The 42,604-nt window shown below is 67.0% G+C and carries 31 protein-coding genes and 1 tRNA gene; 19 read left to right on the plus strand and 13 right to left on the minus strand.

What is annotated here, in order from left to right; translation table 11 throughout:
- Nucleotides 1-269: 269 nt before the first annotated feature.
- The gene (locus tag AC1DYX_RS02750; protein ID WP_477256026.1) at nucleotides 270-908 is read right to left on the minus strand and encodes a DUF4136 domain-containing protein; all 639 of its coding nucleotides are present in this window, start codon (nucleotides 906-908) and stop codon (nucleotides 270-272) included.
- Between the two features lie 216 nt (nucleotides 909-1,124).
- Here AC1DYX_RS02750 and pepN point away from each other — a divergent pair, with 216 nt between their 5' ends.
- The 4 genes from pepN (at nucleotide 1,125) to AC1DYX_RS02770 (ending at nucleotide 6,390) form a co-directional block, all read left to right on the plus strand.
- Complete coding sequence (gene pepN / locus AC1DYX_RS02755; RefSeq protein ID WP_477256028.1) at nucleotides 1,125-3,782, plus strand: aminopeptidase N; 2,658 nt, start codon at nucleotides 1,125-1,127, stop codon at nucleotides 3,780-3,782.
- A gap of 131 nt (nucleotides 3,783-3,913) precedes the next feature.
- On the plus strand, nucleotides 3,914-4,915 hold the full coding sequence (locus AC1DYX_RS02760; RefSeq protein ID WP_477256030.1) for a class 1 fructose-bisphosphatase: 1,002 nt from the start codon (nucleotides 3,914-3,916) through the stop codon (nucleotides 4,913-4,915).
- A gap of 178 nt (nucleotides 4,916-5,093) precedes the next feature.
- A tRNA-Thr gene (locus tag AC1DYX_RS02765) sits at nucleotides 5,094-5,169 on the plus strand.
- A 426-nt stretch (nucleotides 5,170-5,595) separates the two neighbouring features.
- On the plus strand, nucleotides 5,596-6,390 hold the full coding sequence (locus AC1DYX_RS02770) for a hypothetical protein (RefSeq protein ID WP_477256032.1): 795 nt from the start codon (nucleotides 5,596-5,598) through the stop codon (nucleotides 6,388-6,390).
- Nucleotides 6,391-6,488: 98 nt separating this feature from the next.
- Here the strand turns inward: AC1DYX_RS02770 and AC1DYX_RS02775 are convergent, their stop codons facing one another.
- Together AC1DYX_RS02775 and AC1DYX_RS02780 are read right to left on the minus strand one after the other, a co-directional pair.
- Nucleotides 6,489-9,605, minus strand: a complete 3,117-nt coding sequence (locus tag AC1DYX_RS02775; RefSeq protein WP_477256034.1) for an efflux RND transporter permease subunit — start codon at nucleotides 9,603-9,605, stop codon at nucleotides 6,489-6,491.
- A gap of 8 nt (nucleotides 9,606-9,613) precedes the next feature.
- The gene (locus AC1DYX_RS02780) at nucleotides 9,614-10,768 is read right to left on the minus strand and encodes an efflux RND transporter periplasmic adaptor subunit (RefSeq protein ID WP_477256036.1); all 1,155 of its coding nucleotides are present in this window, start codon (nucleotides 10,766-10,768) and stop codon (nucleotides 9,614-9,616) included.
- A 191-nt stretch (nucleotides 10,769-10,959) separates the two neighbouring features.
- Between AC1DYX_RS02780 and AC1DYX_RS02785 the strand changes: the two genes are divergently transcribed.
- Nucleotides 10,960-12,438 carry a DUF1800 domain-containing protein gene (locus tag AC1DYX_RS02785; protein WP_477256038.1) on the plus strand — a complete coding sequence of 493 codons (1,479 nt, stop codon included), beginning with the start codon at nucleotides 10,960-10,962 and terminating at the stop codon, nucleotides 12,436-12,438.
- A gap of 19 nt (nucleotides 12,439-12,457) precedes the next feature.
- The gene (locus AC1DYX_RS02790) at nucleotides 12,458-13,693 is read left to right on the plus strand and encodes a DUF1501 domain-containing protein (protein WP_477256040.1); all 1,236 of its coding nucleotides are present in this window, start codon (nucleotides 12,458-12,460) and stop codon (nucleotides 13,691-13,693) included.
- Nucleotides 13,694-13,942: 249 nt separating this feature from the next.
- On the opposite strand, the gene AC1DYX_RS02795 is transcribed toward AC1DYX_RS02790, so the two are convergent.
- Nucleotides 13,943-14,695, minus strand: coding sequence for a 2OG-Fe dioxygenase family protein (locus AC1DYX_RS02795; protein WP_477256042.1), 753 nt, complete (start codon nucleotides 14,693-14,695; stop codon nucleotides 13,943-13,945).
- Nucleotides 14,696-14,770: 75 nt separating this feature from the next.
- Nucleotides 14,771-15,997, minus strand: a complete 1,227-nt coding sequence (lplT, locus tag AC1DYX_RS02800) for a lysophospholipid transporter LplT (protein WP_477256044.1) — start codon at nucleotides 15,995-15,997, stop codon at nucleotides 14,771-14,773.
- Nucleotides 15,998-16,207: 210 nt separating this feature from the next.
- On the opposite strand from lplT, the gene AC1DYX_RS02805 reads away from it, so the two are divergent.
- A complete protein-coding gene (locus tag AC1DYX_RS02805) occupies nucleotides 16,208-17,413 on the plus strand; it encodes a GGDEF domain-containing protein (protein ID WP_477256046.1) in 1,206 nt (401 codons plus the stop codon).
- A 6-nt stretch (nucleotides 17,414-17,419) separates the two neighbouring features.
- On the opposite strand, the gene AC1DYX_RS02810 is transcribed toward AC1DYX_RS02805, so the two are convergent.
- The 4 genes from AC1DYX_RS02810 to AC1DYX_RS02825 all read right to left on the minus strand — a co-directional run bounded on the left by AC1DYX_RS02810 (nucleotide 17,420) and on the right by AC1DYX_RS02825 (nucleotide 20,355).
- The gene (locus tag AC1DYX_RS02810) at nucleotides 17,420-17,611 is read right to left on the minus strand and encodes an alpha-amylase C-terminal beta-sheet domain-containing protein (protein WP_477256048.1); all 192 of its coding nucleotides are present in this window, start codon (nucleotides 17,609-17,611) and stop codon (nucleotides 17,420-17,422) included.
- A gap of 156 nt (nucleotides 17,612-17,767) precedes the next feature.
- Nucleotides 17,768-18,634 carry an NmrA family NAD(P)-binding protein gene (locus AC1DYX_RS02815; protein ID WP_477256050.1) on the minus strand — a complete coding sequence of 289 codons (867 nt, stop codon included), beginning with the start codon at nucleotides 18,632-18,634 and terminating at the stop codon, nucleotides 17,768-17,770.
- A gap of 63 nt (nucleotides 18,635-18,697) precedes the next feature.
- Nucleotides 18,698-19,402: a site-2 protease family protein gene (locus AC1DYX_RS02820; RefSeq protein WP_477256052.1), complete on the minus strand. Its 705-nt coding sequence runs from the start codon at nucleotides 19,400-19,402 to the stop codon at nucleotides 18,698-18,700.
- Nucleotides 19,402-20,355: a DUF2167 domain-containing protein gene (locus AC1DYX_RS02825; protein ID WP_477256054.1), complete on the minus strand. Its 954-nt coding sequence runs from the start codon at nucleotides 20,353-20,355 to the stop codon at nucleotides 19,402-19,404. Before AC1DYX_RS02825 ends, AC1DYX_RS02820 begins: the two co-directional genes overlap by 1 nt.
- Before the next feature lie 650 nt (nucleotides 20,356-21,005).
- On the opposite strand from AC1DYX_RS02825, the gene AC1DYX_RS02830 reads away from it, so the two are divergent.
- The gene (locus tag AC1DYX_RS02830) at nucleotides 21,006-21,443 is read left to right on the plus strand and encodes a T6SS immunity protein Tdi1 domain-containing protein (RefSeq protein ID WP_477256056.1); all 438 of its coding nucleotides are present in this window, start codon (nucleotides 21,006-21,008) and stop codon (nucleotides 21,441-21,443) included.
- A gap of 102 nt (nucleotides 21,444-21,545) precedes the next feature.
- On the opposite strand, the gene AC1DYX_RS02835 is transcribed toward AC1DYX_RS02830, so the two are convergent.
- A complete protein-coding gene (locus AC1DYX_RS02835; RefSeq protein ID WP_477256058.1) occupies nucleotides 21,546-22,385 on the minus strand; it encodes a phytanoyl-CoA dioxygenase family protein in 840 nt (279 codons plus the stop codon).
- Between the two features lie 142 nt (nucleotides 22,386-22,527).
- Between AC1DYX_RS02835 and AC1DYX_RS02840 the strand changes: the two genes are divergently transcribed.
- The 6 genes from AC1DYX_RS02840 to urtE are packed head-to-tail and all read left to right on the plus strand — an operon-like array spanning nucleotide 22,528 to nucleotide 29,192.
- Nucleotides 22,528-23,637, plus strand: coding sequence for a porin (locus AC1DYX_RS02840; protein ID WP_477256060.1), 1,110 nt, complete (start codon nucleotides 22,528-22,530; stop codon nucleotides 23,635-23,637).
- A gap of 25 nt (nucleotides 23,638-23,662) precedes the next feature.
- Entirely contained in the window at nucleotides 23,663-24,919 is a 1,257-nt protein-coding gene (gene urtA, locus AC1DYX_RS02845) for an urea ABC transporter substrate-binding protein (RefSeq protein WP_477256062.1), read from the plus strand.
- A gap of 58 nt (nucleotides 24,920-24,977) precedes the next feature.
- The gene (gene urtB, locus AC1DYX_RS02850; RefSeq protein ID WP_477256064.1) at nucleotides 24,978-26,585 is read left to right on the plus strand and encodes an urea ABC transporter permease subunit UrtB; all 1,608 of its coding nucleotides are present in this window, start codon (nucleotides 24,978-24,980) and stop codon (nucleotides 26,583-26,585) included.
- Nucleotides 26,582-27,706, plus strand: coding sequence for an urea ABC transporter permease subunit UrtC (gene urtC / locus AC1DYX_RS02855; RefSeq protein WP_477256066.1), 1,125 nt, complete (start codon nucleotides 26,582-26,584; stop codon nucleotides 27,704-27,706). The genes urtB and urtC overlap by 4 nt, the downstream gene beginning before the upstream one ends.
- Entirely contained in the window at nucleotides 27,703-28,491 is a 789-nt protein-coding gene (gene urtD / locus AC1DYX_RS02860) for an urea ABC transporter ATP-binding protein UrtD (protein WP_477256068.1), read from the plus strand. Before urtC ends, urtD begins: the two co-directional genes overlap by 4 nt.
- Before the next feature lie 2 nt (nucleotides 28,492-28,493).
- Nucleotides 28,494-29,192, plus strand: coding sequence for an urea ABC transporter ATP-binding subunit UrtE (gene urtE / locus AC1DYX_RS02865; RefSeq protein WP_477256070.1), 699 nt, complete (start codon nucleotides 28,494-28,496; stop codon nucleotides 29,190-29,192).
- A 21-nt stretch (nucleotides 29,193-29,213) separates the two neighbouring features.
- On the opposite strand, the gene AC1DYX_RS02870 is transcribed toward urtE, so the two are convergent.
- From AC1DYX_RS02870 to AC1DYX_RS02880, 3 genes are all read right to left on the minus strand, one after another.
- Nucleotides 29,214-30,146: a response regulator gene (locus AC1DYX_RS02870; RefSeq protein ID WP_477256072.1), complete on the minus strand. Its 933-nt coding sequence runs from the start codon at nucleotides 30,144-30,146 to the stop codon at nucleotides 29,214-29,216.
- Complete coding sequence (locus AC1DYX_RS02875; protein WP_477256074.1) at nucleotides 30,143-33,553, minus strand: hybrid sensor histidine kinase/response regulator; 3,411 nt, start codon at nucleotides 33,551-33,553, stop codon at nucleotides 30,143-30,145. The genes AC1DYX_RS02870 and AC1DYX_RS02875 overlap by 4 nt, the downstream gene beginning before the upstream one ends.
- An 86-nt stretch (nucleotides 33,554-33,639) precedes the next feature.
- A complete protein-coding gene (locus AC1DYX_RS02880) occupies nucleotides 33,640-34,683 on the minus strand; it encodes a M29 family metallopeptidase (RefSeq protein WP_477256076.1) in 1,044 nt (347 codons plus the stop codon).
- A gap of 149 nt (nucleotides 34,684-34,832) precedes the next feature.
- Here AC1DYX_RS02880 and AC1DYX_RS02885 point away from each other — a divergent pair, with 149 nt between their 5' ends.
- From AC1DYX_RS02885 to AC1DYX_RS02905, 5 genes are all read left to right on the plus strand, one after another.
- On the plus strand, nucleotides 34,833-35,375 hold the full coding sequence (locus AC1DYX_RS02885) for a DUF3828 domain-containing protein (RefSeq protein ID WP_477256078.1): 543 nt from the start codon (nucleotides 34,833-34,835) through the stop codon (nucleotides 35,373-35,375).
- A gap of 208 nt (nucleotides 35,376-35,583) precedes the next feature.
- A complete protein-coding gene (locus tag AC1DYX_RS02890) occupies nucleotides 35,584-37,080 on the plus strand; it encodes a hypothetical protein (protein ID WP_477256080.1) in 1,497 nt (498 codons plus the stop codon).
- Nucleotides 37,077-38,567: a hypothetical protein gene (locus tag AC1DYX_RS02895; RefSeq protein ID WP_477256082.1), complete on the plus strand. Its 1,491-nt coding sequence runs from the start codon at nucleotides 37,077-37,079 to the stop codon at nucleotides 38,565-38,567. Before AC1DYX_RS02890 ends, AC1DYX_RS02895 begins: the two co-directional genes overlap by 4 nt.
- An 18-nt stretch (nucleotides 38,568-38,585) precedes the next feature.
- Nucleotides 38,586-39,071: a hypothetical protein gene (locus AC1DYX_RS02900; protein ID WP_477256084.1), complete on the plus strand. Its 486-nt coding sequence runs from the start codon at nucleotides 38,586-38,588 to the stop codon at nucleotides 39,069-39,071.
- Nucleotides 39,072-39,095: 24 nt separating this feature from the next.
- A partial coding sequence (locus AC1DYX_RS02905; protein WP_477256086.1) for a tubulin-like doman-containing protein occupies nucleotides 39,096-42,604 on the plus strand: 3,509 nt, incomplete at its 3' end.

The raw sequence follows: 42,604 nt of genomic DNA on the forward strand, positions 1-42,604 counted from the left end.
GCACTGTCCGCAATCGAGACAGCGATCGTCGCCTTATGGACATCCAGGCCTACATATTTGCTAAACTCGTTCATGACCTACCTCCTCAATTGCGGCTCTGCGCCGAAAGGTTCACCAACCCTCAGCGTAACCCGCGTCCGTTGAGGTTGGTAGGTCAATACATTCTGTCTACGAACGATCACTGCCGTTGGGTGGGCACCCTGTGCCCACGCGGACGCAAACACAACGCGAACGTCACGCGTGGACACGGCGTGTCCACCACGCGGCGATCAACCGTTCTGCTGCCGCGGATCCTGCTTCATCTCGATCACGCGCGACCCGCCGTTCGGCCCGGGGAACCCTTCGAACGCGCTCTGCACGAGGGCCGGCATCACGACCGGCGTCGACATCTGCCGGCTGACGTTGCGCACCGTGACGTCGAACAGGCGCCTGCCGTCCGTCGCCGAGGCGATCGAGATCTGCAGCTGGCGGTGGTAGCGGTGTTCTTCTTCCACGTCATAGGCCGGGTACGGGCCCCACAGCGGATCGTAGAACGGGCTGTACCAGCCGCCCCAGTAGCGCCGGCGCCATCCCATGTAGGCAAAGCGGGGCGAGTACATCGGTGCGAAGGTCGGGTACAGCACCTGCGTGGGTACGTCGATGGTCGAGAAGCGCATCGACACCTTCAGCGCCGGCGCTTGCGGCGCCTCGTGGAAGCCGAGGCGGCTCATCTGGGCGCGCACGAGGTTTTCATAGCTCTGCAGCTCGAGCGTATTGTCCTGCGGCGGCGGCGTCTCGAACGCATAGCTCTTGTCGGGCAACTGGGCCGGCCACTGGTTGAAGGTGGTGACGTCACTGCGGATCGTCGTCGCGCAGCCGCCCAGCAACAGGCTCAGCGATGCGACCGCCGTGATCATGGTACGTTTCATGACGAGCTCCATCTATTCGGTACCCGAAACTGTCGGGTTTCCTTTCCTGTAATCGGTCTTGTCCAAAGACCATCTTATTCCTGATACACCGTGTCCGTCGATACATTTACGCGCGGTTACTGGCTGTACATGGCGATACATTCGAAAGGTACGGATTGCGCCGGAAAGGAGTTGGTAAAATAAGCATCCCACCAACGGCTTTGCGGACCCCTGACCATGCGCACCGATACGCCTCAGACCATCTACCGTAAGGATTACACCGCCCCCAGCTACCTGGTCGATACCGTCGAACTCGGTTTCGATCTCGACCCCGCCCGCACCGTCGTCGCCAACCGCATGACGGTGCGCCGCAACCCCGCCAGCGCGCAGCGCGAAATCGAGCTGTACGGCGAAGACATCGAACTGGTGATCCTGCGCCTGAACGGCCGGACGCTGGCCGAGGGCGAGTACGTCATCGAGGGTACCCTGCTGCGTATCCCCAATGCGCCGGAAGAGGCGACGCTGGAAATCGAAACCATTTGTGTTCCAGAAAGCAATACTACCCTCAGCGGCCTGTACACGTCCAATGGCAGTTTCTACACGCAGTGCGAGGCCGAAGGTTTTCGCCGGATTACCTATTTTCCGGACCGTCCGGATGTGATGTCCCGCTATACCGTCATGCTGCGCGCCGACAAGGACAAGTATCCTGTGCTTTTGTCGAACGGTAACCTGCTCGAAGAAGGCATTCTGCCCGATGGCCGCCACTACGCCCTGTGGGAAGATCCGTTCAAGAAGCCGTCGTATCTATTCGCGCTCGTCGCCGCGCGCCTCGTCTGCCAGGAAGAGACGTTCGAACTGGCCGACGGCCGCCAGGCCCTGCTGCAGGTGTGGGTGGAAGAGGGCAACCTCGACAAGACGGATTACGCGATGCAGTCGCTGAAGCACAGCATCCGCTGGGACGAGGAACGCTGGAACCTCGAGCTCGACCTGGACCGCTTCATGATCGTCGCCGTGGGCGACTTCAACATGGGCGCGATGGAAAACAAGGGCCTGAACATCTTCAATACCAAGTTCGTGCTGGCCAATCCGCGCGTCGCGACGGACGTCGACTTCCAGGGCATCGAGGCCGTCGTCGGCCACGAATACTTCCACAACTGGACGGGCAACCGCGTCACCTGCCGCGACTGGTTCCAGCTGTCGCTGAAAGAGGGTCTGACCGTGTTCCGCGACCAGGAATTCTCGGCCGACATGATCGGCACGAGCACGGGCCGCGCCGTCACCCGCATCGACCAGGTGCGCACGCTACGCCAGGCCCAGTTCCCGGAAGATGCCGGCCCGATGGCCCACCCGGTCCGTCCCGATTCCTTCGTCGAGATCAATAATTTTTACACGGTCACCGTCTACGAGAAGGGCGCCGAGGTCGTGCGCATATACCAGACCCTGCTGGGCCGCGAGGGCTTCCGCAAGGGCATGGACCTGTACTTCGAGCGGCACGACGGCCAGGCTGTCACCTGCGACGATTTCCGCCTGGCGATGGCCGACGCCAATGGCCGCGACCTGACGCTGTTCGAGCGCTGGTACAGCCAGGCCGGCACGCCGGTCGTGCAGGCCGAGACGCGCTACGACGAAGCGGCGCAGACCTATACCCTGCGCCTCATCCAGTCGTGCCCGCCGACCCCGGGCCAGACGGAGAAGCTGCCGTTCCACATCCCGGTGGCAGTGGGCCTGCTGGGCGAGGACGGCCGCGACCTGCCGCTGACGGTCGACGGCAAGGCTTACGGCACGACGGCCGTGCTGGAACTGACGGAAAGCGATCAGACCTTCGTGTTCACCGGCGTGACGGCGCAGCCGACGCCGTCGATCCTGCGCGATTTTTCCGCGCCCGTGATCCTGAAATACGGCTATGGCGATGCCGAACTGGTCCACCTGTTCAGCCACGACAGCGACCCCGTCAACCGCTGGGAGGCGGGCCAGCGCCTCGCGATGAGCCGCCTGCTGAAACTGACGGGCCAGGTGGCCGCGGCTGGCAACGTTGCCGACCGGCTCGACCTGGACGACGTGTTCGTCGACGCCATGCGCAAGATCCTCACGGACGGCTCGCTCGACCCGGCCTTCCGCGAGCAGGCGCTGCTGCTGCCGTCGGAGACGATGATTGCCGACCAGCTGGACGTCGTCGACCCGCTCGCGATCCACCTGGCGCGCCAGTTCGTGCGCGCCGCCATCGGCACCCGCCTGCGCGCGGAACTGCAGGCCCAGTACGACGCCAACCAGACGCCGGGTGAATACAGCCCGGACGCGGAATCGATCGGCAAGCGCGCGCTGAAGAACCTGGCGCTGGCCTACCTGTGCGCGGCGCCGGACGACGCCAGCCTGGCCCTGGCCCAGCGCCAGTTCGATGGCGCGACGAACATGACGGACCGCGTGGCGGCCCTGTCGGCCCTCGTGCATGCGCGCGCGCCGGCCGCCTCCGACGCCCTGCAGCGCTTCTACGACGAATTCCAGGGCGAGGCACTGGTCGTCGACAAGTGGTTCGCGATGCAGGCCTCGGCCCCGACGACGGACGTCAACCGCGTGCGCGAACTCATGACGCACAAGGCCTTCACCTTGCGTAACCCGAACCGCGCGCGCAGCCTGGTGTCTACCTTCTGCGCCGGGAACCCGGTCGGTTTCCACGCGCCGGACGGCAGCGGCTACGCGTACTGGGCCGAGCAGGTGATCGCGCTGGACGCGCTGAACCCGCAGGTGGCCAGCCGCCTGGCCCGCGCGATGGACCGCTGGCGCCGCTACACGCCCGACCTGCAGGCCCACATGAAGCGGGCCCTGCAGCAGGTGGCGGGGCAGGCGAAGCTGTCGAACGACGTGCGCGAGGTGATCAGCAAGGCCCTTGCCAATTGAGCAGATGGTGGGCACGGGGTGCCCACGCGGACGTTTGCGGTATGTCGGCGTTGCGCGTGGGCACAGGGGTGCCCACCCTACAATGCGACGCGCCATCGATAAATCGAATTTTCACAAACTGAAGGAAGTCCATGAAACGAGTCAGCCTGACGCAATACCTCGTCGAGGAACAGCGTCTCCACAGCAACATCCCGGCATCGCTGCGCCTCCTGATCGAAGTGGTGGCGCGCGCCTGCAAGACCATCTCGCACTCGGTCGGCAAGGGCGCGCTCGGCGATATCCTCGGCAGCGCCAACACCGAGAACATCCAGGGCGAAGTGCAGAAGAAGCTCGACGTGATTTCCAACGAGATCCTGCTCGAGGCTAACGAATGGGGCGGCCACCTGGCGGCGATGGCGTCGGAGGAAATGGAATCGATCCACCCGATCCCGAACCGCTACCCGATGGGCGAATACATGCTGCTGTTCGATCCGCTGGACGGCTCGTCGAACATCGACGTCAACGTCTCCATCGGCACCATCTTCTCCGTGCTGAAGGCGCCGGAAGGCATGACGCACCCGACCGAAGCCGACTTCATGCAGGCCGGCAGCAAGCAGGTCGCGGCCGGCTATGCCGTGTACGGCCCGCAGACGATGCTCGTGCTCACCACCGGCAACGGCGTCAACTGCTTCACGCTGGACCGCGAGATGGGTTCGTGGGTGCTCACGCAGAAGGACCTGCAGATCCCCGTCGAGACGAAGGAATTCGCCATCAACATGTCGAACCAGCGTCACTGGTATCCGCCCGTCACGCGCTACGTCGATGAAATGCTGGCCGGCAAGACTGGCCCGCGCGGCAAGGATTTCAACATGCGCTGGATCGCCTCGATGGTGGCCGACGTGCACCGCATCCTGAACCGCGGCGGCATCTTCATGTACCCGGCCGACCAGCGCGACCCGTCGCAGCCCGGCAAGCTGCGCCTGATGTACGAAGCGAACCCGATGGCCTTCATCGTCGAACAGGCCGGCGGCGCCGCGACGGACGGCCGCCAGCGCATCCTCGACATCGCGCCGCATAAGCTGCACCAGCGCGTGCCCGTGTTCCTGGGCTCGAAGAGCGAGGTGGATCTCGTGACGAGCTATCACGCCGAATGATTTTTGRCCGTCCCGCATAAAAATTGCCGAGTTGGACTAGCAAGTTTGCGGAGTTGTTGTTAGAATGCGGGCTCCTTTGCGGTGCAGTCCAGTTCTGGGCGGCAAGACGCAAGGTCCAAGGGCCGCCAGCAGTCTGATGGCAGGTATGCGGACACAGGTTAAACGTTGTTCAGGTTTAGCCGCTGTAGCTCAGTCGGTAGAGCAGCGCATTCGTAATGCGAAGGTCACCAGTTCGATTCCGGTCAGCGGCACCAAACACAGTGAGAAGGGCCACCCAGCAGGGTGGCCCTTTTTGCTTTGTGCGCCCCGCACGCCACCCGTGCGCCCCCCTCCACGTTCCCGTGATCCAATGGCTCTGTTAGGCACCGCACAGTCCTCAACGACCAAAAGTTATATTTTTTGTATCGCGACGCCGCATGACGGTGTCTACAAAAACCGGCACTGCGGCACATTGCGAACGCGAGATGGATCATTACTGCACGTGGAACTTTTGAGCCTCTACAGAGTCAACGCCAACGGGCCTTGACTTGCTGCATGACTCAGCTGCTTCCGTTGATGTAGCGCAGCCCATTCTCGTGCCTTCGTCTTGTTTCGAAGGGAATAAGGGAAGATCCGGAATGTGGTGATGGTCGAGTATCGGTCTACTCCGCGTTGGTCTACATTTTTACGAGGAATTCATCATGGATAATCAGAAGTCGAGCGAAGCAAAAGGCAGCAGCCTGGGCTCGGGATCGAGCCTGGGCAAGGACACCAACGCAGGCAACCAGGGCAAGGACAGCAACCTGCCGAACGCCAGCGGCTCGGGAAACCTGGGCAGCAATACCGGTTCGGGCAGCCTGAACAAGAGCAGCCAGCTGAACCAGGGCAAGGACCAGCTCGGCTCGACCGGCAGCAGCACCGGCGGCGCCACCGCGTCCAGCACGGGCGCCGTGGGCGGCACCAGCAATGCCGGCTCGTCGTCGGGCATGGGCTCGATGGGTTCGATGAGCGCTAGCGGCTCCACCGCCAGCGGCACAAATAGCAGCATCGGCGGCAGCTCCAGCAGCAGCATGGGCTCGGGCAGCAGCGGCTTGAGCAGCCAGAGCGCCGGCGCCGGTACCGGCTCGGGCGTGGGGGGCGATGCGAAAGACCTGGGCGCCCAGGTGAGCGCGCGCGCGCAAGACCTGCACCAGTCCATCGACAAGGCTGCCGACGCCGCCCGTCCGATGGTGGACAAGGCTGCCGATGCGGCCCGTCCGGTCGTCGACCGTCTCGCGACCACCGCCCATGCCGGCGTCGACAAGCTGCAGGGCATGCTGAGCGGCGCCTCCCTCAACCTGGGCCAGCGCCAGCAGCAGCTGACCGACGCCTATGGCCAGTGGAAGGAAGCCAGCTACGAGTACGTGCGCCAGAAACCGGGCACCGCGATCGCCATCGCCGCTGCAGCCGGCTTCGTGCTGGCCAAGCTGCTGGGTGGACGTAACCGCGATTATTGATAAGTAGCGCGTTTGAACTATCCGTAGGGTGGGCTCTCCGAGCCCACGCGTGACGTTTGCATAATGCCGGCGTCCGCGTGGGCACAGGGGTGCCCACCCTACTTGTGCGCCGTTTCGCGGTCCGGCACCGGATGGCGTGGATGATGCCGCAGCCGCTTCGCGTGGCGCCCGAACCAGTGCTCGATGTCGTCGACGTAGGTGAACACGGCCGGCACCACCAGCAGGCTCAGCAAGGTCGACGTGATCAGGCCGCCGATCACTGCGACGGCCATCGGCGAGCGGAAGCTGGGGTCGCCCGACAGGCCCAGCGCCAGCGGCAGCATGCCGGCGCCCATCGCGATCGTCGTCATGATGATCGGGCGCGAACGCTTGTGGCAGGCGTCGACCAGCGCGTCGAAGCGGCTCATGCCGGCCTTGCGCGCAAGGATCGCGTAGTCGACGAGCAGGATCGAGTTCTTCGTCACGATCCCCATCAGCATGATCAGGCCGATCATCGACGGCATCGACAGCGCGCTGCGCGTCAGCAGCAGCGCGACGAAGGCGCCGCCGATCGACAGCGGCAGCGCGGCGAGGATCGTCACCGGCTGCAGGAAGTCGGTGAACAGCAGCACCAGCACGCCGTAGATGCACAGCACGCCGATCAGCATGGCGAGGCCGAAGCTGGCGAACAGGTTCTGCATCTCCTGCGCGTCGCCCAGTTCCGCGATCGTCACGTTCGGCGGCAGGTTCTTCAGGGCGGGCAGGGCGCGCGCTTCCGCGTTCACCTCGCCCAGCGAGCGGCCGTTCAGCTCCACCTCCAGCGTGACGTTGCGGCTGCGGTTCAGGCGGTCGATCTGCGCGGGGCCGCTTTCCATCGTGATGGTGGCCACGTTCGCCAGCAGCACGGGACCGTTCTTGCCGGGGACGGTCAGGCGGCCGATGGCGTCAAGGTCGGCGCGCACGGCATCGGGCAGCTTCACGCGGATCGGCACCTGGCGCTCGGACACGTTCATCTTGGCCAGCACCTGGTCGTAGTCGCCGCTGGTCGCCACGCGCACGGTCTCGCCGATGCTGGCGGCCGTCACGCCCAGGTCGGCGGCGCGCGCGAAGTCGGGACGCACGATGATTTCCGGGCGCACGAGCGAGGCGCTGGACTTGACGTTGCCGATGCCGCGCAACGTGCGCAGTTCGCGTTCGGCGCGCCGCGCGGCGACCATCAGCGCGTCCGGATCCTCGCTGCGCAGCACGAGCTGCAGCTTGACGCCCGAGTCGGGCGAGCCGACCGTGAAGCGGGCGCCGGGCACGTCGGCCAGGCGCGCGCGCAGCGCCGATTCGACAACGGCCAGTTTTTCCTTGCGATCCTGGCGCTGCACCGTCGTCACCGTCAGCACGGCGCGCCGGGCTTCGGCTGCGGTGCCGGGCGCGAACGCGTCGCCGCTGGAACCGCCGCCGATGGAGCTGAATACGCTCTTCACGTTCGGCGTGCCCATCGCCACCTGGCGCACGCGCTCGGCCACGACGCGCGTCTCCGCCAGGGGGGCGCCGGGCGGCAGTTCGACGTTGATCTGGGTCTGCGAGCGGTCGGCGGCCGGCACGAAGCCCGTCGGCAGCAGCGGCACGAGCGAGACCGATCCGACGAAAAAGAGAGCGGCCGCGATCATCGTCAGGCCGCGGTGGCGCAGGCACCACTGCATCGTGCGCATGTAGCGGCGCATCAGCGGGCCGTCGCGTTCTTCCCCATGCGGCAGCGGTTTCAGGAGGTAGGCGGCCATCATCGGCGTCAGCAGGCGCGCGACCAGCAGCGACGCCAGGATCGCCAGCACGGCCGTCCAGCCGAACTGCTTGAAGAACTTGCCGGGGATGCCGCTCATGAACGCGGTCGGCAGGAACACGGCGACGAGGGAGAACGTCGTCGCGATCACGGCCATGCCGATTTCGTCCGCTGCTTCCAGCGCCGCCTGCATCGGCGTCTTGCCCATGCGCAGGTGGCGCGAGATGTTCTCGATCTCGACGATCGCATCGTCCACGAGCACGCCCACGACGAGCGCGAGCGACAGCAGCGTCACCGTGTTCACGGTGTAGCCGAACAGATACTGGCCGAGGAAGGCGGGGACCACGGACAGCGGCAGCGCGGCCGCCGCGACGAGGGTGGCGCGCCAGTCGCGCAGGAACCACCAGACGACGAGCACGGCCAGCGCGGCGCCTTCGTACAGCATGTCCATCGATGCGTCGAAGTTGTCCTCGACCGGTGCGGCGTTGTCGATCACTTCGCGCAGCACGACGTTGCTGTGCTTTTGCTGCAGCTCGGCGACGGCCTTGCGCACGCTGTTCGCGACATCCATCTCGCCGGCGCCGCGCGTGCGGAATATCTCGAAGCCGACGACGGGCTTGCCGTCCTGCTCGGCGATGGCGCGCGGCTCCGCGACCGTGTCAAGCACGTGCGCGATCTCGTCCAGGCGCACGTGGCGTCCGTCCGGCAGCGGGATCTCCATGCGCGCCAGTTCCTGCGCCGTCTGCACCGTCGCGAGCGTGCGCACGGATTGCTCGGCGCCGCTGACGTCGCCGCGGCCGCCCGGTTCTTCGCGCTGCACGTTGCGCAGCAGGCGCGAGACGTCCAGCGCGGACACGCGCAGCGCGGCCATCTTCTGGTCATCGAGTTCCACGCGCACCTCGCGCGTGACGCCGCCCACGCGCTTGATGGCGCCCACGCCGGGCACGCCGAGCAGGCGTTTCGAGACGGTGTTGTCGACGAACCAGCTGAGGTCCGGCGCATCGAGCGCGGGCCGGCCGTGCGCGTCCGCCGCCTGCGCGGTGAAGGTCAGCACGACGCGGCCGGCGGTCGTCGTCTTCGTCACGCTCGGGTCGCGCATCTCCGCGGGCAGGTCGGCGCGCACGCGCGAGACCGCGTCGCGCACGTCGTTGACGGCGTCCGACAGGTCTTTCTCGAGGATGAATTCGACGGTGATCGTGGCCACGCCATCGAGCACGCGCGCATAGATGTTCTTGACGCCCTGCAGCGTGGCGACCGAATCCTCGATCTTGCGCGCCACCTCCGTTTCCAGCTGGGCGGGCGCGGCGCCGTCGAGCGTCGCGGTGACGGTGACGATGGGCAGTTCGATGTCCGGGAAGTCCTGCACCTTGTTGGCCCGGAACGCCAGTATGCCGGCGAACGTGAGCAGGGCGAACAGCATGATCGCCGGGATCGGGTTGCGGATCGAGAGCGCGGAAAAATTCATCGCGATCCTCAGCGGGCGGCCAGCGCCTGCACGTTGCGTACGGGATTTGGTACCTGTCGTACCAAATCCCCATCGTTCAGGAAGCCGGCGCCGCTCGTGACGACCAGCGCATCCGCGGGCAGGCCCGCCGTCACCTCGACGCGGTCGCCGAGGCGGCGGCCGGTCGTCACCTTCAACTGGCTCACGCGGCTGTCCGCGTTCAGGCGGAACACGTAGGCAAAGCCGTCGCGCACGGCGATGGCCTGCTGCGGCACCGTCAGCGCGGCCGATTCGCCCAGCGCGAACTCGCCGCTGGCGAACATGCCGGCCTTCAGCGGCGCATCCGCGGACAGCGCCGGCGGCAGGTCGACGTAGACGAGGGCGACGCGACTCTGCGCATCGACCGTGGGCGCCACGGTGCGCACGCGTCCCTGCACGCCGGCGCCGCTGGCCGTCCTGACGACGGCCTTCTGGCCCGGTTTCACGCGCGGCAGCTCGGCGGCCGTCACCTCGGCGCGCCATTCCAGGCGGCCCTGGCGGATCATGCGGAACATCTCGGTGCCCACGCCGGCGACGGCGCCGACGGTGGCGTTGCGCGCGGAAATCACGCCGGCATCCGGCGCCACGACCTGCGTGTACTTCAGGCGCAGCCGCTGCTGGTCCAGCGTCGCCTTTGCGGACGCCACGCGCGCGGCGGCCGTGCGCTCGGCCGTGACGTATTGCGTGATCTGCTGCTCGCTCATCGCTCCGGAACTTTGCAGGGCGCGCGCCCGCTGCGCGTCGGCCTTTGCGGCGGCCGCATTCGCCTCGGCTTCCTGCACGGCGGCGCGCGCCTGCGCGAGGTCCGCCTCGACCGGCGCAGCGTCGAACACGGCCAGCACCTGACCCTTCCTGACGACGTCGCCCACGTTGACCTTCACATCCGCAAGGCGCAGGCCGTTCGACTCGCTGCCGATCACGGCTTCCTGCCAGGCCGCCACGTTGCCGTTGGCCGCCAGCCGCAGCGGGAGGTGCGAGCTTTCCGGCTTCGCCGTGGTGACGGTCAGCGCGGGGCGCGGCGCGGCCGCCTTGCCGTCGTCGGCGGCGCGGCTGGAGACGAAAACGCCGGCCGTGCCGGCCAGGATGGCCGCGGCGCATACAACGAGGGCGGGCCGGGACAGGCGGCGGAGATATTCTGGATTCATGGATGGTCAGGGCAGAAGAATGCCGGAACGTTGCAGCGGCATGGCCCGCCAGTGTAACAAAGCCCTCCGCCCTGCGCCCGTTCCGTACGTACGATTTGTATAGGCTGGTTACAAATCCTTACGCCTGAAACGTCGCGCCGATATTCCTGCTCGTCCATTCAGGGTTAAATGATGGAGAAAGGATATCGAACATGACCCTTCGCGCAGCGCTTGCCGTCCTGCTCGCCGCCCTGGTGACGGCCCATGCCGCACCGGCGCAGGCGGACGCGCCCATGGATGAGCAGGCCCAGGCGCAGCATGTGCTGAACCGGCTGGCCTTCGGGCCGCGCCCCGGCGACGTCGAGCGCGTGGCCGGCATGGGCGTGCGGCGCTGGATCGAGGAACAGCTGCATCCGGAGACGATCCCGCTGCCACGCGACCTGACGGCGCGCCTGGCGCAGCTCGACACGGTCAACCGGAGCGCGGGAGACTCGCTGGACGAATTCGTGGCGCTGCGGCGCGAGGTGCGCATGGAAGACGAGGGTGCGCGGCAGCGCCGGCGCGAAGCGCAGATGCGCGCGGCGCGCCAGGCGGCCGCAGCCCGGCTGTGGCGCGCAGTGGAGAGCCCGCGCCAGCTGGAAGAAGTCATGGTCGACTTCTGGTACAACCATTTCAACGTTTTCGCCGGCAAGGGCATAGCCCGGGCCCTCGTCGCCAGCTACGAACGCGACGCGATCCGGCCGTATGCGCTGGGTTCCTTCCGCGCGCTGCTGGGCGCGACGGCGAAGCATCCGGCGATGTTGTTCTACCTCGACAATGCCGTGTCGTCGGCGCCGCGTCCGGACGCGAAGGGCAAGGCGCGCGGCCTGAACGAAAACTATGCGCGCGAACTGATGGAATTGCACACGCTGGGCGTGGATGGCGGCTACACCCAGCGCGACGTGACGGAACTGGCGCGCATGCTGACCGGGTGGACGTTCGACCAGCGCCGCCTCGTCAACCAGGGCGAGACGTTCCGCTTCGATGCGAACCGCCATGACGGCGGCGCCAAGACCTGGCTCGGGCACGCGATCGCGCCCGCCGGCCAGCAGGAAGGGGAATACGCGCTGGACGTGCTGGCCATGCACCCGGTCACGGCGCATCACGTGAGCCGCGAGCTGGCCCGGTACTTCGTCAGCGACGATCCGCCGCCGGCCCTCGTCGACCGCATGGCGGCCACGTGGCTCGCGTCGCAGGGCGACATCCGCGCCGTGCTGGCGACCTTGTTCGTCAGCCGCGAGTTCATGGCCGCCGGCGCCGCGGGCGCCAAGTTCAAGACGCCGTACCAGTTCGTGGTGTCGGCGGTGCGGGCCGCCGCGGTTCCCGTGACGAACGTGGAGCCCCTCGTGGGCGCGCTGGACCAGTTGGGCATGCCGCTGTACGGCTGCCCGACGCCGGACGGGTACAAGAACACGCAGGACGCGTGGCTCAACCCGGACGCGCTGACGCGGCGCATCGCCTTCGTGACGGCGCTGGCCGCCGGCCGGCTGCCGCTGGCGCCGGGGAGCGATTCGCCCGTGCTCGATCCGGCCCGCGTGCAGGCCACGCTGGCCGGATCGGTGTCGGCGCGCACACTCGGCATCGTCCAGCGCAATCCGGACAAGCTGCGGGCCGCCATGCTGCTCGGCAGTCCCGATTTCATGCAGCGCTGATTCTTCCCTGGAGGCCGACATGCGACGCAGGCACTTCCTCGACGCGCTGGCGCTGGGCGCCGGCATCCTGCTGCCGGTGGGGCGTGCCGCCTGGGCCGTCAGTGCGCCCGCCAATCCGACCGGCAAAAAGCTCATCGTCGTGATGCTGCGCGGCGCCGTCGACGGCTTGAACGTCGTCGCCCCCGTCGGCGACGCCAATTACGCGCGGCTGCGGCCCACGATCGCCCTGGCGGCGCCCGGCAAGGATGGCGGGGCGCTCGACCTCGACGGCTATTTCGGCCTGCACCCCGCGCTCGCGCGCCTGCAGCCGCTGTGGCAGGCGCGCCGGCTCGCCTTCGTGCACGCCAGCGGTTCGCCGGACGCGACGCGCTCCCACTTCGACGCCCAGGACTACATGGAATCCGCGACACCCGGCCGCAAGAGCACGCCGGACGGCTGGATGAACCGTCTCGTGGCCGCGCTGCCCGGCCCGCAATCGCCGAGCCGGCTGCTGGGCGTCGGTCCCGTGCTGCCGCGCATCCTGTCCGGCCGCGCCGCCGCCGTGAACCTGCCCAACGTGGCGAACGCCGCGCGCGCGGACCTGCTCGACCGGCCCGCCGTCAAGGCCGCCTTCGACGCGCTGTATGCCGGCCACCCGCGCTTCGGGCGCGCATACGCGGACGGGCGCGCGGCGCACCGCGAGGTCATGGATGCGCTGGAAAGCCACGAGATGCAGGCCGCCGACCAGGGCGCGCCGCTGCCGAACGGCTTTCCCGGCGACGCCGCCCGCCTGGCTGGGCTGATGCGCAACGACCCGAACATCCAGTTCGCCTTCGTCGCGCTGGGCGGCTGGGACACGCACGCCGCCCAGGGCGCGGCCAGCGGCCAGCTGGCGAACCGCCTGGCACCGCTGGGCGAGGGCCTGGCCGTGCTGGCCGAGCGCCTGGGTCCGCTGTTCGATGACACGGTCGTCGTCGTGATGTCCGAATTCGGCCGCACGGCGCGCGAGAACGGCAACGGCGGCACGGACCACGGTCACGGCAATGTGATGTGGGTCATGGGCGGAGCTGTGCGCGGCGGTAAGGTTTACGGCGACTGGGCAGGCCTCGACGACGCGCAACTGAACGAAGGGCGAGATTTACCTGTCTCGACCGATTTTCGTTCTGTGCTTGCGCAAATTTCGGAACAACATTTAATGTTAGGCGATAACCATTTGGAGCAAGTCTTTCCCGCAATGCCGCAAAAGCGCCTGGCTTTCCGTTTTATCAAGACCTGACCGGCTCCTGTCGTCTCGCTCTAGAGGTGGCACTCTAGATATCGTAGTTCTACGGTATTGCAGTGCACAAAAAATAGGTCTATAGTAGGAACTGTCTCCTCCAGTTTTTCTCCGAAAACCTGGATTCAGCCCGCACCGCAAGGTTGCGGGCTTTTTTTTTAACAGTATTTGTCCGGCGYTAACATCTTTCGGCGCACACGGTCTGGCGGGAGAGTTGGCGCGGCCGCCGGGGCCGCGCGGTGTCGACGATCAGGCGCCGGTCGTCTCGGCGTCGTCGCCCTGGAAGGCGTCGGCGCGCCAGGTCAGCACGAGCGTGTCGCGGTGGGCGTTCTCGCCGACGGGCTGGATCGGCGTCGATTCGTGGATCACGGCGGCATCGTCCAGCAGCAGCAGGGTCCAGGGTTCCGTCATCGTGAAGCGCTGGCCCCTGGGGCCATTGGCCTCGAAGACGCGGGTCTCGCCGCCCTTGATGTTATGGCGCCCGATCAGGATCACGGCGACGAAGTCCACGCCGTCGCGGTGCGCGCCTTCCGGCGTGGGGCGGCCGATGCCGTCGGCCGTGTCGATGCGGAACTGGTGCGCCTCGACGTACCATGTCTGCGGGCCCTTCGCCTGCGAGCACATGGTGCCCAGCGCGCGCAGCAGTTTGCCCCAGGCCGGCAGTTCGACGGTGGACGGTTCGACGGGCACGAACAGGCGGTGCATGCCGCCGTGCAGGGCGTTGTACTCGACCGGCTGCCAGTGCGCGCGGTGCGGGCTTTGCGTGAGGCTGTCGCCGCAGTCGACAAAGCAGGAATGCCGGCGCCGGCGGTAGCGGCCGCCGTCCTTCAGGTAGTTGTCGAGTTCCAGGCGTTCCCAGCTCGGTGCCAGCGCCTGCAGTTCTTCAAACGTGCAGCCGCAGAGCTGCGCCACGTCGGTGGGACGCAGCAGGGCGTAGCCGTCGCCGCGCAGCGCATCCACGATGCGGGCAGGATCGGTAAAGGGTGGTTGCGGTATTGTCATTCCCTTAGCGTAGCACCTTTTGCACACAGCCGTGATGGGTGGGCTTGGCCGTCGGCGGAAGCCGCTGCGGACACGTCAGCGATCGCGCGGCGCCGCCATCCCGCGCAAGCCGACGGTAACGAGCACGACCAGCATGCCCAGCAGCACGAGCACGGTATCGAGCCGCAGCTGCGCCTGCAGCGCCAGCGCATAGCTGGCCGTCATCGCGAGGATGGCGAGGTTCTCGTTGAAGTTCTGCACGGCGATCGATTGTCCGGCGCTCATCAGGCGGTGGCCGCGGTGCTGCAGCATGGCGTTCATGGGCACGAGGAACAGGCCGGCCAGGATGCCGATCGCGAGCAGCAGCGGCAGCGCCACGCGCACGGAATGGACCCAGACCATGGCGCACAGCCCGATGCCCAGCACGACCCCGAGCGGCATCACGGCCAGCGAGCGCACGAGCGGCACGGCCTTGCCGGCAATGGCGGCGCCCAGCGCGACACCGAGCGCGAACACGCCTTGCAGCGCGGCCGCGTGGTCCAGCGGCAGGCCCAGCACCGTCTGCGCCCACGTCAGCAGCAGTACCTGCAACACCATCCCGGTGCCCCAGAACAGCGACGTGACGCCGAGCGAGATGCGGCCTTCGCGGTCGCGCCACAGGGTGCGGTTGCAGCGGTAGAAATCGGCCAGCAGCGCGGGCAGCGCCCGGTGCGTGCCGGTCGGACGGGCGCCCGCGTGCATCACGGGCAGGTTCAGCAGCGTCGCGAGCAGGTAGGCCAGCACGATCACGGCCACCGCCATGCCGATGGGCGAGGCTTGCCAGGGCAGCGTGAGGGAGGAGGGCAGGCGCAACAGCCAGGCGATCGCCTGCGGATTGGCGGAAATGACGCCGCCGAGCACGGTACCGAGGATCATCGACAGCACGGTCGTCCCCTCGATCCAGCCATTGGCCGCCACGAGCCGGCGCGGCGGCAAGACCTCGGCCAGGATGCCGTACTTGGCCGGCGAGTACGCGGACGCGCCCAGTCCCACGATGCCGTAGGCGAGCAGGGGATTGGCCTTGGCGAGGATCAGCGAGCAGCCCAACATCTTGATGGTGTTCGTCAGCAGCATCACGCGGCCTTTCGGAAACCGGTCGGCGAACGCGCCGGCGAACGGCGCCAGCAGGATGTACGACAGCACGAAGCCCATCTTCAGGAGGGGCGTCATCCATTGCGGGAACGAGAGCGTGGCGATCAGCGAGACGCACAGGATGAACAGGGCGCTGTCCGCCAGCGACGAAAAGAACTGGGCGGCGACGATCGCGAAGAAAGCGGCATTCATGGGAGTCGGTTTCTTGGCCGAGGCTGCGGTTAACCCTGTATATCACAGCCTTGGTACGGGCCGGTTTCGCTTGCTCATGCGAACAAAAGTACATTAAAAGACTATTAATCCTTGCGATTGCAATAATCCGTTAGTTTTGCATAACAACAATAGTTTTATACTTAAGGAATCATTTTTGACCGACATTGCGCCGATCGGCGAAGGGGGCAGATGGACGCGTTCACACTCATCGTGGCCGCCGCGCTCGCGGCGCTGACCATGGCCGCCGGCATGGGGCTGCTCTATGTCGCCAGCGCGCGCCAGGCCTGCCTCGCCGACTGGACGGTGGCCGGCATCTTCTTCGCCCTTAGCAACTTGACGGCCGCCATCGGCCTGCAGGGGCGGGACGGTTCCATCGTCGTCATCGCCTGCGTCAATGCCCTCCACATCGGCGGGCACTTCGGCATGCTGGCCGGGGTGCGGCGCCACCTGCGCCTGGCGCCCGGGTGGTGCTGGGGCGTGCTGCTGATGGTCGGCGTGCTGGCKGCGCATGGGCTGCTTTTCCTGCGCGGCGTGCCGCTGTACCGGCTTATGCTGTTCACCCCCTTCCTGTGCGCGATCAACCTCGCGGTGGCCTGGTTGCTGTGGCGCCGGCGCGAGCGCGAGGCGCGCGCTTCCTACCTGCCGCTGATCGTGCTGCAGGTGCTGACCGCGCTGGTGCAGGTCGTGCGCGTGGTCGTCCTGATCGTGTACGACGGCGATCCGCCGGGCTTCCCGGGCGGCGAATTCTTCCGCACGTCAGGCGCGCTGCAGATACTCGTGTACCTGGCGCTGGGGACGGTGTGCTGCGCGTTGATCGTCACCCACCAGCAGACGCTCGCGCTGCGCCGGGCGTCGCTGACGGACGTGCTGACCGGCTGGCTGAACCGGCGTGCCCTGCACGACATCGCCCTGAGTGAATTCCGCCGCAGCCGGCGCACCCGCTCGGCCATGTATTTCATCATCTTCGACATCGATCACTTCAAGTCCGTCAACGACCGCTTCGGCCATGGCGTGGGCGACGCGGCCATCTGCCACGTGACGGCACTGGGGGCGCGCGTGTTGCGCGGCTACGATGCGTTGTTCCGCATCGGCGGGGAGGAGTTCGCCGTGCTCGTCTGCGGCGAGGATCTGGCCTGCGCCTGCCGCATCGCCGAGCGCGTGCGCGAGGTGGTGGAGGCCGCGCCGCTGACCGTCGGCGGCACGGCCGTGACGATGACCGTCAGCGTCGGTGTGGCCGCGCTGGAAGAGTGCGACCAGCAGTGGGAAGACATCCTGCGCCGCGCCGACGAGGCGCTGTACCACGCCAAGCAGAATGGCCGCAACCGCGTGAGCGTGCACGGCCGCGACCTGGCGGAAGGCGGCCAGCCGGCGCGCCTGCAGGTGGTCGAAGCCTGAGTTACTTCATCCAGACGGCGTAGTTGTTGCCCGAGGTCTGCAGCGTCCAGCCGGCGCCCGGCTCCAGCTGTTCGGGCCGATCTTCATGGCCAGCTGGTGCGTGTTGCCGGTGATGATGGCCGCGTACAGGCCCTGGGTCGCCTGCTGGATGGCGACGGCCGACGTCGACGTCACGCCCGCGTTCTTGCGTGCCGCCATCAGCGCCGCTATCTGCGTCTTCAGGGTTCCAGTTATAGATGTGCGGATAGAAACTACGTATCACGCAATCATTCTGCATATGTCTTTGTGCTCTGCGGGATAGATTGTTGTCTGAGCATATTTGTATGTCAACTCAATTGGCATATGTGTGTAGTTTTAATACTTACCACGCTCGACCACACCGCGGATGTAATCGTCCAGCGTCGTGGTCCCCCGCACCGGCGCATCCGGCCAGCGATCCTGTTCGTCCAGCACGGTGCCGGTCATGCAGACGTAAGAGCGCGCCGCTTCCGGCGAGAAACCGAGCTGGCGGAATGTCTGTTCCCATGCGCGGCGGGGGATCACCTCGACGTCGACGGGGCGGTCCAGTGCGTGGGCAAACGCGTCGGCGACGTCGCGCGGCGTGTACCGGCGCGGCCCTTCGACGTACCAGGTGCCGGTGTGGTCGGCCGGTTCCAGCAGCCGGCGCGCGGCCGCTTCGCCGAGGTCGCTAGGTGCGACCATCGGGATCGCGACGTCCGCCGGGAAGAAGCTCGGCAGCTTGCCGCGATGACGGACAGCGGCGAGCATGTCGGCCCAGTTGCTCATGTAGTAGGCGCCGCGGTTGACGGCGACGGGTACCGGCTGTGCCCTGAGCTTTTCTTCGAATTCGAACAGTACGGTCAGGTCGCCGCACGGGGTGCCCGGACGGGCGCCGAACGTGGACACCGCCACGGCCTTGCGCAGGCCCGAGTCCAGCACGGCGTCGGCGATGGCGGCGGCGTTGGCCCGTTCCACGGCGTCGGTGTCGGTGAACGGGGCGGCTGGCGGATTCAGCAGCAGCGCGGTCGTGCCGGTGCGCAGGATCGCGCGCAACGCGTGCACGTCGCGCACGTCGGCGACGGCGATTTGCGCGCCCGCGTCCCTGAGGCCGGATGCATGGCCGGCATTGCGTGTAACGACCGTGACTGGCTCGCCGCGCCGCAGCAGCGCGCGTGCCGTCGCCGAGCCGACCCGTCCTGTTCCTCCAATGATGATATGCATGGCCATTCCTTTCCATTCGTTGCGAAAGGCGACCATGGTAAGGGTCGCTACTGACAGGTTCTGTCAGTAGCGACCAATCATCTCGTGCAGGTCGTAGCTCATGACGGCCAGGAAGGCCGCCAGGCCCAGGTACATGACGCCGTAGTGGATACGGGTGTCGAGCGGCACGTCGTAATACGGTTGCCCTTTCAAGTCGCCCGACAGCGCCAGCTTGATCTGCGGGTAGGCCAGGATCGCGATCAGGATCAGCATCGGGCTCGGCCGGTAGAAGAACAGGGCCGCCAGCATCGGCACCCCGGCGAGYCAGATCTTCGGCGAGATGACCGCCGTGATGCGGCCGCCGTCGAACGGCATGGTCGGAATGAGGTTGATCAGGTTCAGCATGCAGCCGGAGTAGGCCAACGCCAGCATCAGCTGGCTGTCGGTCTGGCGCCCCAGCCAGTAGCAGCCGAGGGAGGCCAGCGTGCCCACCAGCGGGCCGGCGAAACCGATCCAGGCTTCCGTCTCGACGTTATGCGGCATCTGCTTGAGTTCGACCCAGGCACCGACGAACGGAATGAACGTCGGCAACCCGACGTCCAGCCCGCGCTCGCGCGCCGCCGCGTAGTGGCCCAACTCGTGGATGAACATCAGCAGCACGAACCCCACCGCGTACTTCCAGCCGAACACCCAGCTGTACACCAGAATCGACAGCAGCATCGTGCCGCCCGTCGTGAGCACCTTGCCGAGCTTGCCGGCCACGAACAGCCATGCGATGAGCTTGCCCATTATTTGCTCAGGTCGACCTTGGCCGGTGCCGGTTCGTCGATGTCAACTGCGGCGACGGGCTCGGGTTGCACCTTCGGCTTGCGCTTGAAGAATTTCCAGATCGCGGAGCCGACCGCGGCGAACGCGATGATGATCAGCTTCTTGAATGCCAGCAGCAGGGCGACCAGCTTGCCGAACAGGCCCAGCTTGGCGGCCACGCCACCCGCGACGAGGGCCGCGATGCCGTATTCCGCGACCTTGTCGGTCTTGTCGTTGAAGTCGGCGTAGCGGTTGCCGGCGGTGAAATTGGTGAAGGCGGTCACCTGCTGCATCTCGGTCTTGATCCGGCCGAGCTGGCTGATGTCGGCGACGGCATTCAGCACCAGCACGCCTTCGCGGCCCAGCACGCGGATGTTGTAGTTCAGGCCGTGGTGACCCGAATCCTCGCTCACCAGGTCCTTGGCCCAGTACAGCTTGTGCGCGGCCTTGTCGTAGTGCGGCATCTCGGCCCAGCCGGCCAGGCGCATGCCCGGATACCCCTGCTTCTTGCGCTCCTCGTTCGCGGCCGCGAGACCTTCCTGCATGTCCTTGAGCAGGTTGTTGTAGTCGATGCCGTCGGCATCGTCGTCCTTCACGTGGCCATCCTTGTCATAGGTGACCACGACGCCCCAGCCATCGTTCCCCAGCGGATTGACGCCGGCGGGCACGATCATGCCCAGCGTCTGCGCGCCCGGCGGATTGCCCCAGGCGACCAGCAGGTGATCCGTGTCGGTCGGGTTCAGGTAGCGGAAGCCGGACGGCAGGTCCAGCGTGGCGATGCCGCCGGGGAGGGCGACGTGGCCCTGTTGCGGTTGCATCGTCGTGACCAGCTGGCGGGCCGCTTCCTCGGCGGCGTGGTCGTCGGGGGCGGCAATGGCCGTGCTTGCCGTGCCCAGGGCCAGGCAGAACAATCCGCTGAGGATGTGTTTGAGCATGATTTCTTTCTTGGGAAAAAGATATCAATGCTACTGGAGTTTTGGTTGTACATACTCACTTATTGTCACCGGTGGTGTYTGGCGAGGCAGGTGGGCACGCCGCGACAGAACTGGCCACATCGCGAGAGCCGGTTGCCCGCGAGAAATCGAGGACGGACAGAAATAAAGTGTCGTTTTTGCAACAAATGGAGAAAGCCGCACAGCTCTTGCATAGATGTTTGATAGACTGTGTCTAGCTGGAAATCGGATCGAGTCGTTGGGTGACAGCGGCGTGATTTCCGTTTTGATACCAGCGGAAGAGCACCTGACGACAGGAGGGCTTCATCATGCTACGGTGGCTTGCAAACTTGATTTCTCATCACGTTCCTACGCCCGAGAAACATGCAAAACGGTCGCTCAACGACCTGCGCATGGAGCTGTATCARTCCGAGCAACATYTGSTGGAAACGCARTTGCGTGCRGATTAYTACCGGGCTCRWATCGCTTTTCTGGAAGAAGTRACMARGAAGGGAATCGAGCAGGTATCTGACCAGCGCAAAGRTCAACAGGAAGCCTCTCAGGCACTGCGGCCGGGACTCAAGCTCACGGCAGCGCAATAGGTCCGGATCCGCAGCAGCAGACTGATGAATGCTTGAGCAAGAGAGCGAAACATGCGATTGATTGACGAAGTTCGAAGCGCTTGGGGATGGGTAGGCATCGAGCCAGCCGAGATTATCGATGACAATGACTTCGGCAACCTGATCTTGAAAGACATACACGGGCAATACTGGCGTCTGTGTCCAGAAGAACTTTGCTGTGAAGTCGTGGCAAGCAGTCGGGAAGAGCTCGATCGGTTGGCAAAGGACCAGGAATTCCTGCGTGACTGGTATATGCGTGCTTTGGTAGATCAGGCTTTTCAACGGCTTGGCGTGCTTGCTCCAGGGCGAAAGTACTGCTTTAGAATCCCCGGTGTACTCGGCGGTGAATACGGTGGGGATAACCTGGGGACGCTACCGTTCGACGAACTCATCAGTGCCTCCGGCCATATTGCCCAGCAAATTGCCGATCTTCCGGATGGGACGTCGATCAAGCTATCGGTTACTCGCTGACATCTGCTCGCCCGCTCCGAGAAGATCGGCAGTGGGTCGACAGTGGCCTTGGCTAACGGGTTACAACCGGCCGATGCCGTCCGGTTCGACACGCCAGGCGTCCTATTCGAATCCCCGCACCGGAAACCCAGCATCCCGCTGAATCCAGTTCCGTGCCGAATACACAGTCCGCGCATCCGTCACGTGCAGGGTGAACGCATGCCGCGACACGGCCGAGCGGTTCGGCGCGCTGTAGTGCGGCAGCAGCCCGTGAAAGCAGACGAGGTCACCCGCCTTGGCTTCGAGCGGCACGGCCGTGCTGTCGTCCGGCCACGGCGTGGTGTCCAGCCTTTCCATCGTAATGTGGTCGCCGTCGCGCAGGAAGCGTTCGCGCAGCGGGCCGCGGTGGCCGCCCGGTTCGACCCACAGGCAGCCGTTCTCGATGGTCGCGTCTTCCAGCGCGAACCAGAACGTCGTCACGCTGATCGGCGTGGAATCGAAGAACGTCGCGTCCTGGTGCCAGCGCACTTCGCCGCCGATGCCCGGCTGCTTGAAGATGTACATCGATTGCCAGACCTGCGGCTGCGCGAGGCCCAGGTCGCGCGCGACGGCCGCCAGTTTCGCATCGCGCGTAAAGGCCTCGAACACGGGGTCGAGGTCGTGCATGGCGTGGCCGATCTTGTTGATCGACAGGGCCTTGGGTTGCTTCAGCTGGCCGTCCGGGCCGAAGGCTTCCTCTTCGAAGAAGCAGCGGATCGTGTTGTCCGAGCCGAGGAACCACGCGTCGCTGGCTCTCACCTGGTCGCGCGTCGTGAAGATGGCGCGCGATTCCGAAGGGTCGAACGCGTCCACGATCTCGCCCGCGCGGGCACGCAGGCGCGTGATCTCGTCCGGTGACTTGAAGCCGGGGATGACGATGTAGCCGTCGCGCTGGTACTGGTCGCGCTGTGCGGTGGTGAGCATGGTGTCCTTTCTAAAGTCTTATATACATCTTACGGCATGCGCGCGGCGTGCCGCAAACGCCACTACGTCACCTGACGTATGTTCTAGCCGGCTCCCTCTGGCGATCATGTCCCTACGACAACCACCCATGGAGAACACAAGAATGGCGTCACTAGGGAACAAGGCAGCACTGCTGGCACTGATCGGGATCGCGGGGGGCCTCTCCGCACTGGACGCACGGGCGGGAGCCACCGTGAACATCGGCCCGGACCAGTCGGTCAGCGTCGGCTTCGGCATGCGCACCAGCTATTCGAGCGTGGAACATGGCGCGCCGGACGGCTCGCATTCGAGCGACTTCAACCTCGACAGCGCCCGCATCTACCTGGGCGCATCGCTGAACCAGCAGATCAAGGGCATGTTCAGCACCGAGTGGGACGGCGACAAGGTCCGCGTGCTGGATGCCGCCGGCCAGTTCGCGTTTTCGCCCGAACTGAACGTGTGGGCCGGACGCCTGCTGTCGCCGAGCGACCGCGCCAACATGGCCGGCCCGTATTACTCGCTGGGCGGCGGCTACTGGGCCGGCGTGGCATCGCGCTACGGCTACAACGGCGGCATCTTCCGCGGCCGTGACGATGGCGCCGTCGTGTGGGGCAATCTGCTGGACGGGAAGCTGGGTTATTCGGTCGGCGCGTTCGAGGGCCACACGTTCGGCATCGGTTCGCTCACGCAGAACGAGGCGAAGGCCGCCGGCATCAAGGCGTCCGACAGCCTGATGTATGCGGGCCGCCTGCAATACGACTTCTGGGATGCGGAGCCGGGCTACTACGGCACCGGTAACTACCTGGGCACGAAGGACATCCTCGCCATCGGCCTCGCCGTGCGTGCGCAGAAGGATGGCGTGTTGACGCCGGCCGCCGTGGGCAACTACCGCTCGTGGAACGTCGACTTCCTGCTCGAGAAGCGCCTCGCGGGCGCCGGTGCGGTGTCGCTGGAAGCGGCCTGGTACGACTACGACACGGACAACATCGTCAAGTCGGAGCAGGGCAAGGCGTGGCTGGCGGGTGTCGGCTACATCGTCAACAGCCTGCAGCCGTACGTGCGCTACCAGAAGTTCTCGGCCGATACCGGCATCGACACCCGCCAGGGCGACGTCGGCGTCAACTACATCCTGTCCGGCTACAACGCCCAGCTGGGCGCGCAGTATTCGCGCACCAAGGTCACGAACGTGCCCGACCAGTCGAAATTCGCCGTCACCCTGCAGCTCCAGTACTGATCAATCCATCATTCGCGAGGCAATCATGACCAACCGCCGCAACTTCATTTCCTCCCTCACCCGCGTCGCCGCCGGCGTCGCCCTGCTGGCGAGCGGCCTGTCCGCTCACGCCGCGGACACGATCAAGGTCGGCATCCTGCATTCGCTGTCCGGCACGATGGCGATTTCCGAGACGTCGCTGAAGGACGTCGCCCTGATGACCATCGACGAGATCAACGCCAAAGGCGGCGTCCTCGGCAAGAAGCTCGAGCCGGTCATCGTCGACCCAGCGTCGAACTGGCCGCTGTTCGCCGAAAAGGCGCGCCAGCTGATCGCCAACGACCACGTCGTCGCCATCTTCGGCTGCTGGACGTCGGTGTCGCGCAAGTCCGTGCTGCCCGTCGTGAAGGAACTGAACGGCCTGCTGTACTACCCGGTTCAGTACGAAGGCGAGGAACTCGAGAAGAACGTGTTCTACACGGGCGCCGCGCCGAACCAGCAGGCGATTCCCGCCGTCGAATACCTGATGAGCAAGGACGGCGGCGGCGCGAAGCGCTTCGTCCTGCTCGGCACCGACTACGTGTATCCGCGCACGACGAACAAGATCCTGCGCGCCTTCCTGCACAGCAAGGGCGTGAAGGACGAGGACATCAAGGAGCTGTACACGCCGTTCGGCCACGCCGACTACCAGACCATCGTCGCCGACATCAAGAAGTTCTCGGCCGGCGGCAAGACGGCCGTCATCTCCACGATCAATGGCGACTCCAACGTCCCGTTCTACAAGGAGCTGGGCAACGCGGGCCTGAAGGCGACCGACGTGCCGGTGGTGGCGTTCTCGGTCGGCGAGGAAGAGCTGCGCGGCGTCGACACGAAGCCGCTCGTCGGCCACCTGGCGGCCTGGAACTACTTCGAGTCCGTCAAGAACCCGACCAATGCCGACTTCGTGAAGAAGTGGAAGGCCTATGCCGCCGCCAAGCACCTGCCGAACGCCGCGACGGCCGTCACCAACGACCCGATGGAAGCGACCTATGTCGGCATCCACATGTGGGCGCAGGCCGTCGAGAAGGCCAAGTCGACCGATACCGACAAGGTGATCGCGGCGATGGGCGGCCAGAGCTACAAGGCGCCGTCCGGCTACACGCTCGTGATGGACCAGACCAACCACCACCTGCACAAGCCCGTGATGATCGGCGAGATCAAGGGCGACGGCCAGTTCTCCGTGGTCTGGAAGACCAAGGAGCCGATCCGCGCGCAGCCGTGGAGTCCTTTCATCAAGGGTAACGAAGGCAAGCAGAACCTGTAATCCCCGCACGCCGTCCCCGCGCGGGCGGGGGCGGCGCGTTTGAACGACTGGATACGCTATGAATTCCTTCCTCACACGCATCTTTGCCGCGTTGGCCCTGTGCCTGCCGCTGCATGTGCACGCCGCCATCGACCCGGTGCTGCTGCAGCCGCTGGCGGGCGACGATCCCGATGCCCGCGTCGACGCCGTCGCCCGCATTGCCGCCACGGGCAGTGCCGACGCGCGCCAGGTGCTGCAGGCCCTGCTCGACGACGAACTGGTCGCCACACAAGCCGGCCAGGTCCTGATCGTCCACGACGGCCAGGCCATCGATGCCGCCACCGGCAAGACGCTTGCCGTGCCCGACGGCGCGGACGGCATCGTCGTCAACAACCGCCYGCGCGGTGCCGTGCAGGCTGCGCTGTCCGGCCTCGCGCTGCTCGCGCCCGCGCGCGAGGCACGCCTGGCCGCCGTCCATGCGCTGCAGGCGCAGGATCCCGACCCGGCCCAGGCACCGCTGCTGCGCCAGGCTCTTGCCCACGAAACGGATGCGGATATCCGCACGCAGCTGGCCCGACTGGTCGCGCGCGCCGACCTGGGTGCGCCCGATCCGGCCCGCCGCCTGGCCGCCGTGACCGCACTGGCCGACAGCGGCGACGCGTCGCTGCGCCCGCAATTGCAGGCGATGCTGGCGCAGAACCCGGACGGCAGCTTTGCCGAGCCGGACGCCGCCCTGCGCGCCGCCGCCGGCACGGCGCTGCGTGCGATCGAGCTCCGCGGCACGCGCAACGAGGTGATCGGCAACCTGTTCTACGGCGTGTCGCTGGGCAGCGTGCTGCTGCTGGCGGCGCTGGGCCTGGCGATCACGTTCGGCCTGATGGGCATCATCAACATGGCGCACGGCGAGCTGCTGATGATCGGCGCGTACACGACCTACGTGTGCCAGTCGCTGTTCCGCCACTACCTGCCGGGCGCCGCCGACTGGTATCTCGCGGCCGCGCTACCGGCCGCATTCGTCGTCGCGTTCGCCGTCGGCGTCGTGCTGGAGCGCAGCGTGATCCGCTGGCTGTACGGGCGTCCGCTGGAGACGCTGCTCGCCACCTGGGGCATCAGCCTGATGCTGATGCAGGCCGTGCGCACCGTGTTCGGCGCGCAGAACGTCGAGGTGGCGAATCCGGCCTTCATGTCGGGCGGCGTCACCGTGCTCGGCTCGCTGGTCCTGCCGTACAACCGCATCGCGATCATCGTGTTCGCCGTGATCGTCGTGGCGGCCGTGTGGCTGGTGCTGAACAGGACGCGCCTCGGCCTGTTCGTGCGCGCCGTGATGCAGAACCGGCGCATGGCCGATTGCGTGGGCGTGCCCACGGGCCGCATCGACATGCTGACATTCGGCCTCGGCTCCGGCATCGCGGGTCTCGGCGGCGTGGCGCTGTCCCAGCTGGGCAACGTCGGGCCGGACCTCGGCCAGGCCTACATCGTCGATTCGTTCATGGTCGTCGTGCTGGGCGGCGTCGGCCAGCTGGCCGGCACGGTGCTCGGCGCGCTGGGCCTCGGCGAGATCAACAAATTCCTCGAACCGCTGGCGGGCGCCGTCATGGCCAAGATCTGCATCCTCGTCTTCATCATCGTCTTCATCCAGCGCCGGCCGCAGGGCCTGTTCGCGCTGAAGGGAAGGACCGTCGAATGAACCGCAATACTTCCTTGTTCTCCCGTCGCGCGTGGACCGTGCTGGCCGCGTGCACGCTGGTGGCGGCCCTGCTGCCCGTGCTGCACCTGGCGTTCCCGGACGGGCACCCGCTGCACGTCTCCGGCTATATGCTCGGCCTCGTCGGCAAGTTCATGTGCTATGCGCTGGCGGCGCTGGCGCTGGACCTCGTGTGGGGCTATACCGGCATCCTGTCGCTGGGCCACGGCCTGTTCTTCGCGCTCGGCGCCTACGCCCACGGCATGTACCTGATGCGCGCCATCGGCCGCGACGGCAGCTATGGCAGCGTGCTGCCCGACTTCATGGTCTTCCTCGACTGGAAGGACTATCCGTGGTACTGGGCGTTCACGGACCACTTCTGGTATTGCATGCTGCTCGTCGTGCTGGTGCCGGGCCTCGTCGCCTTCGTGTTCGGCTGGTTCGCGTTCCGCTCGCGCATCAAGGGCGTCTACTTTTCCATCATCACGCAGGCGCTGACGTATGCTGCCATGCTGCTGTTCTTCCGTAACGATACTGGCTTCGGCGGCAACAACGGTTTCACCGATTTCAAGCGCATCCTTGGCCATGCGATCACGGACCCCGGCACGCGCAGCGTGCTGTACCTCGCCACGCTGGCGCTGCTCGTGGGCGCGCTGCTGCTGTGCCGCTGGATCGTCCGTTCCAAGCTGGGCCGCGTGCTGCAGGGCGTGCGCGACGCGGAATCGCGCCTGATGTTCATCGGCTACGACCCGCTCGCGTTCAAGCTGTTCGTGTGGACGCTGTCCGCCGTGCTGTGCGCCATCGCCGGCGCGCTGTACGTGCCGCAGGTGGGCATCATCAATCCGTCCGAGATGTCGCCGGCGAACTCGATCGAGATGGTCGTGTGGGTCGCGATCGGCGGGCGCGGCACCCTGGTCGGCCCAATCGTCGGCGCGTTCGCCGTGAATGGTCTCAAGAGCTGGTTCACCGCGGCATTCCCGGACCTGTGGCTGTTCGCCCTGGGCTTGCTGTTCATCCTCGTCACGCTGTTCATGCGGCACGGGATCCTGGGCGTGCTGCCCGCCATCAAACGCCTGCTGCCGCGCCGCCGGGCGGCCGTGGCCACCAAGGAGGAAGCGGCATGAGCCTGGACATGAGTATCAAGGGCGACGGCGTCGACACCCGCCACGGCGCCATCCTGTACCTGGACGACGTCACCGTGTCGTTCGACGGTTTCCGCGCGCTGAACAAGCTCACGCTGGACATCTCGGTGGGCGAGCTGCGCTGCATCATCGGCCCGAACGGTGCCGGCAAGACGACGATGATGGATGTCATCACGGGCAAGACCCGGCCGACGACCGGCAGCGCGTTCTTCGGCCAGACGTTCGACCTGGCGAAGATGACGGAATACGAGATCGCCCACGCCGGCATCGGCCGCAAGTTCCAGCGCCCGACCGTGTTCGAACAGCACACGGTGTTCGAGAACCTGGAGCTGGCGATGAAGATGGACAAGCGCGTGCGCCCGACCTTGTTCGCGCGCCTGTCGTCCGAGCAGGAAGACCGCATCGCCGCGATCCTGCGTCTGATCCGCCTGAACGGCGAGGAAGACCGCGTGGCCGGCCTGCTGTCGCATGGCCAGAAGCAGTGGCTGGAGATCGGCATGCTGCTGATGCAGGAGCCGCAGCTGATCCTGCTGGACGAGCCGGTGGCCGGCATGTCCGACGCCGAGACGGCGCGCACGGCCGAGCTGTTGAACGAATTGCGCGGCAAGCACTCGATCATGGTCGTCGAGCACGACATGGGATTCGTCGCCGAGATCGCGCAGCAGGGCAAGGTCACCGTGCTGCACGAGGGCGCCGTGCTGGCCGAGGGCCGCATGGACGACGTGCAGGCCGACGACCGCGTCATCGAAGTCTATCTGGGGAGATAAGCATGCTGCAGGTCGAACACCTGAACCAGTACTACGGTTCGTCGCACACGCTGCGCGGCGTGTCGCTGGCGGTGGAAAAGGGCCAGTGCATGGCCCTGCTGGGCCGCAACGGCGTGGGCAAAACCACGCTGCTGAAATGCCTGATGGGCGTGCTGCCCGTCGCGCGCGGCACCGTCACGTGGGACGGCCGCGACATCACGCGCTACAAGCCGCACCGCCGCGCCGCGGCAGGCATCGCCTACGTGCCGCAGGGCCGCGACATCTTCGCCCGGCTGACGGTCGAAGAAAACCTCATGATGGGCATGGCGACGTTGTCGCGCCGGGAGGCGGCGCGCATCAGCGGCGAGGTCTACGAGCTGTTCCCCGTGCTGAGGGAGATGCTGGAGCGGCGCGGCGGCGATTTGTCGGGTGGCCAGCAACAGCAGCTCGCCATCGCACGCGCGCTGCTGCAGCGGCCGCGCCTGATCATCCTCGACGAGCCGACCGAGGGCATCCAGCCGTCGATCATCAAGGACATCGAACGCGTGATCCGGCTGCTGCGCGAGCGGGGCGATATCGGGATCCTGCTGTGCGAGCAGTATTTCGATTTCGCGCGGGCGCTGGCGGACAGGTTCGTCGTGCTGTCGCGCGGAGAGGTGGTGGCGAGCGGAAGTGCCGACGAGATGGATAGTGACCACGTGCGGCGGCACCTGGCCGTGTAGGGTGGGCACGGCGTGCCCACCCTACGTGGATTCCGATAAAGCTCCCCGCATGCGGTTGGTGGCCAGCGTCGCCGCCGCCGTCCGCGTCTCGACGCCGAGCTTCTCGAACACGTGCTCGAGGTGCTTGTTGACGGTACGCGGACTCATGCCGAGGATGTCGCCGATGTCGCGGTTCGTCTTGCCCTGGATGACCCAGTGCAGCACCTCCGATTCGCGCTGCGTCAGCCGGAACAGGGCCATCAGCGCCTGCACGCGCGCCGTGTCCGATTCCTCGCGCAGCACGATCATCCATTGTTCCGGCGAGCGCACGTCGGCCGCCGTGAAGATCAGCCGGGCCGCGCCGCGGATCACCGTCAGCGGCTGCGCGGTCCCCGCCGCCAGCCAGGCCGCCAGCTGGGGCGGCGTGTCGACGATGCAGTCGTCGTCCGCGCCGAAATAGCGCTGCATCCACTGGCGCGCGAGCGGCGTCTGCCAGACGATGCGGCCGTCGTGCGGCGTCATGGCCAGCACGGCGTTGCCGAACGCGTCGAGGGCACTGCGCGCCTGGTTCATCAGCCGCGCCGTCTGCAGGTGGGCGCCAATGCGCGCCAGCATCTCGCTCTGGCGCACGGGTTTCGTCACATAATCCGTGCCGCCGGCACCGAACGCGGCCACCACGTGCTCCGTCTCCGTCAGGCCCGTCATGAAGACGATGGGGATGGCGCGCGTGGCGATGTCGGCGCGCAGGCGGCGGCAGACCTCGAAGCCGTCCATGCCGGGCATGACGGCGTCGAGCAGGATCACGTCGGGCACGACCTGGCGCACGCGCGCGAGCGCCGCCGGGCCGTTGTTCGCGACGAGTACCGTGTAGCCGGATTCGTCCAGTGCGTCGTGCAGCACGGCGAGGTTTTCGGGGACGTCGTCCACGATCAGCACGACCGGACTGGCCTGGCGGTCGAAAGGTGTCGGGTTCATGGCGTTCCTTGTTCGAGGAAGGCCGCCATCGCTTCCAGGTCGAAGCGGGCGGCGAGTTTGCGCAGCGTGGCGGCGAAGGCCGCGTATTCCGGGCCCTGCGCGGCGATCGCGTCGAGCTGGCGGTTGACGCCGCGTACATAGCCCAGCGCGACCTGTTCGCGCAGGGCGTCCAGCTGGGCGGCGGGCGGGAAGCACAGCGCGGGGGCCTCCGCCACCGCGGGCGCGTGCTGCGAGATCCAGTCGAGGCGGAGGCGTATGCCGATCCGCTCCAGCAGCTCGCCTACGTTGACGGGCTTGACGATGAAATCTTCGGCGGCGATGCCGGCCGGGTTTTCCAGTCCTTTGTCATAGGCGTTCGCCGAGACGATCAGGATCGGTACGTCGCATTGCCGTTCGCGGCGCAGGATGCGGCTCGCTTCCCAGCCGTCCATCACGGGCATCGCGAGGTCCATCAGGATCAGGTCGGGATCGAAGCGTTCCCAGGCGGCGAGACAGTCCGCGCCCGTCTCGGCCTGCACGGTCTCGAAGCCGAGCGGCGCGAGGATGTTCACGAGCAGTTCGCGGTCGTTGCGTTCGTTGTCGACGACGAGGATGCGGCGGCGCGGCCCCGCATAGCCGGCCGGCGCGAATGCCGGCGCGGCGGGCGTGCGCGCGGGCGCGTGCACGCGCGGCAGTTGCAGGCGTACCGTGAACGTGCTGCCGGCGCCCGGCGCCGTATCGACCGTCAGCTGGCCGCCCATCAGCTGCACGAGCATGCGGCTGATGGGCAGGCCGAGGCCCGTCCCGGCCACGCCCACGGCCGCGCCGGCACTGCCGCGCGTGAACGGTTCGAAGATTTTCTCGACCTCGTCGGGCAGGATGCCGGGGCCGCTGTCCTGCACGTCGAACACCACCATCTCGCGCGCGTAGCGCACGCGGAACACGACCTCGCCGCGCGCCGTGAACTTGACGGCGTTGCCGAGGATGTTCATCAGGATCTGGCCGAGCCGCTTGCGGTCGGCGCGTACGAGGTCCGGCAGCGTGCCCTGGATCTCGTAGCGGAACGTCAGGCCCTTGTCCAGCGCCTGCTGCTCGAACATGCGCACGATCTGGCCGAGGAAGTCGGGGAAGGCGAGCGTGCGGATGTCGAAGCTGAACTTGCCGCCCTCGATGCGCGCGATGTCGAGCGAGCCCTCGATCAGCGACAGCAGGTGTTCGCCGCTGCCGCGGATCACGCGGATCGCCTGCCGGCGCGGCTCGGGGATCGTCGCGTCGTTGTCGAGCAGTTGCGCGTAACCGAGGATGCTGTTCAGCGGCGTGCGGATCTCGTGGCTGATCGCGGCGATGTAGCGGCTCTTGGCCTGGTTCGCCTGGTCGGCCTGGCGCTTGGCCTGCTGCAGCTGGGCGTCGGTGCGGCCGTGCAGTTCGATCTCGCGCTGCAGGAGACTCGTCTGGCGGTTCGATTCTTCCTGCGCCACGCGCCGGCTCTCGCCCGTCAGCACGAGCCACCACGCGACGATGCCGCTGGCCAGCGCCAGCGCGCCGAACGTCTTCACGAACGCGAGGCGCAGCGCTTCCAGCATCGCGGCGCTGGCCGCCGGCCCGAGGGCGGCGCGCTCGTGCACGTACAGCAGCGCGAGCAGGCCACCGAGGAACGACAAGGTCGCCAGCATCAGGAGCAGGTAGTGGCCCAGGCGGCTCGACATGTACGGCCAGACGGATGCCGGCAGCAGGGCCCGCGCCGCTGTCTCCCACTGGCGCGCGACGCGCGCATGCGGCTTGCAGGCATCGTCGCAGCGGGCGTCCAGGCAGCAGCACAGCGAGCAGATCGGTCCCTGGTAGGCGGGACAGTGGGCCATGTCGTCGGTTTCGTATTCCTTCTCGCAGATGCAGCAGGTCTGCGTGCGCGCCGAAGCCGGCCAGTCCGCCACCGGACGGGCGAGGTAGTAGCGGCCGCGCGTGGCCCAGGCGATCAGCGGCGCGGCCAGCAGCGCCGTCGCCAGCGCGATGAAGGCGGAAAACGCCTGGGCGCGCGCGCCGAACAGGCCGGCGAACGCGGCGATCGACAACGTGGACGCCAGCAGCATGGCGCCGACGCCCACCGGGTTGATGTCGTACAGGTAGGCGCGGCGGAATTCGATGCCCTTGGGCGAGAGGCCCAGCGGCTTGTTGATCACGAGGTCGGCGACGACGGCCGTGATCCACGAGATGGCGACGTTCGAATACAGGCCGAGCACCTGTTCCAGCGCGTGGAACACGTCCAGCTCCATCAGCAGCACGGCGATCAGCGCATTGAACACGGCCCACACGACGCGCCCCGGATGGCTGTGCGTGAGGCGGGCGAAGAAATTCGACCACGCGAGCGAGCCGGCATACGCGTTCGTCATGTTGATCTTGACCTGCGAGATGATGACGAACAGTGCCGTCGCCAGCACGGCCAGGTTGCCGGCGCCGAACACCTGGCGGAAGCCGGCGAGGTACATCTGGTTCGGATTGACGGCCTGCGCGAGCGAGGCGCCGCCTTCGATCGCCAGCAGCGCGAGCAGCGCGCCGCCCAGCATCTTGGCGCTGCCGAGCAGGATCCAGCCCGGGCCGGCGGCCAGCACGCCGAGGTGCCAGCGCACGCGGTTCTCCCGCGTCTTCTCGGGCATGAAGCGCAGGAAGTCGACCTGCTCGCCGATCTGCGTGATCAGGGCGACGCCGACCGCGGTGGCGGCGCCGAACTGCAGGGTGTCGAAGCCGGATGCGCCACTCCGGCCAGCCTGGCCGCCGAAGTGTCCCAGCTGCGCGATCAGTTCCGGCTGTTTGATGGCGATGGCGAAAAAGGGCAGGGCGAGCAGTACGAGCCACACGGGCTGCGTGAGCATCTGGATGCGGCTGACGAGCGTCACGCCATGCGTCACGAGCGGGATCACGACGAGCGCGCTGACCAGGTAGCCGAGGTACAGTGGCAGGCCGAAATACAGTTCGAGCGCATAAGCCATGATCGCGGCTTCCAGCGCGAACAGGATGAAGGTGAACGACGCGTAGACGAACGAGGAGATCGTCGAGCCGATGTAGCCGAAGCCGGCGCCGCGCGTGAGCAGGTCCATGTCGACGCCGTGGTGGGCGGCGTAGTAGCTGATCGGCAGTCCGGTGATGAAGATGATCAGGCCGATGGCGACGATGGCCCAGAACGCGTTCTCGAAACCGTAGTTGACGGCGATGGTGCCGCCGATCGCTTCCAGCACGAGGAAGGAGATGGCGCCGAATGCCGTGTTGGCGACGCGGAACACGGACCATTTGCGGAACGCGCGCGGCGTGAAGCGTAGCGCATAATCCTCGATCGTCTCGTCGGCGACCCAGGTGTTGTAGTCGCGCCGGATCTTGACGATGCGGAGCGGCGCTTCCGGATCGCGCGCGGTGGAGTGAAAGGTGGGCGTGGACATGTTTTTGGCAACGAGATGACGCCATTCGGCGCCGGTTTTATGCCAAAAACGCAAGCAAGATCCAGGCCAGCGGGGCCCGGAAACGCTTATGCGCGCACGGTCCAGGCGCCGTCCGCGTAGACGCGTTCATCGTCCAGGTACACGGTATCGGTCACGACGAACACGTCGATGTGGTAGCGCGCGTCCTTGCGCTTGAAGCCCGGCTTCGCATACACGCCGTGCTTGGCCCCCAGCGACAGGTGGATGCCGCACATGCGTTCGTAGGTGCCGATGTCGTCCACCCGGCGCTCGCGTGTAAAAGCGCGGTTCATGCCGAAGCCCAGTTCGCGCACCCACACCTCGCCCTCGTCGCGGCGGATGATGTCGAGGACTTCCTGGAACGCCGGGGTGACGTTTTCCGCGCCGACGACTCTTCCACGCTCGATCAGCAGGGTGATGGGAGAGTCCGGGCGGTTGACGCGGTACGACGTGTCGCCGAACACGTGCACCTGGGCGCGGCCGCTGACGGCTTCCAGGTCCACGCTTTCCGTGAACACTTCCCCGATCGGGAACTGGCCGCCCACGTTGTTCATCGCGCTGTAGTCGCCCACGTTCAGCTTGGCGGACTCGAACGGCGCATCGAACACGAGGACGTCGCCGCCGCTGCCGCCGTGTACCTCGGCGCGGCGGGCGCGGTCGATGCGGGTCTTCAGGCCATGGCCCACGCCGCGGAAATAGGCCGGGTCGTAGGCCAGCGCCTCGATGTAGTGTTCGCCCTGCGCGCCCGGCATGCGCGACAGGTGCACGTGCTCGATCACTTTCAGGCCCAGCTTGAAGAGTTCCACGCGCAGGCGAAAGCCGTCCAGGCGGAAGTTCGTCGACTGCACGAGCACGACGAGGTCTTGCGGCGCCAGCGTGCGGAATTTCGCGAGCACGGCGTCCGGCGTGACGCCGTCGAAGTCGATGAAGTCAGCCGCCGGCAGGTTGCGGCGGTATGCCTCGACGAGGGCACGGGCCAGCGCCGTGTGGGTGTCGTAGACGACCAGTGCGCGCCGCCCGGGCGTGTGTTCGAGCGCGAACGCGAGCACGTCGCGCAGGTGCGCGGTGGCGGCGGCTATGGAGGCGGCGGGCAGGGAATCGGCAGGCGTCATGGCGTCAACGGACAGGGCAAACAACCCAGCATTATATGACACCACTGCGGACACCACTGCGGACACCACTGCGGATGCCACCGCGCTTGCGGCAGCGCAGGGACCACCCGGCCGGTATGCTGCACAGTCTGGTTGACGGGAGTGCCATCATGTTGATTCGAAAAGGAAATTTTCTAAAACGTAACCCGGCGAGCTTGCTGCTGGCGGCGGTGCTGGTCGGCCTCGCCGGACCGGTCTCCGCGGCGGCGGCCGCCGCGTCGACGGCGGCGGCGGTCCGCGCACCGGAGGCCGTCGCCGCGGAATTCTATTGCTGGTACCTGGCGACGCTGGACGCCGACCAGGATCCGCTCAGCGACCGTTACGAACGTTWCAACGCCWATGTCGCGAAGCCCCTCGTCGAYCAGTTGCTGAAACGGCTGCAGCAGGTGAGCGCGGGTCCGCAGCCGCCCGCCGATTACTTCCTGCAATCGGCGCGCATCCAGGGCGCGTGGCTGCATGGCCGCGTGCGGGCCGTCACCTTGCGCCGCGAGGCGCGCAGTGCCGACGTCCTCGTCACGCTCGACGGCGATGGCGACGCGAAGCACGAGCTGGTGCTGGCCATGGTGCTGGACAGCGGCACGTGGAAGATCCGCCACGTGAACCGCGCGGCATTGGACGCCGCCGAAAGTTCCGCTGGCCAGCCCATCATTTGATCCCTGAAGCACATCCACGCGCTACTCCGTGAACAGGGCGCCATGGGCTTGATCCCGGCGCTATGATTCCAAAACGATAACGGCCCCGAGTTTAAGAGCCTATCTTGGTAGGCGCGAACTGGTAGGGTGGGCACGGGGTGCCCACCCTACTGGGATAGGCTTCAAGCGGCCCGCAATCGTTTTTTGACGAATCGACGGTGGAGCGTGCATGGCATACCGATGGGAAACGCCGACCAGCGTCTGGCTGGAGGATGAGCGCAGCGGCCAATTCGAACTGGCGTCCAGCGAAGGACTGGGCCGGATCGACTGGCAGGCGCACGCGCGCGGCCGCCTGGACGATTGCGCGCACCTGCTCGGAGCCTCGCTGCCGCAGTCCTGCGACCACGCCGCCATCTACCCCGAGGGATTTGCCTTCTGTCCAGCGTGCGGCCGGCCGCTGCAACGCCTGGGCGCCAATCAGCAGGGCCGGCCCGACTGGTGGGGTGCTTATGCGGATGCGCTGCTGCCCCGGCATGTGCCGCACGGCCTGCCGGTGACGTCGCTGGCGCTGGGCGACAGCCTCGAAGAGCGTCCGCCCGCACCGGAAGTCGGCCGTTTCGACGTCGCCATGCCGCCGCCCCCGAATGCGCACTGCGTGTTCGCAGCGTCCACCTACGGCTTTCCCGAACAGCGCCTGCTCGCGCTGGCGCCGGGACGCGGGGTGCTGCAGTACTGGGATCCGCTGGCCGAGGTCTGGCACGTGATGCTGCCGGAAGAGGGCGCGGCCGACCTCGCGTTCGGCGCGTCCGACTACGGCTGGCTGCCGCTGTCCCTGCTGCAGGTGCCGGCGCGCCGTGGCGACGTGGCGCTCGTGCCCACGGCGCGTGGCCTGTACCGGCTGGCCATCAATCCGATCAGCGAGACGTGCGGCACGCAAACCGTACTGGCCGCGCCGGTCGTCGCGGCGCCCGGGCTGATGCGGCGCCAGCTCGGCGTCCTCGTGCGCAATCCGGGCGGCACGCTCGGGCTGTGCGTCCTCGGTACCGACCTGTCCCCGGGGCCGCAATTCGATTGCGGCGCGTTGCCGTTGTCCGGCTGGACCCGGCCCATCGGTTATGACGGCCAGTTGTTCTGGCTGCACGGCGAGGGCCAGCTCGTGTGGCGGCCGGGAGAACCGCCGCGCTGGCTCGCGTGGCCGGACACGTGGCTGCCCAGCCTCGACCTCGGCGGCCCCACCTTGAGCCGCGACGGCCGCATGTGGCTGATCGGGCACGATGGTCAATCGTATGCATTCCTCGAACTCGGGGTGGAGCGGCCGCAGCGGGAGGCGATCGACGGCGCGCGCCTCGGTTTCGCGAACCTGTTGTTCCGGCGCGGCCATCCGGTCGTCGACGAGCCGTGGTCCGGCGAGCACGTCGAGGACCAGCACGAGGACGATTCCCTCGTCCTGCCCTTGCTGCGCAGCTTTAACAATAACCGCAGCCAGCCGAGCGGCCTGGTACTGCGCTTCCACAAATACACCGGCCGCGCCGAGGAGGCGCTGGCCAACCGCGTGATCATCCGCACCACGGTGGAGTGGATCGGCCGGCGCAACGTGATCCTGGACGAAGTGGCGCGCTTGTCGCGTCCGCTCGAATGCGTGCCCTTCGTCTACGCCAACCGCCTGTGGCTGCACCACCCAGACTGGAACCGGATCCGCGGCTGGAATTTGGACGCGCTGACGTGAGGGTCGCACGCTTCCTCGCCACGATGCTCGGCCTGTGCGCGCTGCCCGGCATGGCGCCCGCCTGGGCCGTGCCGCAGGTGCTGCTCGTGCAGAACTCGGGCTGGATGGAGCCGTTCTACAGCGACCCGCGTTCGCAATTCAAGCCACTCGTGGCGGCCCTCGCCGGCAGCATCACGCAGCCGGGCGACGCCTTCGTGCTGGCCGCCTTCAACCAGTCGCTGCCCGGCGCGCCGTCGCCGCGCGCGCTGCTGTCCGAACAGGTGACGAATGCCACGTCCACGCACGTGCTGGCCGCCCTCGCCGGATTGCAAACGGCGCACAAGCCCGGCGGTACGGCGCTGGCCGACACCGACCTGGGGGAAGCCGTGGAGACGACGGTGAGCCGCGTGCTGGACGGGAAGGGCGGCCTCGTCTGGCTCGTGACGAACAACCGCAACAGCCCGAACAACGACCAGGCGACCGCGCAGCGCAACCGCGAATTCTATGCGCTGATCCACCGCGGTACCGCCATCAGGAAGGCGCTCGCGTTCCCGCTGCGCATGCCGGTCCAGGGCGAGCACTACCGCGCCAACGGCTTGATGGTCTACGTGTTCGCCGTCGGGCAGGACGGCGCGCGCGCCCTCGACGCGCTGCTGGCGGCGGGGCGCGTGCAGCGCGTGATCACGGAACCGCCCGCGCGCCTGAAACCGCTGGACCGCGACACGGTGCGCCTCGTGCCGCGCAAGGTGGAGAACGCGCCCGGCGTCGAGTTCTCGATGGATGCGGCTGGCCGCCTGCGCGCCGACGTGGCGCCCGACGCGCGCTCGCCCAGCGCGACGATCCTTTGGCAGCTGGAAAACACGATTTATCCATACACCATCGCGGGCGCTGCCATCTCCGCGCGTTCCATGCTCGGCGGCGAGAACCGGCCGATCGCGCTGCGCAACAACACGGTATCGCGGCTGGCGCCGGGCCACGCGGAACCGCTGGCGTCGACGTTGCAGCTACCCGTCGCGCAGCTGCCCGGCAAATGGTCGATGGAAGCGTTGAAATCGGCCGGCTCCGCGTACGTGCTGCCGGGCCGCATCGAGCTGTACCTGCAGGGCCAGCGGCTGGAGTTGTCGCAGGCGTTCCGCGCGCGCATGGCCGACCTGTTCCCGGGCGACCCGCTGCCGGACATCTTCACGCCGCCGGCCGACATCCAGGCGTCGACGGCCGTGCTGCCCGTCGAGGTGCACGTGCACTACGGCGCCGGCCCGCTCGTCGCGCTGCTGGCCGGCGGCCTGGCGCTGCTGGCGGCCGGCGCGGGCGCCGCGTATGCGTACGGCCGGCCGCGCCGGGTGCAGCTCGTGGTGGAAGACGAAGTGCGCACCGTGCACACGCGCGCGGGCGCCGTGCAACCGATCTACGACAAGGCGGGCAACGAGGTCGCYCGCCTGAAGACAACCTTGTTCGGCCACCAGCTGCTCGACCTGCGCGAAGGCGCGCAGGTGCGGCTCGGCCGATGACCCTATCGAGGACACCATATGCAGAACGCCCAGACCAAGCCTCACCCGCCGGCCGTACCCGATACGGCCGGCACCGATCCCGGCTTCAAGCTGCCCGGCCAGGCCGCCAACACGCCGCAGGAAGGGATGCCGAAGACGACGCCCGACACCGCGACGCAGCCCGTCGAGATCGCGCCCGGCGGCGCCACCAACACGAGCGCGGCGCCGCTGCGCGACACGGCCGGGCGCGACCTGGCGATCGGCGCGGTCGTCTTCGCCGTGCTGCTCGTGATTTACTTCTTTGTCCGTAACGCCTACGTACACCACCTCGTCGTCAAGCGGGTGGCGCCGTCGTCGGCCGGCAGCGCCGGGTGGCTGCTGTTCGTCGGCATGGGCTTTTTGTCCGCCGCCGTCGTGCTGGCCATCGTCAACGCGAGCCGCTACCTGACGCCCGCCATCACCGGACCGCTGGTCGTCGTCGGCGTCGTCACGCTGGTGGCGGCCTTCTTCGTCGGCCGTCGCTGACGTCACGCTTTCAAAGAGAACACCATGGCAGATTTTCCCGATCCCGCATCGCTCGGCAATAAAGCGGAGCTCAAAGTCGACCTGCGGCCCACGCTGTTCATCGGCGCCGGCGGCACCGGCATGGAAGTCATGATGCGCATCCGCCGGCGCATCCTCGCGGCCGTGTGGAACCGCCGGCATCCGACCCGCGTCGAATCCATCGCCGACTTCCCCGTCGCGCGGTTCCTGCACTTCGACCTGGACGCCAACGCCGTCATCGACGAGGGCAAGTCGCAGCGCACGGACCCGTGGTACGAACTGGTGAAGCTCGCCGATGAGGAACGCCTCGTCGAACCGCTCGACCTGCCGCAATACCACGAGTCGGACGACAGCCTCGCGCGCTTCCCGCTGATCGAGAACTGGATGCCGCTGCGCCCGAAGAAACTGCGCTCGCTGGGCATCGATCCGTCGAAGGGCGCCGGCCAGATCCGCGCGCTGGCGCGGCTGTATTTGTTCGACAAATATCCCAAGCTGCGTGGCCGCATCAAGGGCGCGCTGAATTTCCTGAGCAGTAATGCGGGCATCGAGCGCAAGGAGAATTACCAGCGCCTCGGGCTGCAGGTCGATACCTCGAAATTCCGCATCGTCGTGATCGCGTCGAACGCGGGCGGCACGGGCGCGGGCAGCGCCATCGACCTGGGCTGGATCGCCAAGGCCGTCGCGCGCCAGGAAGTGTCGGACAGCCAGGTCGACCTCGTGATGTTCCTGCCGTCCGGCTATGCGAAGGCCAACAAGGAACGCACGGAGGCGAACGCCTACGCCACGTTGATGGAGCTGGAGACGAGCATGCGCGACATGAACGCGCGCGTGCAATGGATGGAGCCGGACAGTATCGTCGGCCGCGGCACGCCATTCGACGACGTCTACTTCGTCGACACCGCGAACCTCGCGAACAAGGCCACGCAGGACGTCAAGGATGTGTACCAGATGGTCGCCGACACGCTGTTCGAGGATTTCGCGTCGGCCGATTTCGCCAACCGCAAGCGCTCCGTCGCCGTCAACCAGCAGCAGCACAAGCTCGGGCCGTACAACCCGCGCGTGCCGGAGCAGCGCTTCGGCGACATGCGCCTGTCCTACTCCAAGGTCTATTCCGCGTTCGGCCAGGCCGTGCTCGACACGCAGCAAAGCCTGCGCGAAGACATCCGCGCGTATGAACTGGCGGCGCTGATGGTGAAGGCGTTCTTCGGCCTCGTCGCCAGCGACGGCACGGCGGCACGGCGCGCGACGGACCAGGAACGCGACGCCTTCATGCGCGACCAGATGGGCATGGCCGAGCACCCGTTCATGGAATTCCCCGACTTCCGCAAGGGCACCGTCGACGTCACGCCGTTCCAGGAATATGCGCTGACGGACATGCTCCTGCTCGACAAGGACCAGCGCTCGCTGCTGGAGCGCGTGGAGAGCAAGGTGCAGCTGGAGATGGACCGCATCATGGCCTCGTACGACCTGAAACTCTGGCGTGAACAGGTCGCCCTGCTGCTGCCCAACCTGGAGCGCGACGCCATCCGCGAAGCCGGTGCGACGGCCGAGACGAGCGAGGACCGCATCAAGCGGCACACCGGTGAACTGCTCGCGCAACTGCGCCTGAACGTGCGCGGCCGGCTGTACATGCTGCTGGACGACCGCAAGCAGGGCGGCCTCGAATTCGTACTGTCGCTGCTGGAACAGGTGAAGGCACGGCTGGCGCAGCGCGACCTGGCCAATGTCCAGCGCAACGGCAAGCGCTACCGCGACGTGCGCGACGCGCTGCGCACGCGCCAGGTCGAGGAGTCGCTGAACAACCTGACGCAGGCCGCCGGCCGGCTGTTCGGCAAGGATGCACAAGCTCGGGAAATCATGAATCACCTCAAGCGCGATATCGCCGACTACCTGCGCTTCCACCTGCTCGCCGTTGCCGCGGGGCAGGCCATCGAGGTGATGCAAACCCTGTCGTCCTGGCTGGGCGAGCCGCAGGCACCGGACGAACACGGGCAAGTGCGCTGGAGCGGCGTGGCCGGCGAATTCCAGGAAGGACGGCGCAACGTCGGCGCGATGCTGGCCGCCGTCGACCAGCGCATCGACCAACTGCGCGCCGACGCGCGCCAGGAACACGCCACCTACATCAAGCTCGCGAGCGACGTGTTGCCGGAACCCGTGCGCCTGACGGGCGACGTGAGCGCATGGAGCGAGGAAGTGCTGCAGGAATTCGGCGGCTCCGCGCGCCTGTTCCCGCAACTGGGCGACGAGAGACTGCGCGCCGACCTGTTGCTGAAACTGTTCCGGCGCGCGCAATTGCAGCTGTCCGGCGAACAGGCCGGCACCGAGTTGCCCGATCCGCTGCTCGAACGCCTCGGCGCGCTGTCGCCGCAGGAACGTCACCGCATCTTTTCCGAATGGATCAAGAGCGCCATGCCGTGGATTAACGCGCGCTTCTCGGCCGAGTTCACGCCCAGCGCCGACCAGTTCAAGTGCTTCATCGGCGTCGGCGACCCGGCCGCGTGGCGCCGGCTGGAACCGGAGATCCGCGCCGCCGTGCCAACCGGCTTCTTCCACGGCGACCTCGTGTCCGTCGTGAACACGGGCGTGCCGGGACGGGCTGTCTGCTACATCGAGCTGTCCGGCTATCCGATGACGGTGCTGCGCGGCCTGCCCACGTGGCGCGCCAGCTACCAGATCGAGAACCCGAAGATCCCCACGCACCTGCACTTCGATTCGACGCGCTTCCGCCATCCGATCTCGCCATCGATGGACGAACTGAATCGCCTGGCCGACGACTACGAATTCTTCCTCGCCGCGATCGCGTTGGGCGTGCTGCGCCGCAAGCAGGACGCGGGCGACCGCGAGGCCGCATTCCAGCCGCGCGGGCAATACCTGTTCGAGGTCGAGCCGGGATCGGGCGAATGGCTCCAGATCGGCAACGAGTACGCGATCCGCTCGAACGGCCTGCCCCCATACTACCGCGAGCAGGTGATCGAGGCGACACGCCGGCGCATGGCGACGATGGGACCGCACCAGCTGGCGTTGCTGGCCGCGCTGATGCGCCACTACCAGCTGCGCGTGTACGAGCCGAAGCTGGAGGTGGACGAGACGGGCGCCCAGCTGCCGTCGCCATCGCTGCCCTACATCACGGCGCGGCGCCTGTACGAGCAGTGGATGCGGCGTGCCGTTTCGCTCGATCCACAGCTGTCGCCGGCGCAGGTGGAAGTGGCGCTGACGCAGCTGGACACGTGGACGGAGCCCGTGCCCGACTCGGCGTCCGACGCGTATGCGTGGGAGGTGGAGCGGCCTGCCGAGAAGCGCGTGATCCGTCCAGAATTCCTCGGTGCCGATGCACGCGCGGCGCAGGTGCTGGAGCGGCGCGCAGCCGCACCTGTCATGCCGTCCGCGCAGTTCGCGGCAGCTGCGCCCACCGTCGTCGCGCCGACGCCCGGTGCGCCGGATGCCGTGCCCGGCCCGAGCCTGGGCCCGTCCGCGTACGTGGTCGGCGCCACGTCCATCGCCCCGCGTTACAAGGT

The organism is Massilia sp. P2_C2 (genome assembly GCF_056404615.1).

What these genes read in the sequence shown, in the direction of transcription:
- AC1DYX_RS02750 (WP_477256026.1), bottom strand. Translation starts at nt 908, where the DNA reads ATGAAACGTACCATGATCACGGCGGTCGCATCGCTGAGCCTGTTGCTG.
- pepN (WP_477256028.1), top strand. Translation starts at nt 1,125, where the DNA reads ATGCGCACCGATACGCCTCAGACCATCTACCGTAAGGATTACACCGCC.
- AC1DYX_RS02760 (WP_477256030.1), top strand. Translation starts at nt 3,914, where the DNA reads ATGAAACGAGTCAGCCTGACGCAATACCTCGTCGAGGAACAGCGTCTC.
- AC1DYX_RS02770 (WP_477256032.1), top strand. Translation starts at nt 5,596, where the DNA reads ATGGATAATCAGAAGTCGAGCGAAGCAAAAGGCAGCAGCCTGGGCTCG.
- AC1DYX_RS02775 (WP_477256034.1), bottom strand. Translation starts at nt 9,605, where the DNA reads ATGAATTTTTCCGCGCTCTCGATCCGCAACCCGATCCCGGCGATCATG.
- AC1DYX_RS02780 (WP_477256036.1), bottom strand. Translation starts at nt 10,768, where the DNA reads ATGAATCCAGAATATCTCCGCCGCCTGTCCCGGCCCGCCCTCGTTGTA.
- AC1DYX_RS02785 (WP_477256038.1), top strand. Translation starts at nt 10,960, where the DNA reads ATGACCCTTCGCGCAGCGCTTGCCGTCCTGCTCGCCGCCCTGGTGACG.
- AC1DYX_RS02790 (WP_477256040.1), top strand. Translation starts at nt 12,458, where the DNA reads ATGCGACGCAGGCACTTCCTCGACGCGCTGGCGCTGGGCGCCGGCATC.
- AC1DYX_RS02795 (WP_477256042.1), bottom strand. Translation starts at nt 14,695, where the DNA reads ATGACAATACCGCAACCACCCTTTACCGATCCTGCCCGCATCGTGGAT.
- lplT (WP_477256044.1), bottom strand. Translation starts at nt 15,997, where the DNA reads ATGAATGCCGCTTTCTTCGCGATCGTCGCCGCCCAGTTCTTTTCGTCG.
- AC1DYX_RS02810 (WP_477256048.1), bottom strand. Translation starts at nt 17,611, where the DNA reads ATGGCGGCACGCAAGAACGCGGGCGTGACGTCGACGTCGGCCGTCGCC.
- AC1DYX_RS02815 (WP_477256050.1), bottom strand. Translation starts at nt 18,634, where the DNA reads ATGCATATCATCATTGGAGGAACAGGACGGGTCGGCTCGGCGACGGCA.
- AC1DYX_RS02825 (WP_477256054.1), bottom strand. Translation starts at nt 20,355, where the DNA reads ATGCTCAAACACATCCTCAGCGGATTGTTCTGCCTGGCCCTGGGCACG.
- AC1DYX_RS02830 (WP_477256056.1), top strand. Translation starts at nt 21,006, where the DNA reads ATGCGATTGATTGACGAAGTTCGAAGCGCTTGGGGATGGGTAGGCATC.
- AC1DYX_RS02835 (WP_477256058.1), bottom strand. Translation starts at nt 22,385, where the DNA reads ATGCTCACCACCGCACAGCGCGACCAGTACCAGCGCGACGGCTACATC.
- AC1DYX_RS02840 (WP_477256060.1), top strand. Translation starts at nt 22,528, where the DNA reads ATGGCGTCACTAGGGAACAAGGCAGCACTGCTGGCACTGATCGGGATC.
- urtA (WP_477256062.1), top strand. Translation starts at nt 23,663, where the DNA reads ATGACCAACCGCCGCAACTTCATTTCCTCCCTCACCCGCGTCGCCGCC.
- urtC (WP_477256066.1), top strand. Translation starts at nt 26,582, where the DNA reads ATGAACCGCAATACTTCCTTGTTCTCCCGTCGCGCGTGGACCGTGCTG.
- urtD (WP_477256068.1), top strand. Translation starts at nt 27,703, where the DNA reads ATGAGCCTGGACATGAGTATCAAGGGCGACGGCGTCGACACCCGCCAC.
- urtE (WP_477256070.1), top strand. Translation starts at nt 28,494, where the DNA reads ATGCTGCAGGTCGAACACCTGAACCAGTACTACGGTTCGTCGCACACG.
- AC1DYX_RS02870 (WP_477256072.1), bottom strand. Translation starts at nt 30,146, where the DNA reads ATGAACCCGACACCTTTCGACCGCCAGGCCAGTCCGGTCGTGCTGATC.
- AC1DYX_RS02875 (WP_477256074.1), bottom strand. Translation starts at nt 33,553, where the DNA reads ATGTCCACGCCCACCTTTCACTCCACCGCGCGCGATCCGGAAGCGCCG.
- AC1DYX_RS02880 (WP_477256076.1), bottom strand. Translation starts at nt 34,683, where the DNA reads ATGACGCCTGCCGATTCCCTGCCCGCCGCCTCCATAGCCGCCGCCACC.
- AC1DYX_RS02890 (WP_477256080.1), top strand. Translation starts at nt 35,584, where the DNA reads ATGGCATACCGATGGGAAACGCCGACCAGCGTCTGGCTGGAGGATGAG.
- AC1DYX_RS02900 (WP_477256084.1), top strand. Translation starts at nt 38,586, where the DNA reads ATGCAGAACGCCCAGACCAAGCCTCACCCGCCGGCCGTACCCGATACG.